47 protein-coding genes and 1 other RNA gene (2 of these 48 cut by a window edge) are annotated in these 57,671 nt (G+C 50.5%); 4 read left to right on the plus strand and 44 right to left on the minus strand.

Annotated features, from left to right (window positions below; all coding sequences use genetic code 11):
- Nucleotides 1-618, plus strand: the 3' portion of a protein-coding gene (locus GPK90_RS09435) for a sugar kinase (RefSeq protein ID WP_215702827.1). Its footprint begins 405 nt before the window's first position; 618 of the gene's 1,023 nt are visible here — the last part of the coding sequence; its start codon lies off the left edge, out of view; it ends in the stop codon at nucleotides 616-618.
- 215 nt (nucleotides 619-833) lie between these two features.
- Here the strand turns inward: GPK90_RS09435 and GPK90_RS09440 are convergent, their stop codons facing one another.
- The 11 genes from GPK90_RS09440 to GPK90_RS09490 all read right to left on the minus strand — a co-directional run bounded on the left by GPK90_RS09440 (nucleotide 834) and on the right by GPK90_RS09490 (nucleotide 16,815).
- Nucleotides 834-2,696 carry a cadherin-like beta sandwich domain-containing protein gene (locus tag GPK90_RS09440; RefSeq protein ID WP_215702828.1) on the minus strand — a complete coding sequence of 621 codons (1,863 nt, stop codon included), beginning with the start codon at nucleotides 2,694-2,696 and terminating at the stop codon, nucleotides 834-836.
- A gap of 151 nt (nucleotides 2,697-2,847) precedes the next feature.
- The gene (locus GPK90_RS09445) at nucleotides 2,848-5,076 is read right to left on the minus strand and encodes an N-acetylglucosaminidase (protein ID WP_215702829.1); all 2,229 of its coding nucleotides are present in this window, start codon (nucleotides 5,074-5,076) and stop codon (nucleotides 2,848-2,850) included.
- Nucleotides 5,077-5,445: 369 nt separating this feature from the next.
- Entirely contained in the window at nucleotides 5,446-6,858 is a 1,413-nt protein-coding gene (locus GPK90_RS09450; protein WP_118320878.1) for an oxaloacetate decarboxylase subunit alpha, read from the minus strand.
- A gap of 67 nt (nucleotides 6,859-6,925) precedes the next feature.
- A complete protein-coding gene (locus tag GPK90_RS09455) occupies nucleotides 6,926-8,074 on the minus strand; it encodes a sodium ion-translocating decarboxylase subunit beta (RefSeq protein ID WP_015554843.1) in 1,149 nt (382 codons plus the stop codon).
- Nucleotides 8,075-8,112: 38 nt separating this feature from the next.
- Nucleotides 8,113-8,505, minus strand: coding sequence for a biotin/lipoyl-containing protein (locus GPK90_RS09460; protein ID WP_215702830.1), 393 nt, complete (start codon nucleotides 8,503-8,505; stop codon nucleotides 8,113-8,115).
- 21 nt (nucleotides 8,506-8,526) lie between these two features.
- Nucleotides 8,527-9,318, minus strand: coding sequence for an OadG family transporter subunit (locus GPK90_RS09465; protein ID WP_215702831.1), 792 nt, complete (start codon nucleotides 9,316-9,318; stop codon nucleotides 8,527-8,529).
- A 17-nt stretch (nucleotides 9,319-9,335) separates the two neighbouring features.
- On the minus strand, nucleotides 9,336-10,766 hold the full coding sequence (locus GPK90_RS09470) for an acyl-CoA carboxylase subunit beta (protein WP_243022298.1): 1,431 nt from the start codon (nucleotides 10,764-10,766) through the stop codon (nucleotides 9,336-9,338).
- A gap of 175 nt (nucleotides 10,767-10,941) precedes the next feature.
- The gene (locus GPK90_RS09475; RefSeq protein ID WP_215702832.1) at nucleotides 10,942-11,844 is read right to left on the minus strand and encodes a YitT family protein; all 903 of its coding nucleotides are present in this window, start codon (nucleotides 11,842-11,844) and stop codon (nucleotides 10,942-10,944) included.
- Nucleotides 11,845-12,104: 260 nt separating this feature from the next.
- Nucleotides 12,105-12,758: a fructose-6-phosphate aldolase gene (fsa, locus tag GPK90_RS09480; RefSeq protein WP_118320870.1), complete on the minus strand. Its 654-nt coding sequence runs from the start codon at nucleotides 12,756-12,758 to the stop codon at nucleotides 12,105-12,107.
- Nucleotides 12,759-12,874: 116 nt separating this feature from the next.
- Nucleotides 12,875-14,506 (minus strand): RsiV family protein, encoded by a 1,632-nt coding sequence (locus GPK90_RS09485; RefSeq protein ID WP_215702833.1) that lies wholly within the window; start codon nucleotides 14,504-14,506, stop codon nucleotides 12,875-12,877.
- A 335-nt stretch (nucleotides 14,507-14,841) separates the two neighbouring features.
- Nucleotides 14,842-16,815, minus strand: coding sequence for an oleate hydratase (locus GPK90_RS09490; RefSeq protein WP_215702834.1), 1,974 nt, complete (start codon nucleotides 16,813-16,815; stop codon nucleotides 14,842-14,844).
- A gap of 513 nt (nucleotides 16,816-17,328) precedes the next feature.
- On the opposite strand from GPK90_RS09490, the gene GPK90_RS09495 reads away from it, so the two are divergent.
- Nucleotides 17,329-18,543, plus strand: coding sequence for a 6-phosphofructokinase (locus GPK90_RS09495; RefSeq protein WP_215702835.1), 1,215 nt, complete (start codon nucleotides 17,329-17,331; stop codon nucleotides 18,541-18,543).
- 141 nt (nucleotides 18,544-18,684) lie between these two features.
- Here GPK90_RS09495 and GPK90_RS09500 read toward each other — a convergent pair whose 3' ends face one another.
- The 10 genes from GPK90_RS09500 to recQ all read right to left on the minus strand — a co-directional run bounded on the left by GPK90_RS09500 (nucleotide 18,685) and on the right by recQ (nucleotide 31,035).
- Complete coding sequence (locus tag GPK90_RS09500; RefSeq protein WP_252197403.1) at nucleotides 18,685-20,967, minus strand: SpoIID/LytB domain-containing protein; 2,283 nt, start codon at nucleotides 20,965-20,967, stop codon at nucleotides 18,685-18,687.
- Between the two features lie 87 nt (nucleotides 20,968-21,054).
- Nucleotides 21,055-22,344 carry an AI-2E family transporter gene (locus tag GPK90_RS09505; RefSeq protein ID WP_118531782.1) on the minus strand — a complete coding sequence of 430 codons (1,290 nt, stop codon included), beginning with the start codon at nucleotides 22,342-22,344 and terminating at the stop codon, nucleotides 21,055-21,057.
- Nucleotides 22,345-22,540: 196 nt separating this feature from the next.
- Nucleotides 22,541-22,719: non-coding RNA, 6S RNA (ssrS, locus tag GPK90_RS09510), on the minus strand.
- Nucleotides 22,720-22,898: 179 nt separating this feature from the next.
- Nucleotides 22,899-23,585, minus strand: coding sequence for an HAD family hydrolase (locus GPK90_RS09515; protein WP_215702837.1), 687 nt, complete (start codon nucleotides 23,583-23,585; stop codon nucleotides 22,899-22,901).
- A gap of 251 nt (nucleotides 23,586-23,836) precedes the next feature.
- On the minus strand, nucleotides 23,837-24,778 hold the full coding sequence (locus tag GPK90_RS09520) for a cell wall hydrolase (protein WP_142411216.1): 942 nt from the start codon (nucleotides 24,776-24,778) through the stop codon (nucleotides 23,837-23,839).
- A 303-nt stretch (nucleotides 24,779-25,081) separates the two neighbouring features.
- Nucleotides 25,082-25,579 carry a Cys-tRNA(Pro) deacylase gene (ybaK, locus tag GPK90_RS09525; protein WP_118531786.1) on the minus strand — a complete coding sequence of 166 codons (498 nt, stop codon included), beginning with the start codon at nucleotides 25,577-25,579 and terminating at the stop codon, nucleotides 25,082-25,084.
- Between the two features lie 343 nt (nucleotides 25,580-25,922).
- Nucleotides 25,923-26,717 carry an ABC transporter ATP-binding protein gene (locus GPK90_RS09530; protein WP_118531788.1) on the minus strand — a complete coding sequence of 265 codons (795 nt, stop codon included), beginning with the start codon at nucleotides 26,715-26,717 and terminating at the stop codon, nucleotides 25,923-25,925.
- Nucleotides 26,710-27,639: an ABC transporter permease gene (locus GPK90_RS09535; protein ID WP_117469854.1), complete on the minus strand. Its 930-nt coding sequence runs from the start codon at nucleotides 27,637-27,639 to the stop codon at nucleotides 26,710-26,712. The genes GPK90_RS09530 and GPK90_RS09535 overlap by 8 nt, the downstream gene beginning before the upstream one ends.
- Nucleotides 27,640-27,731: 92 nt before the next feature.
- Nucleotides 27,732-28,766, minus strand: a complete 1,035-nt coding sequence (locus GPK90_RS09540; protein WP_215702838.1) for an ABC transporter substrate-binding protein — start codon at nucleotides 28,764-28,766, stop codon at nucleotides 27,732-27,734.
- A 403-nt stretch (nucleotides 28,767-29,169) separates the two neighbouring features.
- Nucleotides 29,170-31,035: a DNA helicase RecQ gene (gene recQ / locus GPK90_RS09545; protein ID WP_118531794.1), complete on the minus strand. Its 1,866-nt coding sequence runs from the start codon at nucleotides 31,033-31,035 to the stop codon at nucleotides 29,170-29,172.
- 490 nt (nucleotides 31,036-31,525) lie between these two features.
- Here recQ and GPK90_RS09550 point away from each other — a divergent pair, with 490 nt between their 5' ends.
- Nucleotides 31,526-32,110 carry a xanthine phosphoribosyltransferase gene (locus tag GPK90_RS09550; RefSeq protein WP_118296890.1) on the plus strand — a complete coding sequence of 195 codons (585 nt, stop codon included), beginning with the start codon at nucleotides 31,526-31,528 and terminating at the stop codon, nucleotides 32,108-32,110.
- Between the two features lie 189 nt (nucleotides 32,111-32,299).
- Here the strand turns inward: GPK90_RS09550 and GPK90_RS09555 are convergent, their stop codons facing one another.
- From GPK90_RS09555 to GPK90_RS09635, 18 genes are all read right to left on the minus strand, one after another.
- Nucleotides 32,300-33,697 carry a hemolysin family protein gene (locus tag GPK90_RS09555; protein WP_215702839.1) on the minus strand — a complete coding sequence of 466 codons (1,398 nt, stop codon included), beginning with the start codon at nucleotides 33,695-33,697 and terminating at the stop codon, nucleotides 32,300-32,302.
- Between the two features lie 213 nt (nucleotides 33,698-33,910).
- On the minus strand, nucleotides 33,911-34,261 hold the full coding sequence (locus tag GPK90_RS09560; RefSeq protein ID WP_118531922.1) for a type II toxin-antitoxin system PemK/MazF family toxin: 351 nt from the start codon (nucleotides 34,259-34,261) through the stop codon (nucleotides 33,911-33,913).
- A gap of 151 nt (nucleotides 34,262-34,412) precedes the next feature.
- On the minus strand, nucleotides 34,413-35,588 hold the full coding sequence (gene alr, locus GPK90_RS09565; protein ID WP_118531800.1) for an alanine racemase: 1,176 nt from the start codon (nucleotides 35,586-35,588) through the stop codon (nucleotides 34,413-34,415).
- On the minus strand, nucleotides 35,578-37,161 hold the full coding sequence (locus tag GPK90_RS09570; protein WP_215702840.1) for an NAD(P)H-hydrate dehydratase: 1,584 nt from the start codon (nucleotides 37,159-37,161) through the stop codon (nucleotides 35,578-35,580). The genes alr and GPK90_RS09570 overlap by 11 nt, the downstream gene beginning before the upstream one ends.
- Nucleotides 37,158-37,526 carry a holo-ACP synthase gene (gene acpS / locus GPK90_RS09575; RefSeq protein WP_118531804.1) on the minus strand — a complete coding sequence of 123 codons (369 nt, stop codon included), beginning with the start codon at nucleotides 37,524-37,526 and terminating at the stop codon, nucleotides 37,158-37,160. The genes GPK90_RS09570 and acpS overlap by 4 nt, the downstream gene beginning before the upstream one ends.
- A complete protein-coding gene (locus GPK90_RS09580; protein WP_118531806.1) occupies nucleotides 37,520-38,212 on the minus strand; it encodes a redox-sensing transcriptional repressor Rex in 693 nt (230 codons plus the stop codon). The genes acpS and GPK90_RS09580 overlap by 7 nt, the downstream gene beginning before the upstream one ends.
- Before the next feature lie 198 nt (nucleotides 38,213-38,410).
- On the minus strand, nucleotides 38,411-39,100 hold the full coding sequence (locus GPK90_RS19040; RefSeq protein ID WP_346011238.1) for a hypothetical protein: 690 nt from the start codon (nucleotides 39,098-39,100) through the stop codon (nucleotides 38,411-38,413).
- Nucleotides 39,084-39,512: a hypothetical protein gene (locus tag GPK90_RS19045; protein WP_252197405.1), complete on the minus strand. Its 429-nt coding sequence runs from the start codon at nucleotides 39,510-39,512 to the stop codon at nucleotides 39,084-39,086. The genes GPK90_RS19040 and GPK90_RS19045 overlap by 17 nt, the downstream gene beginning before the upstream one ends.
- A gap of 113 nt (nucleotides 39,513-39,625) precedes the next feature.
- The gene (locus tag GPK90_RS09590; RefSeq protein ID WP_215702841.1) at nucleotides 39,626-40,813 is read right to left on the minus strand and encodes a M20 family metallopeptidase; all 1,188 of its coding nucleotides are present in this window, start codon (nucleotides 40,811-40,813) and stop codon (nucleotides 39,626-39,628) included.
- A gap of 80 nt (nucleotides 40,814-40,893) precedes the next feature.
- Nucleotides 40,894-41,820: a LysR family transcriptional regulator gene (locus tag GPK90_RS09595; protein ID WP_215702842.1), complete on the minus strand. Its 927-nt coding sequence runs from the start codon at nucleotides 41,818-41,820 to the stop codon at nucleotides 40,894-40,896.
- Nucleotides 41,821-42,160: 340 nt separating this feature from the next.
- Nucleotides 42,161-44,143, minus strand: coding sequence for a ribosomal protection-like ABC-F family protein (gene abc-f, locus GPK90_RS09600; RefSeq protein WP_215702843.1), 1,983 nt, complete (start codon nucleotides 44,141-44,143; stop codon nucleotides 42,161-42,163).
- A gap of 206 nt (nucleotides 44,144-44,349) precedes the next feature.
- Nucleotides 44,350-45,072 carry a DUF554 domain-containing protein gene (locus tag GPK90_RS09605; protein WP_215702844.1) on the minus strand — a complete coding sequence of 241 codons (723 nt, stop codon included), beginning with the start codon at nucleotides 45,070-45,072 and terminating at the stop codon, nucleotides 44,350-44,352.
- Between the two features lie 393 nt (nucleotides 45,073-45,465).
- Nucleotides 45,466-46,833, minus strand: coding sequence for an MATE family efflux transporter (locus tag GPK90_RS09610; protein ID WP_252197406.1), 1,368 nt, complete (start codon nucleotides 46,831-46,833; stop codon nucleotides 45,466-45,468).
- Between the two features lie 315 nt (nucleotides 46,834-47,148).
- On the minus strand, nucleotides 47,149-48,039 hold the full coding sequence (locus GPK90_RS09615) for a MetQ/NlpA family ABC transporter substrate-binding protein (protein ID WP_118320850.1): 891 nt from the start codon (nucleotides 48,037-48,039) through the stop codon (nucleotides 47,149-47,151).
- A gap of 140 nt (nucleotides 48,040-48,179) precedes the next feature.
- Nucleotides 48,180-48,860, minus strand: coding sequence for a methionine ABC transporter permease (locus GPK90_RS09620; RefSeq protein WP_215702845.1), 681 nt, complete (start codon nucleotides 48,858-48,860; stop codon nucleotides 48,180-48,182).
- Nucleotides 48,853-49,887: a methionine ABC transporter ATP-binding protein gene (locus tag GPK90_RS09625; RefSeq protein ID WP_118531814.1), complete on the minus strand. Its 1,035-nt coding sequence runs from the start codon at nucleotides 49,885-49,887 to the stop codon at nucleotides 48,853-48,855. The genes GPK90_RS09620 and GPK90_RS09625 overlap by 8 nt, the downstream gene beginning before the upstream one ends.
- 223 nt (nucleotides 49,888-50,110) lie before the next feature.
- Nucleotides 50,111-50,956, minus strand: a complete 846-nt coding sequence (locus GPK90_RS09630; RefSeq protein ID WP_118531816.1) for an Mrp/NBP35 family ATP-binding protein — start codon at nucleotides 50,954-50,956, stop codon at nucleotides 50,111-50,113.
- Nucleotides 50,957-51,193: 237 nt separating this feature from the next.
- Nucleotides 51,194-51,457 carry an HPr family phosphocarrier protein gene (locus GPK90_RS09635; RefSeq protein ID WP_118297848.1) on the minus strand — a complete coding sequence of 88 codons (264 nt, stop codon included), beginning with the start codon at nucleotides 51,455-51,457 and terminating at the stop codon, nucleotides 51,194-51,196.
- Nucleotides 51,458-51,742: 285 nt separating this feature from the next.
- Here GPK90_RS09635 and GPK90_RS09640 point away from each other — a divergent pair, with 285 nt between their 5' ends.
- Nucleotides 51,743-52,747 (plus strand): MBL fold metallo-hydrolase, encoded by a 1,005-nt coding sequence (locus GPK90_RS09640; RefSeq protein WP_215702846.1) that lies wholly within the window; start codon nucleotides 51,743-51,745, stop codon nucleotides 52,745-52,747.
- 3 nt (nucleotides 52,748-52,750) lie between these two features.
- Here GPK90_RS09640 and GPK90_RS09645 read toward each other — a convergent pair whose 3' ends face one another.
- The 5 genes from GPK90_RS09645 to GPK90_RS09665 all read right to left on the minus strand — a co-directional run.
- A complete protein-coding gene (locus tag GPK90_RS09645; RefSeq protein WP_215702847.1) occupies nucleotides 52,751-53,410 on the minus strand; it encodes an epoxyqueuosine reductase QueH in 660 nt (219 codons plus the stop codon).
- 125 nt (nucleotides 53,411-53,535) lie between these two features.
- Nucleotides 53,536-54,660: an RNA polymerase sigma factor RpoD gene (gene rpoD, locus GPK90_RS09650; RefSeq protein WP_118297844.1), complete on the minus strand. Its 1,125-nt coding sequence runs from the start codon at nucleotides 54,658-54,660 to the stop codon at nucleotides 53,536-53,538.
- A gap of 144 nt (nucleotides 54,661-54,804) precedes the next feature.
- Nucleotides 54,805-55,734: a diacylglycerol/lipid kinase family protein gene (locus GPK90_RS09655; RefSeq protein WP_346011239.1), complete on the minus strand. Its 930-nt coding sequence runs from the start codon at nucleotides 55,732-55,734 to the stop codon at nucleotides 54,805-54,807.
- Nucleotides 55,735-55,755: 21 nt separating this feature from the next.
- Nucleotides 55,756-56,910 carry an A/G-specific adenine glycosylase gene (gene mutY / locus GPK90_RS09660; RefSeq protein ID WP_252197407.1) on the minus strand — a complete coding sequence of 385 codons (1,155 nt, stop codon included), beginning with the start codon at nucleotides 56,908-56,910 and terminating at the stop codon, nucleotides 55,756-55,758.
- Nucleotides 56,903-57,671, minus strand: partial view of a biotin--[acetyl-CoA-carboxylase] ligase gene (locus tag GPK90_RS09665; protein ID WP_118531824.1) — the 3' portion only. It continues 212 nt past the right edge of the window; the window shows 769 of its 981 coding nt (coding positions 213-981); its start codon lies beyond the right edge, outside the window — the gene reads right to left on this strand; the stop codon is at nucleotides 56,903-56,905. The genes mutY and GPK90_RS09665 overlap by 8 nt, the downstream gene beginning before the upstream one ends.

Here is a 57,671-nt window from a genome sequence, read left to right on the forward strand (position 1 = left end):
ATGTTCCACACGAGCGGAATTTCGTTAGCGCTCTGTCAGAACATGCAGAATGTTGCCGTGGAGCTGATCCGCCGATTCAAGGCCGCTGGAGCTACGATCTCCTTCGATGTCAACTACCGCGCGAACCTCTGGAGTGAGGAAGATGCCAGAAAGACGATCGAGGAGATCCTTCCGCTCGTCGATGTGCTCTTTGTCTCCGAGGAGACAAGCCGCCGGATGTTCAAAAAGACCGGTGACCTGAAGGAGATCATGAAGAGCTATGCCACTGATTATGGCGTAAAGATCGTTGCCACCACCCAGCGCACGGTCATCAGCCCGAGAAAACACAACTTCACTTCGATCGTCTACGACGCACGCTCTGATAAATTTTACACAGAGGCGCCTTACAACGACATCGATGTCATCGACCGGATCGGTTCCGGTGACGCCTATGTGGCCGGTGTCCTCTTTGGACTCTTAAAATACGGCGACCCTGAAAAGGCCATGCAGTTCGGAAATGCCACATCGAGCGTCAAAAACACGGTACCCGGCGATCTTCCGTCCTCCGATTTCAAAGAGATCGACCGGATCATCCGCGAACATCATTCCACAGGTCCGGTAAGTGAGATGAACCGGTAAGAAACAGCTGATTTTATCACATAAAACTTTTTGCACAAAAAGGCCTGAGTCTTTAATGCTGCTCAGACCTTTTTTATTCTATCATTCTCCATGTACACAACGTTTAAGCCGATCAGGCAAGTGAAAACACGCTTCGCGAGTTTCCCCTTGTTATCGCGACAGTCGCCAAGGTCTCGCGCAAGCGCGGACTTTGGCTCGTTGTTTTTTACATTTCCTTACAGATCCAGATCGATGAACTCGAAGCCATCATCATTCTCTGTCTTCTTATCAGGAGCTGCTTTCGCGGCTTCCGCTTCCTTCGCAAGATTTCTCGACAGATCTTTTTCCACATCTGCGACATTCTTTCTGACAGGTCTTGCCGGTCTCTCCGGTGCTGCTGTTCCGGTTTCTGCGGAAGGTCTTTCTGTTCTTACCGTTTCACGGGTTTGTACCGCCGGACGGCGTGTCTGTGCAGCCGGCTGTCTTCTGCGCGGCGCTTCTTCATTTTCCTCATACGGAAGTGTTTCTGTGCAGGCAGCCGGTCTTGCGGCCGGTCTTCTCTCCGGTGCTTTCGCTGTCATTCCGGACTTTTTCGTTGTCTGCTTCCCGGACTTTCTGTTTTTCCGTCCGTCTTCGTAGTCATCATATTCGTCATCGTATCTATCGCGGCCCGGGTTCTTCGGTGCCTTCGGCTTTCTGAGCAGAAGAACGACCACAATGATCACTAAGATAATGCAGAGTGCAAAGAGTCCGATCACAAAGAATCCGCGAATCTCATAGTCCTTTAACAGACTGTTGTAATCCTCCGCAACCTTTAAGTACTTGCTGCGCGCATCTGCCGCATCCGGATCCTGGAAATAACGCTGGAGCGTCATCTCTTTCTGATCATAGCGGTAGAAGCCTTCATCGCCATTTTCATTCCGGCCGTAGACTACACAGTATTCCGGAGCAGAATCTCCGCTGTCCTTCCAGATCCAGCCGTGAACCGTATGATCTCCGATATCGATGGTGCACTCGGCAAATCCATCCGGAAGAGCTGTTCCCTCAGGGATGCACTCAGGAGGAAGAACGACAACCGTCTTCTCCGCCATCTTGACGACCACATATGCGGATAATGTTCCGGTCTCACTGTTGTATACAAAGAAATCTCCCTTGCCGGTATCATCGGTCATGTAAAGCAGGGTCATTCCGGAATCATCTGTCGCTGCCTTTACGGTTCTTCCCTCATACTCGATCTCCGTCGCAGTAAAGCCTGACGGGAGTTCCGAATCATCAAAGGTATCCGCAACCGTCCAGTTGCCTTCCTCGCCGACAACACCGCCGCTTGTCTCAGTGGAATCCGCAGTTGTCTCCTCATCGGAAGATGCCGCATCGTCAGACTTTGTCACAACGATCGTGTACGTCTTTGTTGTCTCCCCGTCTTCCGCCGTAACGGTACAGGTGATCGTGTTCTCCCCGTCCTGAAGATCATCGTTTCCGCTGATGGCAACCTTTGCAGCTCCATCTTTTGCAGGTGCACTGACCGTTACGGAAGTCACATCGCTGGAAACCGCAGCCGTGTACTCCGTAACATCGGCGGAGAACGCCGGTTTCAGCGTACCAGGTGAGATTTCAAGGGATGACAGGGACGCATCTTTGGAGGAAGACGCCGCCGCATTGATCTTCACGGAAGCACTTCCGACATGGTCAAGTGTTACAGCCTTGGAATCTGCATCATAAACCTCCTGGGATGTCACCGTGATGGAGGAAGTTCCCGCCTTTAAGGCATTAAATTTCAGTGTAAAACTGAATACCTTCTGGTCTGCGGCTTCCGCAGAACCGGTCACGCGGACCGAACCGGCGCCGCCGTTTGCATTTGTTCCGCTGACAAATTCAAGGGCATCCGCATCATACTGGAGCATCACGTCCGAGGAACCGAGAGCTCCGTCCGAAGTGATCTTCATCGTGACAGATACCTGATCTCCCACCGAAGCGGTCGGGTCGGAAAATGAGAGTTTCCCAGAGGCCGCAAAAGAGACCATGGATCCTGCCGGCAGCAGCATGACCATCAGAGCGAACGCCAGCAGTCCTGCCGCCAGTTTTTTCATACATTGTTTCATATTCTTCTCCTATTCCAGCTCATTCAGACAAATACCTGATCTCCTGCCCGTAAAGGCAATGGGTAAATCACGGTCCCTGTCAGAATAAGCTCCTATATCATCTTGATCCAGGCATAGTCTTTCCAGAAACAGACCTGTAATACGTTTTGTTCTATCTTGACGCTGTCACAAGTTTTCCGCTGCCGGAGGCGCCTTCCGGGTACGAACCTGTACTTCCCGGATTCGTACTTCCGGAGGTACCGGTCGTGCCCGAAGATGTCGTCACGAGCTTTCCGGAGCCGGAAGCACCTTCCGGATAGGAACTCTGTGTCCCGGAAGTGCTGCTTCCCGGACCGGAAGTTCCGGAACTACTGCCGGAAGTGCTTCCAGAGCTCGATGTACCTGTCGAACCGCCAGGTCCCACCGTTGATCCGGACTGACTTCCCGCCGAGCTGCCCGTTGACGGGGAGACAACAGTTGTACTGCCGTTTCCGTTTCCTTTTGCAATGGAAACCTGGTATGTTCTCGTATCACCGTTTTCTGCCTTCACTACGATCTTAACGATTGTCGTTCCGCTGCCGAGACTGATCGTACCGGCTCCGCTGACAGTTGCCTTGGAGTCGATCGCCGTCGCGCGGATATTGACGGAGGAAACGGAAGAATCAACAACAAGGTCATATTTCTCCGTATCCTTGCTGAAAGTCGGTGTCAGGGAATATCCGTCGATCGTGATTCCGGACAGCTTATTGTTCGGGCTTCCGTTCACGGTCGGTTTCGCGCACGCTGTTTCCGGCATGTTATTGAACACCGGGATCTTAAAGACAAGTGCCTGTTTCTTCATCGCATCCGTATATGCTCTTGCGAGCTTCGCGCCCTCTCCGGCCGCGCCCTCCACGTTGGTCATATACTGGTGCTTGTACAGATTGCTGCCCTGCACATTAAACTTTTTTAAATAGAAGGTATCCTGTCCGTTTTTCAGGAAATTCTCGCTGTAGTAGGTCGCTCCGCCAATGATGGACTTCTCAATGGAATTCCATGGTCTGCCGTAACTTCCCGACTGGGATGCATACCAGAGTCCTCTTGTAATTGCAGACATGGATCCCGACGCAAAAGCGCCGACATTAAAGAAGTTATAATATCCTTCATAGCCTGCGGTCTTTCCTGAAATACTTCCCGACTTTCCGGTTCCCTGCTCCTGAAGGATCATCGCTCCGAGAACGTAAGGATTGACACCGGTCTGCGCAGCCGCCTTCATGATGATATCCACATAAGTCTGCCCGGTCGGTACCGGAGATGTGTTTGACGCACCGGTATTGTCATCGGTGATCGAGGATGCATCCATTCCCGGGCCGTACTCGACCTCCGGGAGTGCCGTCGTGATCACTTTTCTCTGGCTGATCGTGGAGCTCACTGTGGAACCAGGGCCCTCAAGACTCACGCCCTGACTGCCGGTACTGCCGGAGCTGCTTCCCGAAGAAGTTCCTCCGGATGTGCCCGTGCTCATTCCCGGTCCATAGCTCTCTCCCTGCTGGAGCGAGCCGGAAGTCCCTGTGCTTCCGCTGTTATTGACGACCGGAGAGTTTCCGGAACCGGTGGTCTCCTGCACGCTCTGGGTCGCCGCGGTTGTCGACTCCGGTGTTTTTTCCAGGAATGTTCCGGTGATCAGGCTTGTAAGTCCCTCTCTCGTCTGCGCATTGCTGTCGTAAGCATGATGCAGGAACTGGAACACGTAAGTATCATTCAAAAAGTTTCTCGGATCCATATAGTAGGCGACAATATCTTTTGATGCCGCCACCCAGGACGATCCGTCAAAGCCTGTCCAGATTCCGGTATTCCAGTCATAGGCACCGTACTCTGTGGATTTCCAGGAAGAAATGCTGGATTTTGATACCAGATTCGTTCCGACAGCTCCCTCCGCCGCCATCACGTCGCTCCAGTTCAGCCCCGTCTTCTGAGCCTGAAAGACCCAGGTCGGATGCTCCGTGTGAAGTGTCCGCAGAGACACCTTATAGCTTTCCGGGAATCCCTGACTGTTCAGATAATTCTCAAACGTGGAGTCATAGCTGTAGGACACCGGGAATTTAATATAATCTGACCGGACGTAGCCTTCCTGCGTCCCGGATCCGGAAGAAAACTGGATCTTATACCAGGTTTTTCCATCCGATCCGGCTGTCTCGGAGACCACCGTGACGGCCGCCCCGTAGGCCAACTTTTTTACGACGGATCCCGTCGTCCCCGGTGTGCTTCTCACATTCAGGGTAGTCGCATTTACCGTCGCCGAACCTGTCGCCGCATACGCCAGAGACAGTCCGGATATCATCGTTCCGGTCCGAGCCGCGCAGTCCCCCAAAAGGACCGCTCCCAGCATCAGCGCCAGAATTCTTTTTTGTTTTTTTGTCATGTTTTTCTTCTCTCCCACTGCCGGTTTCGTGATTTTTTGCATAAAACCGACATCATACCCATTATAATGACAAAGGCACTTTTCTGTCAACCGCGCAGGGAAAACTTCACACAAATTCCAAATATTGCCGCATTTTCTTAAGGGTTTTGTAAAAGTTTGGTTAAATAGAATGTGCCCCGGCACATTCGTGCGCCTCGCGCGGTCGCTTGCGACAATCTTCATCTTCGCGCGAGTGTGCATCTTAGGCACGCAGTGCCTTTTTTTAACAGGAAGTTCCATCGGAATTTCCTGTTAAAAAAATCCGGCACCTCCTCTCGGAAATGCCGGACTCACTTTTTTCGTCAATTGATATTCAGATTTACTGCAAAATTATACCGGATAAGCTTTATTCGCTTTGTCAGCAGTCTTCTGGTCAACCTTCGTCTGCTGTGCTTCGCGGTACTCGAAGAAGTCTTTCGCTACAGCCGGGAACAGAGCGTAGGATAAAACATCCTCATCCTGCTGCTTCCACTGTGCGCACTCCTTCTCGAATTTCGGTAACTGCGGCGGGATCAGATCTGCTGGACGACAGGTGATCGGAGTCGCGTCACCGATGATCTTCTTCTGGACTTCTTTGTTGAACGGTTTCACCGTCTTACCAAATTCGCCCATCATGATCTTCTTGGATTCCTTCGGAACCATTTTGTATCTCTCGCCGGAAAGAACGTTCATAACAGCCTGTGTACCAACGATCTGGGAGGACGGAGTTACAAGCGGCGGTTCGCCGAAATCTTTTCTTACTCTCGGGATTTCCTCAAGCACTGCGCGGTACTTGTCTTCCTGTCCTGCTTCCTTTAACTGGGAAACAAGGTTGGAAAGCATTCCGCCCGGTACCTGGTACTGGAGAGTCTTGATGTTGACACCGAGAACCTTCGGATTCAGGAGTCCGCTCTTTAAAGCTTCCTCACGGATCGGAGTGAAGTAATCGGTGATCTCTGCAAGCAGATTCTGGTCGTAACCAGTATCATACTTGGTTCCGCGGAATGTCTCGACCATAACTTCTGTTGCTGGCTGGGATGTACCGAGAGCCAGCGGAGACATTGCACAGTCAATGATATCACAGCCTGCTTCCACAGCCTTTAAGTATGTCATGGAAGCAACACCGGAGGTATAGTGCGTGTGCAGGTCGATCGGCAGTTTAGTGCCCTGCTTTAATGCCGTAACGAGCTCGGAAGCCGCATACGGAGTTAAAAGACCAGCCATATCCTTGATGCAGAGAGAGTCAGCGCCCATGCTCTCGATCTCGGAAGCGATATTCTTCCAGTAATCAAGTGTATACGCATCGCCTAATGTGTAGCAAAGGGCGATCTGGGCATGTCCGCCTTCCTTCTTTGTCGCCTTAACGGCAGTCTCAAGGTTTCTGATATCATTCAGGCAGTCGAAAATACGGATAATATCAATTCCGTTTGCGATGGATTTCTGTACGAAGTACTCAACCACATCGTCCGCGTAATGATTGTATCCAAGGATGTTCTGACCACGAAACAGCATCTGGAGCTTTGTATTCTTAAAACCGGCTCTCAGCTTTCTGAGTCTCTCCCACGGATCTTCTTTCAGGAAACGCAGGCAGGCATCAAAAGTAGCGCCGCCCCAGCATTCTACTGCGTGGTAGCCAACTTTATCCATTTTGTCAACGATCGGAAGCATCTGCTCAGTCGTCATTCTTGTTGCAAGGAGAGACTGATGCGCATCACGAAGAACGGTCTCAACGATCTTAACCGGCTTTTTCTGAACTTCTGCCATTTTATTATCCTCCTACCGGGAGATCTGCCTGAGCAGACCTCCCCTATATCAAAAGTTTCGGTTTCAATTAAACTCCGAAGATAGCCATGAAGGTACCGGCAGCAACTGCTGTACCGATAACACCTGCTACGTTCGGACCCATTGCATGCATCAGAAGGAAGTTTGTCGGATCTGCCTCAGAACCAACCTTCTGGGATACACGGGCTGCCATCGGAACTGCGGATACTCCGGCAGAACCGATTAACGGATTAACCTTACCACCAGTTACCTTGCACATGAGCTTACCAAAGATAACGCCGGCTGCTGTACCGAACGCGAACGCGATAAGTCCAAGGATAACGATCTTGATGGTTGTAACTTTTAAGAATCTCTCAGCACTTGTTGTAGCGCCAACGGAGAGACCGAGTACGATAACAACGATGTACATAAGAGCGTTGGAAGCTGTCTCCTGTAACTGTTTAACAACGCCGGACTCACGGAAGAGGTTACCAACCATAAGCATACCAACGAGCGGAGCTGTTGTCGGAAGGATCATACAAACTACGATCGTAACGATAACCGGGAAGAGGATCTTCTCAAGTTTGGATACCGGACGAAGCTGTTCCATCTTGATCTTTCTCTCTTCTTCCGTTGTTAAGAGTTTCATGATCGGCGGCTGAATGATCGGAACGAGGGCCATGTAGGAGTAAGCTGCTACGGCGATCGGTCCCATGAACTCAGTCTGTCCAAGCTTACCTGCAAGGAAGATGGATGTCGGGCCATCAGCACCACCGATGATGGAGATCGCAGCTGCTGCCTTGTCGTTGAAGCCCATGAAAATAGCCATAAAGTAAGCGGCGTAGATACCGAACTGTGCGGCAGCGCCTAAAAGGAAGCTCTTCGGGTTAGCGATGAGCGGACCGAAGTCTGTCATAGCGCCGACACCCATGAAGATCAGGGACGGGAGAATACTCCACTCGTCCAGTAAATAGAAGTAGTGAAGAAGTCCTCCAACACCGTTGGAAGAATCTTCAATGCTCAGCATAATATCCGGATAGATATTTACGAGCAGCATACCAAAGGAAATCGGCACAAGAAGAAGCGGCTCGAACCCTTTACCGATTGCAAGGTAAAGGAAGATACACGCAACTAAGATCATGATCAGGTTTCCTACGCTTAAGTTCAGGAATGCTGTCTGCTGAAGAAGATTCAAAAGTGTATTTTGAATGTATTCCATGTTAATCCCTCCATGTGGAATCTGCAGTCAGCAGAAAATTAGTTTAATGTAGCGAGTGTAGCACCCGGCTCTACGGAATCACCAACAGCAACGTTGATTGTTGCAACAGTGCCGTCCTGCGGAGCAACGATCTCGTTCTCCATCTTCATAGCTTCAAGGATCAGGAGAACCTGACCTCTCTTAACAGCCTGACCTGCAGATGCCTTAACGCCAAGGATCTTACCCGGCATCGGAGCTGTAACTGCTACTGCGCCTGCTGCGCCAGCCGGAGCTGCCGGAGCTGCTGCCGGTGCCGGAGCTGCCTTCGGTGCTGCTGCCGGTGCTGCCTTCGGAGCCGGAGCTGCCTTCGGTGCGGAAGCTGCGCCTGTGAAGCCCTCTTCTACTGTTACTTCATATACATTACCGTTTACTGTGATTGTATAATTTTTCATTGTGATTTCCTCCTGATAATATTAATTCCAGTTTCTGTTAGAAACACGTTTGATGGAGCGGACTACAAGTCCGTTGTCAACAGTCTCTTTTCCCTCGTAAGCTGCGATTGCTGCTGTGATTACGGAAACGAGTTCTGTATCATCGGTAAGGTTCTCCTCCTCAGCCGGAGCTGCTGTCGGAGCCGGTGCTGCTGCAGGGGCCGGAGCTGCTGGTGCTGCCGGTGCTGGCGCTGCCGCATTCTTCTTTGCTTTCATCTTTGCCTCAAATACGCTGATGTATTTGAACATGCTGATCAGCCAGCTGATGAAGATCAGGACTACGAATACAACGCCCATACCCATTAAGGTATTCATTCCGGCTTTCGCCATCTTCTCGCCTGTTGTGTAAACCGGGGAGAAGGAAATTGTCTCAACTTTGCTGAGATCTTCGTCCGCGATCAGAGTGAATTCCATCGCTCTCTTCTCGTAAACGGTGTTCATTCTTGCGATATAGCCGTCATCACCTTTTGTAACGACTGCTGTCTCGCTGGAAACGAACGCGCCAAGGTCATCCTTAATGGAATCCCAGGATTTTAACGCATTCTCCATAACAGTATCTTTGTTCTTTACGCTTGTTGCAAGGGCCTGTTCGATGGAAGCATCATCCATCTGGTTGAACAGATCCAGGTACTGCTGGGAGCCGGACTGCATCGCCATTTCGATCTGCGGATCGATCGTTTCAGCGGTGTCAACGGCTGCAGAGCATCCTGCAAGCGCGAAGAGGCAAACTGCCATGCAGAGTGCAAGCCAGATTCTTCTAATTCTCTGTTTCATATTTCAGCCACCTCATATTAGATCGTTCCGTGCTTTTTGGACGGACGATCCTCTCTTTTTGTGAACAGCATCTCAAATGCAGCAGCTACACGCTGTCTTGTCTCGGAAGCCTCGATGATATCGTCTACATATCCTCTCTTTGCTGCCGCAAGTGCGCTTGCCTGCATCTCATTATACTGTGCTGCTTTTTCATTGATCAGGGCTGCCGCATTGTCAGCCTTTGCGATCTCGTCAGCATACATGATCTTCACAGCCGGTGCTGCTTCCATGACGCCGATCTTCGCGTTCTTCCATGCGTATACAATGTCAGAACCGATGGACTTGCTGTTCATGGTAAGACCTGCTGTTCCGTTTGCCTTGCCGACAACGACAGTTACCTTCGGAACATCTGCGTTTGCGAATGCGTAGGTCAGGCGTGCTGCCGCCTTCGCGATCTTCTTCTCGTTGCATTTGCAGTTCTTGTAGCCGTCTACATTGACGAGTGTAAGTACCGGGATCTCGAAAGCGTTGCAGAAGTTTACAAATGCTGCTGCTTTCTCACATCCTGCTGCGGTAAGGGCTGCGTCATAAGTAGCAGTCTTCTCGCCGTCTGTATAAACTTCGCTGCGGTTTGCAACACAGCCAACGGTAGCTCCGTTTAAACGGATAAATGCCGTTACCATCTCCGGTGCATAGTCCTTCTTCATTTCCATGTAGAAGCTATCGTCGGAGATCATGGACAGAGCGATAGATGTATCGCCTGCGCAATTTTCGATGTCTGTGCAGATTCTGTTTAAGTCATCTTCACATTCGCTGTAAGACATGTCATCCTCATTGTTTGCCGGGAGGATGGAAACAAGGTTTCTGATCTCTGTGAAAATTTCTTTCTCGGAGCCAGTCGCGCATACGTTTCCTGTCTCTTTTGCCTGATACTCAGCGCTGGAATTATCAGCATCGTTCTCAGCGATTACAAACGGAGCATTCACAAACATTTTTGCTTCCTGTTCCATAAATGTAAAATCAGCCATTTCAGATGCCACAGCCATTCCGCCGCCGCAGTTTCCAAACACAGCCTGGATCTGCGGGATCACACCGGATGCCATTGCCTGGCAGACATAAAGTTTGCCGAAGCCGTCCAGAGCATCCATGCTCTCCTGGAGTCTTAAACCTGCACAGTCAACAAGCCCGATAATGGGTGCGCCCATTTTCATAGCCATATGATAGAGCTTCTCGATCTTCTTTGCGTGCATTTCGCCGATGGATCCGCCCATAACAGACGCGTCCTGGCTGTACACATAGACGAGAGCGCCATTGATCGTGCCATAACCGGTAACAACACCATCTGCAGGGGTTTCCTGAGACTGCATGTTGTAATCAGTGCTTCTGGCAGTAATATAAGCACCAACTTCAACAAAGCTGTTGTCATCAAGCAAATCATGAATTCTGTTGATTGCCGACGTTTTTGTCATTTTGCTTTCCTCCATTATTCCTTAAATTGACGAAAATCAAATTTCTGCCTAGTGTAATAATAAACGGATTTGATGCAAAATTCAAGGAGTTTTTCCCCGCTTTAGCAACATTTTTATCCCTTTTCGTCAGAAAAATTTAAGAAACTTTTTTTCTAATGCCTGTCTCGTGATGCAGTTAATTTTTTAAACCTCCTGCTTCCAGATGACGTTTCATCTCCGTAAAGCCCCGCCCACGGACTTCTCCGACCTGATGGACCACCATGAATGCTTCCGGATCGATATCCATGACGATCCGGTTCAATTTCTGGAGCTCCCGTCCGGAAACAACGGTAACAACAGCCATGGACGGCTTTCTCAGATGACCGCCCTCGACCTTGAACAGGGTCGTCCCGCGGTCAAGCTGCTGCTGTACTGCAAGATTGATCGCCTCATATTTTTCACTGATGATCTTCGCCTGCACCTGCTTTTTGCCCATCATGAGCATCTTGTCGAGGATCACCGTGTAGATCATGACCATGATGATCCCGTAAAGGATCTTTTCCCGGTCACGGAAAAGAAGCTGGGACAGTAAGATCGCCACGTCGAACGCGTACATGGACACGGAAACCGGGATCTTAAGCCGCTTCTGGAGCACGAGCGGCGGAATGTCCATACCGCCGGTGGATGCTCCGGAGCGGATCACGATCCCCAACGAAAATCCGATCATCACTCCTGCAAAGATCGCGCAGAGCATGGGATCTTTTGTGAAAACGAAGTTTCCCGCCAGCGCGCTTAACCTGTTCAGGATAAATGGATAATAAAAAGTCGCGATCAGTGTTGTCGCCGCAAATTTCTTTCCGAGTTCCAGCCATCCGAGTCCGAACATGGCGATATTAAAGATCGCCACAAAGCCGGAGAGCGGGATCCCGAAGTAGTGTTCCGCAAAAAGTCCCAGGCCCGTGGCCCCCGCCGCGATCATGCCCGACGGAAGGATGAAGAGAACGACTCCTGCGGCATAGACCGTGAGGCAGAACAGGATGATCGCGGTCTGGATGACGGCGGATGCCGCCTTATTTTTCTTTGTTTCTGGTGTTTCCATGTTTTCTTTATCACCTTTCTTTTTAGATTGTCTATATTATATGTATTCTTTGTTCTTTTTTGTTTTTATAAACTATTCTGATCTGTTTTATGATCCGGTAAAGCTTTTACCGGTTAACACAGTACACATCTCCCAATGTCCTGCTCTCTCTTATCATTCAAAATCTGCTTTTCTGTGTCTTTACTGTTCTTCCCTCTACCTCTTTATCACAAAAAAGCGCGCAAAAAAAGGACGCCCGAAGGCGTCCTCATGAATTTTTCTTATTTGCCGAAAACTGCTTCATAGTCTTTGCGGAATTTCTCGATTCCCTGATCTGTCAGCGGATGATGTGTCATCTGCTCGATCACTTTGTACGGAACCGTTGCGATATCAGCACCTGCGAGTGCACACTCTGTCACATGCATCGTGTGGCGGACACTTGCTGCGATGATCTCTGTCTCGATATCATGAAGTGCGAAGATCTCGGCAACAGTTTCGATGAGGTCGATACCCGGCTGGGAGATATCATCAAGACGGCCTACGAACGGAGATACATAAGCTGCACCTGCTCTCGCTGCGAGAAGTGCCTGGTTTGCAGAAAAGATCAGGGTAACATTTACTTTGATTCCTTCCGATGCAAGGACCTTTGTTGCTTTTAATCCCTCAACGGTCATCGGGATCTTTACGACCATATTCGGATGGATCTTCGCGATCTCACGTCCCTCTGCGATCATTCCTTCCGCGTCCGTTGTCGTTGCCTTTACCTCGCCGCTGATCGGTCCGTCTACGATCGACGCGATCTCTTTCAGGGTCTCAACATAATCTTTTCCCTCTTTTGCGATCAGGGACGGATTTGTCGTAACTCCGCAGATCACTCCCATATCGTTTGCTTTGCGGATCTCCTCCACATTGGCTGTGTCAATGAAAAATTTCATTGGTTCCCCCTCCTGTTATTTCTCATAATCATGTTCTGCTGCCGTCTCCGCGCATGCGGGCGCCAGCTCTGTATAAGTCCATTTTAGCATGAGGATATGGTTTGTCAAGCAAATCATCATCCCGCATATGGAACAAACTCGAAGCACTCCTCCTCGGAGACACCATCGATCAGGAATCCCCAGCCATCGCCGGACTGTCTGACCGCGATCCGGCATTTTCTTCCGTCTTCCAGTTCCATGTCCACAAACGTCTCTTCATCCGTCGCTCTCACATAGAATTTAGTCCCGACCGGCATAGTTGCCTCCGTCTCGCTTCCGTCAGCTCCGAAAAGTGTTACCGGCAGCGCTCTCGTCGATACGAGCGGCATTTCGTCTTCATGGGAATCGGCAGTGCGGATCTTTGTATACACATTTCCGTCCGCCTCCGGCATACCGTCCGCTCCCACATGGAATTTCCGGTACGCACTGTATGTTCCGAGCGCATCGATCCGTCTTGTGAGATAAAAAGCATCCGGAGTCTGGATCGGCGCGCCGTTTACGCTGTCTGTGGAACTGCCGGCTTTCGCCACCTTCTCACCGTTCAGATCATACACCTCCATGGTCTTCCAGTCATTTTCACTGGAAAGCTCCATGTAGAGATAGGAACGTCCGTCATCCGTCATGACAAGCCAGGTATCCCCGATCTTTCCGTAAACATCTTCGGTAAACGTATCCTTTTTCCCGTTCTGTTCCCGCTCGATCGTGAGTTTTCTTGTAAGGTCATCTTCCGTCTCCGGCTCTTCATATGTATAGCAGACGCTTGCGTCCACATCCCCTGAACGATAAGTCACGGTATCCCACGGATCCACTTTTTTTGCCCATCCATCCGTGGAAGCACCCATGTAGGCTTCCTCAAACATCAACTCATGGTCCTTAAACGGGACAGCGATCTCGATCTCGCCCGCCGCATACGGTCCGATCTCGTATGGAGCGAAGTAAACGCTCACCCCATTTTCCGTGATGGCCCACTCCAGGCTGGAATCTGCGTTCGTTCCATCAAACAGCGTGTCCACCGTATCTTCATAGCCATCGAACAGCTCTCCGTCCGCCGCGCGTCCCGCAAGTTCTTCCTTTACATAGCTCCGGAATCCGTCCATATTTTTCACCATATCAGAAAGCTCCAGCTGTTTTCCGGTCTGTGTATCAAAATTGTAATAATCGTTGTAGGCGGTCGGATGCGCACCGCCCATATCATAATACTTCAGCCAGGACATGCTGGCAACCGCCCCGTCAAAACGGATCGGCTGGAATTCATAATTGCAGGCATACGTGAACTTTGCGTCTGTAAACTCTTTCCGCATGTCTATCGCTTCCACTTTATACTCCTCGTATTCCTTTTTGTGCGCAGCCGCCATCTCATCATTTTTTGCCGAGAGTGCACTCTTTAACGCCTCATATCCGTCTCCCTGGACAAAGACCCTGTCACACCGGGACGTGATGATCGGAGTCTGGCTGTCGTCCCACTCCCCATCGTACTCGCCTGTCACCGCGATCGGGATCGGATCCAGCTTTCCTGTGCTTTCCGGCTCCTTTGCATCTGTCTCACCGGATGTTTTTGATTCTTCCGGTACCGTCACTTTTGCACTTTCTGTTGTCTTTGTCTCTTCCGCAGAAGTCTGTGCAGTCGTCGTATCCATCGCCGTATATTTTTTCTGGCAGCCCACAAGAAGACCAACCGCGATCAAAAGATATAATCCATACTTTCTCATACTTTTCTTCTCCAAATCCTGTTTTATTCGTCGTTATCCGCCGGAACGCCGACGCAGATCGGGATCCGCGTTTTCCGGATCGTTCCGTTTTCTATATCCTACCGCAGATCTTCCCCGGAATCCATTCATTTTCCCTTACGAATTCTTAAAAACAGCGCACAGTACACGGGCACTCCATGCCTGCGTACTGTAACAGGATTTTGCCGATGCTTCGCATTCCGAATCGGCAAAATCTGCTGCCACAACTGTATTGTACGGAATTTTCAGTTCAGAAAATTCCTACTGCGTACAGCAGCGCACGGACTTCTCCAGTCCGTGCGCTGCCCGTGTTTTTCTTATTTTAACATCCAGTCCTTCAGAACATCATGATCTCTCAGAAGCTTTCCTACGATCGTCCTGTCGATTTTCTTAAGAAGTGGTTTCTTCATCATCTCAAACGGCATCGGAAGTTTCATCTCGAGCGGAGACTTTCCGTCCATCAGCTTCACGGTGCTGTCCAGAAGTTCTCTCACATCGTAAACGCTGCCCCAGACCTCCGGCACACCGCGGTCCACGCCGCAAAGTCCGTAAACAGCTTCCATGGCCGTGCGGACAGAATATTCGGTCGTGAAGATCGTATCTCTCGGTGTCTCTGCGAACTGTCCAAGGAAGGCCGCGTTCACAGATCCGTCCGGGATCACATCCGGGCGGTCGCCGGCTCTTCTCGGCATGAAGAATGCTGTGATATACGGCATCATCGTCGGTGTGCAGTTGCATGCTTCCCCGGCAAGCCGGTCGATGTCCTCCACCGGGATCCCGAGATGGTACAGCCACTCAGCTGTGATCTCCTTACCGGTGCACTCTTTCATCGGTTTCTTCACATGATCTCCCGGAACATCGGTGAACAGGCTGTATACCCAGACGCAAACCTCATCCTTTTTCTGGTTTTTAAACTGTCCCTGACGGTTGATCGTCCAGCTTAAGAGCCAGCTGGAATCCCGGCAGCTCACGATGCCTCCGGTGACGACCTTTCCTGTTCTCGGATCACGTCTGCAGATCTTTTTGATCTGGTCGATGATCTCCTCATTCGAGGTTGTGACAGTCGCGGACTCCCAGTTTGTCTTCTCGATATCGGAGCAGAATTTTTCCGGATGTCCAAAAGCCGGATCCTGGGCCGCGATCTTTTTCCAGAGGCTCCAGCAGCCGCTGCTGCGGACTTCCGCATCTCCTAACGGTGCATGGTCCTGATCCCCGTAGATCGTTCCTTCCGTGCAGCTTCCGTTTGTGATGAATACCAGGTCTTTCTCCGTCAGCGGGATCTCCATCTCCCCGTTCTTTGTGCGGCACTCGATGGCACGGGCCGTCTTCTTTCCGTCTTTGATCTCAAAGCGGACGTTTGTGACTTCCGTGCCGAACCGGAATTCCACGCCTGCTGCCTCCAGATATTTCTGCATCGGCAGGATCAGGGATTCATACTGGTTGTATCGGGTGAATTTCAGTGCGGAGAAGTCCGGGAGTCCTCCGATATGATGGATGAATCTCTGGAAGTACCGCTTCATCTCCAGGGCGCTGTGCCAGTTTTCAAAGGCAAACATGGTCCGCCAGTAAAGCCAGAAATCGGAACGGAACACCTCATCGTCAAACACGTCTTCGATCGTCTTGTCGTAGAGATCCTCATCCTTTGTGAAGAAGAGCTTCATGATCTCCATGCTGCCTTTCTGGCTCAGCCGGAATTTCCCGTCCGTGTGGGCATCTTCCCCGCGGTGTTCCGTCGCCCGGCAGAGGGAATAGTTCGGATCATGTTTATTTAACCAGTAATATTCGTCGAGAACGGACGCACCCGGGATCTCCAGGGACGGGATACTGTGGAACAGATCCCAGAGGCACTCGAAATGGTCTTCCATCTCACGGCCGCCGCGCATGACATATCCTCTCGTCGGATCGTCGATCCCGTCGCAGGCACCGCCGGCAATGTCCATCGCCTCTAAAATGTGGATGTTCTTTCCCGGCATCTGCGCATCACGGACAAGGAAGCAGGCCGCCGCCAGGGACGCAAGGCCGCTTCCCACAAGGTACGCCGACTTCTCCTCGATCCCCGCCGGTTTTTCCGGGCGGGCGAATGCCTCATAGTTTCCGTTTGTGTAGTAGATCCCCTTGCTGTTCTTATCATACTTTCCGAGTTCCGTGTTGCGGTAGTCAGACCTGCTTCCCGCAAAAGACCTGTCTGTCTTTTCTGCATTTCTGTTTCCCCGTTTCTTCGCCGCAAGTACCGCTGTGATCCCTGCTCCCGCTGCCAGGACTGCGCCGGCTTTCCATCCTTTTTTGCTCATCGTTTTTGCATTCCTTTCCCATTGATTTTGTTTTATATCCTATATGATGTAGTTTTTATAACCATATTATTAATTCTGATAGTAATCCTTTGTATATGCTTTGTCAAGCTTTTCCATTCAAATATTTTGAATATAACTTTTTACGTTGTATTCCTCCTCATTTTTCAAAAAATACCTCACCCGCTGCACCAGGCAAACGGGCAAGGTATTAAAAAGGGGAGGATAAGTATTAATCTTTTTCTTTGGTACTGATCATAGGATTGCCTGTTTTTCCTGTTTTATACACCTCTAAAAAAATTTCTCCGCAGCAAAATCTGCGACCGCAGTTGTATCATACGCACTTTATCGAACCTGCTCAAAAGATGATTGATTTTCCCTTCACCTTTTTCTATAATAAATACAGAAACGAATCCTGAACTTCCATCCCAAAAGATCCGGATGGAAGTTCATCTGCTGCGAGACCGGTCATTTCTCAGACGGATCGCTGCAAATTTACTCAGATTGGAGAATCTTATGAAAAACCTTGTAATCGGACAGTCCGGCGGACCGACCGCCGTCATCAATGCAAGTCTTTACGGAGCAGTCAAAGCATTTAAGGAATCCGGTACGGACGGACATGTACTTGGAATGATCAACGGGATCGAAGGTTTCCTCGCAGACCATGTGATGGATCTTTCCACAGATCTTTCCGATGAAGAACTGGAGCTCTTAAAGCTGACTCCGGCCGCATACCTCGGCTCCTGCCGCTATAAGCTTCCGGCAGACCTCGAGAGTGAAGTCTATCCGGCGATCTTTGACAATTTCCGTGAGATGAACATCGGTTACTTCCTCTATGTCGGCGGAAACGACTCCATGGATACCGTCGACAAGCTCTCCCGCTACGCGGAGAAGATCGGCAGTGACGTGAAATTCATCGGAATTCCGAAGACGATCGACAACGATCTGGTCCTCACCGACCATACACCGGGATTCGGAAGTGCTGCAAAATATGTCGCTTCCACTGTCCGCGAGATCGTCCTCGACGCCTCTGTCTACCAGCAGAAATCCGTCACGATCGTCGAGATCATGGGACGCCACGCAGGCTGGCTCACCGCGGCTTCCAGACTGGCAAGAAAATACAAAGGTGACAATCCATATCTGATCTACCTTCCGGAGGCTCCGTTCTCCTTAGAGCAGTTCTATAAAGACCTGGAGGAAGCGTTCAAAAAGTCTCCGAACCTCGTCGTATGCGTCTCTGAGGGAATCGCCGATGAGGGCGGCACATTCATCTGTGAGTACTCCGACGCCGCAAAACTCGACTCCTTCGGTCACAAGATGCTCACCGGATGCGGCGAAGTCTTAGAGAGCTTTGTGCGCGATAAATTCGGTGTCAAAGTCCGCTCGATCGAGCTGAATGTCAACCAGCGCTGCAGCGGAATGATGGTATCCGAGACTGATATCGAGGAAGCTGCCATGGCCGGTGCTGCCGGTGTGAAGGCTGTCCTCGCCGGAGAGACAAAAAAGATGATCGCCTTCAAGCGTGACTCCGATGTTCCGTACACAATGCACTGTGCAGCGGAGGATGTGAGCCTGATCTGCAACCAGGAGAAAAAATTCCCGAAGGAATGGATCTCCGCAGCAGGAAACGATATCACCGATGATTTCCTCGCTTACGCTCTCCCGCTGATCCAGGGCGAGCCGAAGCGCGTGATGGAAAACGGCGTGCCGAAATATCTGTACCGGAAATAGTTTTACAGCACCATTCTTCTTTGTTAATAAAAAAAGTTTGTTTAGCAGGAAGTTCCATCTGAATTTCCTGTCAGACAAAAAAGGTCCATGAAAGTGATCATTCGTTACTTTTCATGGACCTTTTTTCGATATTCAATTCGATCAATTCACTTCACTGATATCCATCAGCCCACATCCATCATAGAAGAACTTCAGGATCTCCTGGCAGGTCTTTCCCTGCTTTGCCATGCCCTGGGCGCCATTCTGGCTCATGCCGACGCCATGCCCGAAGCCGCCTCCATAGATCGTAAACGTCGTCACCTGGTTTTCATCGGTGCCGTTATTCTCGATGTAAATAAAGCCGCTCGGAAGTGTATCCCATCCCGTGGATGTTGATCCGTCTTTTCTGTTGTATACAAGCGATGAATTTCCAAGAACGCTGCGGATCTTGCTCTGTCCGGAGAATGTCTTGGAACCTTCCGTTCCCACGACCTTCAGGGTCTTTGCGTATCCGCCGGCCCCTCTCGACGTGATCGTAAGTCCTGTGATCCGGCCGACACCGCCGATCTTCTCATCCAGGATCGTGCTGGTCGTCTTTGTGTTCCAGCGGAACATCGGGAAATCGGAATCGTAAGCATCTGTATTCTCATCTTTGATAAAGTTCTCAAACGCTTCATTCGAAGTCAGATCCAGCTTTTTCGCCTTGTCGTTGATCGTCACTGCTCTGAGATACGGCGTGTTGGACGCATCCGCTCCCCACACACTTCCGTCGGTCCCATGTCCGTCGGATGTGGAGTAATAGAACGCCTCGATCGGGTCCCCGTTGTATTCCAGAAGCTGCCCGAACGTCTCATTCACAGCAGCATCCGTGGAATCATACGTCAATGTATTGTTGTATACCTGGAAATTCGTGCTGTCATCCACATGGGCGCCGTAAGTGGAATAGGCGTTGCCCTGGATCTGGCGCCATGCGTAAGTTCTCGCACAGATCGCCTGAGCCTTCAGTGCCTCCAGCTCATAAGTCGGCGGCATCTCGCTCGGCGTTACCCGTTTTAAGTATTCCTCGAGATCCACCTCGTTTAAGAGCAACAGTCCGTCGCGCTCCTCCGTGATCTCCATATGTCCCGGATAGACCGGAGTTCCCTGGGCACGCTCTAAGCTGTGCACCGTGATCATCCCGCCATCGTTGGCGGATTTGAAGGTGAGACGTCCGCTTGCCAGTCTGGAGTCGCCCGGCTTGATCGTCACCGTCTCTCCTGCCGCGATGGATTCTGTCTTCGCATCCTTCTCATCCCCGTATTCCAGGACCGCCATCGAATCACAGGAAAGCGTGATCGAGTCGTGGAACAGAGACTTAAAACCATTTGTCATGATCAGGACACGGATCGCGTCGATATCCGGTTTCTCCGTCGTGAGTGCCGCACAGATCTCCCCGTCTGCGACCACAAACTCCTGCATGTGGTAACCGACAAGAATGTCCTTTTTCTGCTGCTCCCTCAGGACCCCATATGTGCGGTAGATCTTAAACTGATCCGCCAGCGGCACACTGCCGTAGCCATCGATCTCGATCTCCGTATCGCGGACCGCAAGAACGGTTCCGGTGATCTTTTCCTTTTTCAGCACCAGCCGCTTTGGCTGACCGCCCTTTAAATACAGATCCCCGATCTGGCCGGAGATCTCACTCTCATCCTTTAATACTCCCTTTACCGGAAATTCCCTCTGGATATTTCCGATAAAGACGGTCACAGTCCGCCCGGAAAATCCAGAGATCCAGGCGTTCTCGTAGACGATCTCGTCAGAGACCATCGTCTCCACCTTTAAGATCTCATCGTCTCTCGCCAGGAAGCGGATCTTCCGGTCAATATAGTTATCCAGATAAAGTCCCTCAAACTGGAAGGTCCCGTCCCTTGTGTATGCCGTCCATGCCGGAGCTCCGTCCACATTGTCCGGAGTCCCGTAAAGATCCGTCTCGACCTCGGCAACCGCCCCTTCCGGATCTGCGGCTTCACGGAACGCATCATAAAATTTCCAGAAATTTTCGCTGGAAACTGCTTTTTTTGCGCGGTCCCCGGCATCCACATAGGAAAGGAGTGCATCGGTTTCCCCTTTTCCCTCCTCTGATGCCTTCTTCGCCCAGTCCGAAAGGACTGCGTATGTAACTGCGGATGTCGCGCTCCTCTCATCCGCCTGAATCACCCCGCTGTCAAGATATCCCTGCCCATACAGGTAATCCATATATTTTACATACCACTGATCAGAAAGTTTTTCGTCAAAGTTCGATGTCTCCGGCGCATTTTCCAGGATCCCGCTCTCCGACTCCAGCGTCAGAGCGACCGTTCTGGACGCTGCCGCCAGAGAAACTCCATCCTGTTCCGTGTCCAGAAGTACGATCACGATGAGCAGTGCCACGACAAATGTCGTGACCCCTGCCATCCAGTTTATCATTTTCCTACTCTCGTTCATAATTCCTTTCCCGGGCAAACCCGGCCCGGTCACTGTACACGGGTTCTTCCCGCGTGAAAACATCCGGACTTACTGTTTGTCCGTGCGCCTGATATACTCACCGCTCTTTTCGTCAATGCGGTCCAGTTTTACATAGTCGTTTTCTTCCTGACTCAGATTCTTTTTCGCAAGAAAATGATCCTGGATCTGTCTGTAAACGTGGATGATGACCGCCATCAGCGGAACTGCAATGATCATTCCCACAAATCCGAACAGTCCGCCAAACAGCAGGATCGAGAACAGGACTCCGAAGCTGGAAACGCCTGTGGAGTTTCCAAGGATCTTCGGTCCTAAAATATTTCCGTCAAACTGCTGGAGTACCAGGATCAGACCGATAAAGTAAAGGCACTGTTTCGGACTGATGAGGAATACGAGGATCGCACACGGTACAGCCCCGATAAAAGGTCCAAAAAACGGGATAATGTTCGTCACTCCGATGATCACGCTGATCAGCAGCTCATACGGGAGTTTGAACAGGTTCATCAGGATAAAGCAGAGGATTCCGATGATCAGGGAATCGATCAGCTTTCCGATGATAAAGCCGGAAAACGCTTTTTTGATAAAACGGAACTCTCCGACTACAATGTTCGCCGCCTTCAAAGGCAGGATCGAATAGATAAATTTCTTTCCCTGTGCCGAGAGCGATTCCTTGATGTTTAACAGGTAGATCATGACGATTAGCCCGATCAGCAGATTTTTTGTCAGGGTGATCAGATTCATGACACCGCTGGAAACACCGCCGAGGATCTTCTCGATATTCTGGAAATTCTGGAAGTTCGAGAGATTCGACATCAGGTCTGTCTCCATCCAGTTCTGGAAATACTGGGCCGACTGCTCATAAATATTTAAGATTGCCTGCTCCACCGGAGGATTGTTCACGAAGAAATCCGTCAGCCAGTCATACACATTCTGGAAGTATTCCGGCATCATATTGATGATCCCTACGATACTGGAATACAGCTGCGGAATGATCATACTGGAAAGACTGACGATCACCGCCAAAAGAAATACAAGGCTGACAGCTGTTCCCACGCTTCTTCCGAAAAAAGCACCCAGTTTTTCATTTTTAAATCTTGCCTTTGGCTCCCCGGACTTTCCTGTATACACAGTCAGCCGGTAGCACCAGTTGTAGACCGGGGACATTAAAAATGCCAGAACCGCTCCATAGATCACTGGTGCAAGCACAAAACGAACCTTTCCCAGAAAGGCAAACACCGCCGACCTTTCCAGAAACAGAAACACGACGAACACCGCCGCGATCAATACCAGGATCGCCGTCACACCTGTATAAATGTACCGTTCGAACCGTTCATTTTTCATATAAAAGTTTCTCCTTTGCAGTTACTTCTCTTTTTCCGTCTATCGAAACTATTTTGTACCGTCGACCATGGCATCATCATACCATACTTCTCATATTTAGAAAAGAGCCTTAGCAAAATCTGAACGAATGCAGAGCATCGGCAAATTTCCTGTTAAACGAAAAGAAGCAGCGATCTCTCGCTGCTTTTTTATCTTTCGCAATCCCAAAATGCCGTTTCCTGAATAATTGACGCCTAGCAGTGCTAGGTGGGCATCCGCACTTAAACATCTGCCTTCCACTCGATGGAGGCCTGGCATCCGTTCAAGGATGTAGGAATCCCGTATGTCAAAATGTAGGTTCAAAATAGACAGGAGTGTCGAACATCCCAGGAATCACATTCCCTTTCACTGACAACTATTATAGCGCATCATCGATCATTTTTCAAGTTCCATTTCATGGTACCGTACACTTTTCTGCCCGTAAAAACGTCCGGTTTCTGAAACTGAAACACGATCCTGCCGCTGCTTCGCATTCCGGACCGTCAGGATCGCAGCCGCTGTATGATACAGAATTTTCAGTTCAGGGAATTTCCATCTGCAAAAGCCAGCGATCTTAACAGCTCTGCAACCTCTCCTGGAGTTTCACAGAGATAATCTGCCCCGGCATCCTGAAGCTCTTCCCTGCTGCCGTATCCGTAAAGCACGCCTACCACGGAAAGTCCCGTCTTCTTCGCGCCTTCCACGTCATGTTTCCGGTCGCCCACCATGATCACGGATTTCTTTTCTTCCTCGCCGATCCCGTTTTCTTCCAGCACATACCGGATCACGTCATCCTTGTTCACGCGCTTTTCATCCAGGGACGCGCCGCCGATGAATTTAAAGTAGTTTGTCAGATGAAAATATTCCAGCACGCGCTTTGCGGTCACCTCCGGCTTGGAAGTTGCCACATAGAGTTCGAGTCCTGCGTCCTTTAAGGACTTTAACATCTCCTCAACTCCGGCAAACGGTGCGTTGTCCTTCCATCCTTCCACATCGTAATATTCCCGGAACACGTAGATCGCATCCTCCGCGTCCTTCTCGGAGAAATTGTAATACTCCTTAAAACTGTCGGAGAGCGGCGGACCGACAAACGGTTTTAAAACATTCAGGTCATCCACCTGGATCCCATAATGCTTCAATGCATACTGAACGCCTTTCGTGATCCCCGGCATGGAATCCGTCAGTGTCCCGTCAAGGTCGAAAAAAACTTTTTTTAACTTCATTCTGTTTCCTCTTTCATGTATTCCAATATCATCGTTCCGCCGCATATATTTTCTCCTGATCACGGCGAAACCGTTTTTCCATATTTCAATTTCACAGGTATTTCTGCGATACCAGTGTCTTATTATCCCATGGCGGAGTATAAATGTCAATTGTAAAAAGCGGCATGCCCCAAAACGATCTTCACCGCCTGTCGCATGCCGCTTTTCCCTTATCCTTTTTTATTCTAATCCTTTTATCTGACCCGGAGTTTTTACCGGAAAAACTCGTGATTTCCATGTTTAAACAGGAATTCCAGATGTCTGTCAAACCAGCTCGCGTTCTTCCTGGAGGATGCCCGCCGGTTCATGAAATACAGGGCGCCGTCTGTCAGATCTTCACCCGAAAGTGCCCTCTCGACTGCCTCTACGGTCTCGGCCGTGACCTTGCAACGCTTGATGGATCCGTTTCCCACAGGGGAAAACTGGTGCTTCTGGTAAACGACTTTCGTGATCGTGTTCGGGAATGCATCGTCCTCCACACGGTTTAAGATCACGTTTGCCACCATGACACGTCCTTCGATGTCGCAGTTTCCGGCTTCCGCCTGAACGATCCGGAGAAGAACATTGTAGTCGCTTTCGGAATACCCCGTGAACGCTTCTCTTGCAGGTTCCTCTGCCACGACGGTCTCTTCTGCTGCCGCCTGTACCCTGGCTTCCCCGGACACCTCTGTTTCCGGCTCTGCCTGCGTGATCCCGCTCACTTCATCCGCCGCAGCCGCAGTTTCTGTTTCTACAGCCTCTTCCGGACCATGATCCGTGTCCGCATTTTCCGATCCTGCAGCAGGCTCTGTGATGCTCTCCTCTTTCGTCTCTGTATTTTCTGTTTCTGTCCTGATATCTGCTTCCGTCTCCGCGGATGATGCTTCATCCGCTGTCGTCTCATCCTCTAAAACATTTCCGTCTGTTTCCGGAAGAGCAGTATCTTCTGTCTCCTCCAGACTGTCTTCATCCGAACCTCCCTGCGTCTCGGCATACGCGACGATCGCGTTTTTGCCTCCGCCCTGGAAGTCCACCGCTGTAAATGGAATCACTGCGATCAGTGTTGCGCCCATCGTGAGGACTGCCGCATTCCGGTGCATCTTCTTTGTCACACCGCCGAAGAGTGATTTCACAAACTGAAAGACTGTCTGAAGAAATGAGTTCCATGGATTCATTTGAATACCCTCTTTCTCCGTCCTGTCGCCGGTTGTTCATTCCGACCGTTTTCCGGCCGGTGTCTGTGATTATAGGAGAATGAGGGGGCGAATGTCAATAAGTCCTGCACAACTTTGTTACATTTCACAGCCTGTTTTTTAAAGATTGTTACATTTTTTTAATAGTTTTTCCAAATATAATCCGCACAAAATCTGGATTTTTGGTAGTATTGGCAAGTATAAAATATTGCAAATATTACAATTTTGTTAAATATTGAGTTCCCATTTTTGAGTGGTTTCCCATAACGTTTTCAGTTATGTCAACTAATTTTGCTGAAGATCCAGAAGTTTTGCCCCGACATAGTCCGCAAGAGCCTGCGGGGAAAGCAGGACCTGAAAGCCTCTCTGGCCGGCGCTGACCGCGATTGTTTCATAATTTAAAGCCGCTTCATCGATAAATGTCGGGAACTTTTTCTTCATGCCGATCGGGGAACAGCCGCCGCGGATATAGCCTGTTGTGGCCAAAAGATCCTTCATCGGAAGCATCTCCACCTTCTTATCTCCTGCCGCTTTTGCCGCCTTTTTTAAGTCCACTTCCCCATCCACCGGGATACAGCAGACGAGAAATCCTGTGCGCTCTCCTTTCAGCACGAGAGTCTTAAACACACTCCCGTGGTCCACTCCCAGCATGTCAGCCGCATGGCTCCCGGAGAGGTCATGTTCATCCACCGGGTACTCCTTTGACTCATACGAGATCTTTGCGGCATCTAAAAGCCGCATCACATTTGTCTTTGTTTTATCATTTTTTGCAGATTTGCTCATAAATTTTTCCTCCTGAAAGCGACATTCTCTCTGCCGCCTTTGACTGCAGCCGGCTGCACATCCTCTCGACCGCATCTTCTTTATACAACGTCTTTGTAAAAAAATCCAGTCTTTTCTATAAAAGAATGTCTGCCCACATATTTGTACCTTTAAGCCTGTATTTTATTACAGTCAACGCAGCAAGTGTGCAGACCTGCTGAACAGTTACCATTTTTCGCTGCATTTACTGCCGCATAAAAAAAGACAGCCGGTCCCGCATTTTCGCAAAATCGACTGCCTCTTTCCATCTTCTGATCTGTTTCTTCTATATAATATATCGCTTCTGATTCCGCATCTCAAAAGCCTATGAGAGGATCATCCGGTCGTTCGCGAGCGCGCCGCCCGCGGCTTCCTCAAACTTCGCGAGAAGATCCTGAACCGTCAGGTGCTTCTTCTCCTCACCTGCCACATCGTAGATCACATGGCCCGCGTTCATCATGATCAGGCGGTTTCCATGTGCGATGGCGTCACGCATGTTGTGAGTGATCATCAGAGTGGTCAGATGTTCACTGTTTACGATCTTATCCGTCGTCTCGAGGACTTTCGCCGCCGTCTTCGGGTCGAGAGCCGCCGTGTGCTCATCTAAGAGAAGAAGTCTCGGCTTCTTTAAGGTTGCCATGAGAAGTGTCAGCGCCTGTCTCTGTCCGCCGGAGAGGAGTCCGACCTTCGATGTAAGACGATCCTCAAGACCAAGGCCTAAGATCTTTAACTGCTCCCTGTAGAACTCACGCTCTTTTGCGGTGATTCCGGCCTTCAGAGAACGTGTCATTCCTCTTCTCGCTGCTAATGCCATGTTCTCCTCGATCTGCATGGTGGCAGCCGTTCCTGTCATCGGATCCTGGAATACACGTCCGAGATACTTCGCACGCTTGTGCTCCGGGAGCTTTGTCACGTCGATATCATCGATGGTGATTTTTCCCTCATCCACAAACCACGTTCCTGCGACCGCATTTAACATGGTAGATTTTCCGGCTCCGTTTCCACCGATGACGGTGACAAAATCGCCTTCGTTTAAATGAAGATTTAATCCGTTTAACGCTGTCTTTTCATTGACGGTTCCCGCGTTGAAGGTTTTATAAATACTGTGAAGATCAAGCACGAGGTGCACCTCCTCTTTTTACCGGTTTAGAGAAATATTTGCCCTTCATGTACGGGATCGCAAGGAATACCGCAACGACAAGAGCTGACAGGAGTTTTAAATCGTTGGAATTTAATCCCATCCAGAGTACAACCTGAAGGACCAGGTAGTAAATGATCGCGCCGAAGGCAACGGAGAACAGCTTGAAACCGAAGTTCTGGCTGATCTTTCCGAAAACAACCTCACCGATGATAACGGCTGCGAGACCGATCACGATGGCACCACGGCCTGCGTTGACATCCGCAAAGCCCTGATACTGGGCATATAAGCCGCTCGCAAAGGCAACGATCCCGTTGGAGATCATAAGACCTAAGATCTTTGTGAAATCGGTATTGATGCCCTGGGCACGTGACATGTTCTGATTGGAGCCTGTGGCACGGATGGAACATCCGATCTCCGTTCCGAAGAACCAGTAGAGGACTCCGATCAGGATCACAATGATCAATGCCGTCACGAAGATCGTGTTCTTATAAAAAGCGACTCCCTTTACATAACGGAGAGACACTAAAAGATCATACTTATCCACACTGATGGCCTGATTTGCCTTACCACCCATAATGCGAAGGTTGATAGAGTAGAGACCAAGCTGAGTCAGGATTCCCGCGAGGATCGCCGGGATCCCCATCGCCGTGTGAAAGATTCCGGTCACCAGACCCGCGATCATTCCCGCGATAAACGCTGCAAACAGGGATACCCCTACGGAATGCCCGTTTAACATGAAAATAATGCAGACAGCACCACCCGTACACATGGTTCCATCCACAGTAAGGTCTGCAAGATCGAGGATCTTGTATGTAATATAAACGCCGATTGCCATGATGCCCCAGATGAGTCCCTGTGCACAGGCACCCGGCAATGCATTAAACAATGTTGCAAAATTCACGTTTCTATCCTCCTATGGCTGATGATAACAAACAGGGTGACAAAAGTTTTTGCTGTTTGCCACCCTGATGTCCTCATAATTTCAAGTCGTTATTATTCTTCGATCACAACGTAGTCATCCGGAACCGTGATTCCAAGTGCCTCACAGTTTGCCTTATTGTATTTCTTTGTTACCTCCGGTGCAAACTCGATCGGCATTTCCTTTACATCTTTGCCGTCCATCAGGATCTCTGCGCCCATCTCACCGGCTTTGTATCCGATATCGTAGTAGTCGATGGAAAGAGTTGCAACGCCGCATCCGGAGCAGATTCCTTCTTCACCTGCAATTACCGGAACCTTCGCCGGAAGGCAGATATTGTTTATGATCTCTGCATTGGAAGCAGCTGTATTGTCAGTCGGAACATAGAGAACATCGTTCTCGCCTGCTGCTGTTGTTGTTACGGAAGCGATATCGTTGGAGTCTGCGAAGGTGTATTCCTTACAGGTATATCCGAGATCCTCAAGATATCCTTTTACGGTTGTTGCCTGGTATTTGGAGTTCGGCTCTGCGGAGCAGTATAATAAGCCGACATTCTTTGCATCCGGGAACAGCTCATTTAACATTGCTGCCTGCTGGTCGAGCGGAGCAAGGTCGGAGGTACCGGAGATGTTGAGACCTGTCGTACCTGTCCAGTTGTCGATATCAAGCGCTGTCGCGTAATCTGTGATGGAAGTTCCGAGAATCGGAATCTCGCTGGTTCCTGCTGCCGCTGCCTGAAGTGCTGCAGTCGCATTTGCAAGGATCAGGTCCACATCGTTGGAAACGAACTGGTTGATGATCGTTGCGCAGGTAGCGGAATCGCCGGATGCGTTCTGAAGATCAAATTTAACATTGTCACCGAGTTTATCTTTTAATGCAGCCTCGAAGCCTTCTGTCGCCGCATCAAGTGCCGGGTGCTGTACTAACTGGCAGATTCCCACATTGTAGGTCTTTCCGTCTTCTTTTGCTGCTTCTGTGGAATCGGCCGTTGCTGCTGTCGTTGTCTCTGCTGCAGCTGCTGTTGTCTCTGCTGTGGAACTGGATCCACATCCGGTTAATGCGGAAGCCGCTACAACGGCCGCCATTGCAAGTGCTGTTACTTTTTTCATAATATCGATCTCCCCTCAGTTTTTCTTTTTTGTAACATCCCGCTGTCATTTTCAGGATCTATAGATCCTCCCCTTCAGACGGGATCTCACATTCTCAAATGCGTTGTTGCGTTACGCTTTAACGCATGTAAGTGAAACTGTCCTTATCATACACCTATACGCCGGATTCGTCAAGCTTGATTTTCCTGTTTTTACCTTTTCTTGTTACAGTACACGGGCACTCTATGCCCGCGCACTGTAGCAGGATTTTGCCGATGCTTCGCATTCCGAATCGGCAAAATCCACGACCACAACGTTATCATACGGAATTTTCAGTTCAGAAAATTCCTATCCGTGAAAAGTAACCTTTTCTCAATATCCCACAATAATTGTAGGTTTTCCACAATTTGTCAGACGATTTTTGTCAGGAAACGGAATCCGTTTTATCCGCAAAAACTTTCAGGAATCTCTCCCCATACTTCGCATACTTAAATTCCCCGACTCCGGAGACCGTCAGCATTTCTTCCTTATTCTTCGGTCTGATCAGACACATATGCACCAGAGTCTTATCGGAAAATACGATATACGGTGGAACCTTCTCCTCCCGCGCGATCTCACGGCGCAGTTCTTTTAACCGGTCAAACAGTGTCGTCTCCACCTCCGTAAACGACTCGGTACCGGCTGCCATCTTCGGCTTCTTCGTGCCGGAGATCTTCCCCGTCTTCACTCTCTCCTGCTCCTTCGGAAGCTTCATCATGACCGTTTCACCGTCGTTTAAAAGCGCTTCCGCATTCTTTCCCGGCTTCACGATCGCGTACTCGTCAGAGGTCACCACCAGATATTCTTTTATCTGCAGAAAATTTAAAACCTGTCTTAACCTGTAGACTGGGACTTTTGCCAGCTTTCCGTAAAAGGAATTTTCATCCATGTGATAATTCCTGATCTTCGCCGTCGAAGCTCCGTGCACCGTGTCGAGGATCACCGTTGTCCCGTACCGCCCGCGGCACTCCGCGACGCAGCCGACGATGGCTCTCGCGATCTCCGTCACATCCGTCTCCTCAAACTGTGTCTTACAATTAGAACAGTTTCCGCAGTATCCGCTTCCGTACTCCCCGAAATACCGGAGAATATATTCCCTGAGGCAGTCATTCGTAAAGCAGTAGAATGTCATCTTTTTTAACCGTTCCCGGTCGCGCTCCGCAACGATCTGCCTTGTCACATCGTCGAGCTCTTCGTTGTCACGGTTGTTGTCGATAAACATCTGGTTCGTCACGACATCCCGCCCGCCGTACAGGAGCAGACAGTCCGCCGGTTCCCCGTCACGCCCTGCGCGCCCGGCTTCCTGATAGTAACTCTCCATATTTTTCGGCATGTTGTAGTGGATCACAAAGCGGACATTCGATTTGTCGATCCCCATTCCAAACGCGTTTGTCGCCACCATGATCTGGGCGCGGTCGAAGATAAAATCTTCCTGATTCTGCTTTCTCTCGCTGTCGGAAAGTCCCGCATGGTATCTCGTCACGGAGAATCCGTCCTTCATCAGCTTCTCCGTCACTTCCTCCACGAGTTTTCTCGTCAGGCAGTAGACGATGCCGCACTGTCCTGCATGTTCTTCGATATATGTTTTTACTGCCGCATATTTATCTTTCGGGCTCTGAACCTCAAAGTAGAGATTCGGGCGGTCAAATCCCGTCGTCGTCACGACCGGATCCTGCAGCTTTAAGAGATCGATAATGTCATCCCGGACTTCCGCAGTCGCGGTCGCCGTAAAGGCGCTGACGACCGGGCGCTCCGGAAGTGCCCGCAGGAATTCCTCGATCTTTAAGTATCCTGGCCGGAAATCCTGGCCCCACTGGGAGACGCAGTGCGCCTCATCGACCGCCACCATGGCGATCTTCGCATGGACGGCAAAATCAAGAAATTCCGGAGTCAGAAGCCGCTCAGGAGCGACGTAGATGATCGGATACCGTCCCTCTCTCGCATATCCGAGCGCCTTATAATACTGTCCCGCCGTCAGGGAACTGTTCAGGTACGCAGCATGAACGCCCGCCTGGTTCAGGGCGCTGACCTGGTCTTTCATAAGTGAGATCAGGGGCGAAATCACCAGCGTGATCCCCCCGTTTGCCCCCGCCATCAGAGCCGGGATCTGATAACACAGGGACTTTCCTGCGCCCGTCGGCATGATCCCCAGCACATCCCTGCCGGAAGTGATCGCATCGATCATCTTCTCCTGCCCGTCCCGGAACGTGTCATAACCGAAATATTGTTTGAGAACCTCATATTTATCCATAAAAGTAATGATCCCTTTCCACACCCGCCAATTGCTGCCGGGAACCTTTTTATCGTTGATCTGTTGGCTGCAGCTGGTGAACCGCTTTCCAGTTGTCTGTCCATGATATCACTCTCCCGCCGCCCCCGCAAGTATGACCGCCATTAAAATTTCATAAACAAATCGGCGACCGTTACAGTACACGGGCACTCTATGCCCGCGCACTGTAACAGGATTTTGCCGATGCTCCGCATTCCGAATCGGCAAAATCTGCGACCACAACTGTATCATACGGAATTTTCAGTTCAGAAAATTCCTACCCGTGAAAAGTAACCGGCAACCACTACTATATGATACAGAATTTTCAATTCAGAAAATTCCTGCCTGCGAAAAATAACTTTTTATCTCATCCACGGCCCGCCGCTTTTTATCTTGTAATCTCTCCCCGATATTGCTATAATTGGATACAATACAAAGATACTCAAAAAGAGTGATTGACGGAGGAGAAAACATGAACTTTTTAGAAGAGCGCATCGCAAAAGACGGTGTGGTAAAAGAAGGAAACGTATTAAAGGTTGACAGCTTTTTAAACCATCAGATGGATATCGAGCTTTTTGACGAGATGGGTGCGGAATTCAAGCGCCGTTTTGCCAATGAAAATATCAACAAGATCCTGACGATCGAGGCATCCGGTATCGGTATCGCCTGTATCGCGGCAATGCACTTCCATGTGCCGGTCGTATTTGCAAAGAAATCCCAGAGCATCAACCTCGACGGCGAAATGTATGTGGCGGAAGTTGAATCCTTCACCCATAAATGCAAGAACCAGGTTATCGTCTCCAAAAAGTTCCTTTCCCCGGACGATCACGTTCTGATCATCGACGACTTCCTTGCGAACGGCTACGCGCTTCAGGGACTGATCTCGATCGTCCATGACGCAGGCGCTACCGTTGAGGGAATCGGCATCGCGATCGAGAAAGGATTCCAGATCGGCGGACAGGTCATCCGAAATCTCGGCTACCACTTAGAGTCCCTGGCGATCGTAGATTCCATGGATCCGGCCACCGGAACCGTTAACTTCCGAAGCCAGGAATAGAAAAGAATGTGCCTCGGCACATTCTCGCGCCGAGCGCGGTCGCTTGCGACAACCATCATCTTCGCGCGAGTGCGCATCTTAGGCACGCAGTGCCTTTTTATTTAACAGGAAGTTCCATCGGAATTTCCTGTTGAATAAAAAAGAACATCCTGCAGTCAGTACCCAATGTACCGGCCGCAGGATGTTTTTTTATTTTTTCCTGTCAGTTTTCTCATTCATCTCGTTCCCGTTTTTCGCTTCTGTTCCGCTCTTCTCCTTCGGAAGCGGGATCGCGAGAACGGTCTGGATCACCTTGTTCTCCACCTTCATGATCTTTAAGAGGTAATCCCCGATCCTGACACTTCCCTTCTCTCCAACCTTCGGGATATGTCCGATCCTCGATACCATAAAACCGTTCAGGGTATCAAAATTGTCCTTATCTTCCTTATCAAATTCCACTCCGAGCGTCTCTTCCACGTCGTCCAGAAGGGTGAGACCCGTGAGCTCATATGTACCGTTTTTCCGGGATACGATATCCGGCTCTTCCTTGTCGTACTCGTCGAGGATATTTCCGACGATCTCCTCGAGAATGTCCTCCATCGTGACGATGCCGGCAAGCTGACCATACTCATCCACCACAAGTTCGATGTGGATCTTCTGGGACTGCATCTCCTTAAAAAGAGCGTTGATATTTTTCGTCTCCGGGATGAAATGAGGACTTCTCAAAAGGCCCTTGATCTTTGCGATCGGCGTGTTCAGATGGTCCTTGGAATCCGTATAGTGGAGCATGTCGCGCATATGAAGGATGCCGATGATATTGTCGATATCTTCGGAATAAACAGGAAATCTCGAATAATTTGCTTCCTTCACAACGAAATCGAGCGCTTCCTTCAGAGTCATCTCCCCGTCGAGTGCGATGACCGCGGTCCTGTGTGTCATGATATCCGCCGCCACCTTATCGTCAAACTCAAAGATGTTCGTGATCATCTCCGCCTCGCTGGCCTCCAGAACGCCCTGTTCATGGCCTTCATTGACCATGTACATGATATCTTCCTCAGTCACGTTGTCATCCTTCTCGCGGATATCGATCCCAACCGTCTTTAAGGAAATATAGGCAAACTGGTCCATCAGCCACGCAAACGGAAAGAGACATTTTGTCACAAGTTCCACGAGCGGCAGAACTTTATAACAGAAGCGGATCGGGCTCTTTGCCGCGATGCGCTTCGGGATCACGATCCCGAGCCCCGTGAGCAGAAATGCGATCCCGACGAGTCCCGCAATGTAGGCGATCCCCACCGCTGCCGGATGCGGGATCTGTGTATGCGTCCCGATTAAAGCCGTGAGTTTTTTTACCACAAACGCCAGCGAGGACGCGCCCATCGCAAGCGTCAGGATACTCGTCGCGAGCTGGTTCGTGCGGATGAAGAGATACGGGTCTTCCTGTATCTTTAAAAGTTTTTCCGCCCGCTTGTTTCCTTCGTCGCGCTCATCCTCCAGCGCACTGGTGTTCAGGGCCTGAACGGCCGCACCGAATCCGTACATCACCGCAAACAGGATCACTGATGCGGCAAACAGAACAATTCCTATCCATGAATTGCCATCGTCCATGAGATTTTCCAACACTCCTTTATCTTTCCATAACTATCCTATTTTTTCAGTTACTTTTTTCCGTATTTCGTCCACTATAACATCTATTTCCATGCCCGTCAAGGAATCATTCCGCCGTATCACTTTTCACGTTACAGTACACGGGTCCTCCATGCCCGCGCACTGCAGCGCCAAACTGCGATTATGTAGCAGTTTTTTCTCCCCGCACGGTCCTCAAAAACCGCCAAGTTCCAGACTGACCTTCAATGCGTCATTTACCTGGTCCAGCAGGTCCCCGTCAAGATGGCAGATCTTTTCCCTTAATCGCTGCTTGTCGATGGTCCTCAACTGTTCCAGGAGGATCACCGAATCCTTCATCATGTCGCAGTCCCTCGCGGATAACTCCACATGAGTTGGAAGTTTCGCCTTATTCATCCTCGATGTGATCGCCGCACAGATCACAGTCGGACTGTGTTTGTTTCCCACATCGTTCTGGATGATGAGCACAGGGCGCACACCTCCCTGCTCAGAACCTACCACCGGTCTTAGATCCGCATAATAAATATCGCCCCGTCTGATGATCACAAGTCTCACGCTCCGTCTGAATTTCTGCGGAGAGTCCGGGGCTGCTGTCAAAGCCATAACGGTATCTTTTTTGACAGCTTCCCTGACATTTCCGTATTCAGATTGTTCCCCACTTATGATATTTTATTCAGAAATCGCGGCGGCGTGCCGGTCAGAATCCGACATACTCCTCATCCGGGCAGTTCATGATCCCGAGGACCTTTCCGTTCTTCACATACACACGCGGAACCCGCTTTCCGATCAGACACGGGATCTCGTAATGGAAGCCGCCGGAAACCTCTGCGATCTCCTCCATCGTGATCTCTTCCTCCCCGTCTCTTCCGATCAGGGTCACAAGATCTCCCTCTTTGGCCTCCGGAATCCCGGTAAGATCCACCATGAACTGGTCCATGCAGACGCGGCCGAGGATCTTCGCGCGCTTTCCGTGGATCAGCACTTCCCCGCGGCCGGACAGGTTTCTCGGATATCCGTCCCCGTAACCGGCGGAGACTGTCGCAATCCGCATCGTCCGGTCTGCCTTGAACGTTCCTCCGTAGCTGACTTCAGTTCCAGGCCCGATCTCCTTGATATACGTGATAAAGCTCTTCAGTGCCATCGCCGGCTTCATCGTGAGGATATCCTTTCTCACCTCATCCGACGGGTACAGACCGTAGATCGTGATCCCGGCGCGGACTGCATCCATGTTCATCTCCTGCATCTCCACGATCCCGGCGCTGTTGGAGCAATGGCAGACCGGAACCTCCACGCCTGCTGCCTTCACAGCATCGCAGAAGTTCTTAAACCGATCATACTGCTGTCTCGCACCAGTCTTATCCGCCTCATCCGCTCTCGCAAAATGCGTGAACATGCCGTCGATCTTCACTCCCGGAAGCGCCGCGATCTTTTTTACCATCTCCACGGACGCCGTGTCCGGTCTGAGTCCGATCCGGCTCATTCCGGTATCCACCGCGATATGGACGTGGGCTGTCTTTTCCAGCTTTTCTGCAGCTTCTGACATTCCCTCTGCCTTATCCAGTTCAAAGACCGGCATGCAGAGCTCCTGCCGGATGCACTCCTCGTATCTCGGAGCAGCGACCGGACCGAGGATCAGGATCTCCTTCGTGATCCCGTGTTTCCGCAGCTGCACACCTTCCTCAACGGTCGCAACCGCATATCCGCATACAAAGCGGTCAATCGTCTTCGCGACCGGAACGGCGCCGTGTCCGTAAGCATCCGTTTTCACGACTCCGTACATCTTTGTCCCCGGGCGGAGATTTTTCTCCATCGCCTCCATGTTTTCCTCTATATGACCCAGATCGATCTCTGTATAAATTCTGTCAAATTTCATTTTCTCTATCCTCCGAAAGGCAATCCGCGATCTCCCCGGCAAGGACTGCGTGGACGCCGAAGCGCTTCGCCGCTTTTTCCCCTGCCAGACCGTGCACATAGACTCCGAGGGAAGCCGCATCGCTCTCCTCAAGCCCCAGCGCGATCAGTCCCGCAATCACACCGGTCAGAACATCCCCGGAACCTCCCTTTGCCATAGCGGGCGTCCCACTTCCATTGACAAAGGTCTTTCCGTCTCTTCCCGCGATCACGGTCGCCGCGTCCTTTAAGACGCAGACCACTCCGTACTGATCTGCAAACTCTCTCGCTGCACGGATCGGATTTTCCTTGATCTCCTCTATCTGAATTCCTGTGAGCCGCGACATTTCCTTCATATGCGGCGTCACGATGATATTTTCTGTAAAATAACCGGTGAGTTCCCGGTACTCCGCGGCGAGATTCAGCGCGTCCGCGTCAAGAATGATCGGCACATACGCGTCCTTTAAGACGTTTTCCACCATGAGCCGCGCATGATCCTCCATGCCGATCCCCGGCCCCAGAACGATCACATCCGCCCATTCCGTCTCCCTTGCGATCTTTCTCGCAAAGCTCTCCGGATCTTTTCCGGCTTCTCTCGCATCGTAACTGGAAAGGATCGCCTCCGGGAGTTTTTCCTGGACGATGATCCTGTTTTCCTCCGGTGTAAAGATCTTCACGAGTCCGGCTCCCATCCGGTATGCCGCTCTCGCGGAGAGGCAGGCTGCTCCCGCCATGTTCTTTGCCCCCGCCATCACGAGGACTTTTCCGTATGTTCCCTTGTTGGAATCCGGCGTCCTTTCCGGGATCCTCAAAAGGTCTTCCCGATCCAGCATCTGCACGTGTTTTTCCTGCTCCGCGCTGCTCTCCGGCACAAAACCGACGTCCCTGACCAGGAGCTCTCCGCAGTATTCTCTTCCCGGGAACAGAACCTGTCCGAGCTTTTTCATTCCGAAAGTGACCGTCACATCCGCGCGGACCGCGTCCCCCATGACTTCTCCCGTGTCGGAGCTGATGCCGGAGGGAATGTCCACAGCGATCGTCTTCATATCCTCATTGCGGTTGATCCAGTCAATGAGCCTTTTGTATGCACCTTCCACATTTCTCGAAAGACCGATCCCGAAGACCGCATCCAGGATCACGCCGCGGCATGCGTTCGCCTTTATCACCGTCTTTGCAAACGGATGCGCCGGGGATCGTTTTTCTTCTGCATCCGGCAGTTCTTCCGCCGTCATCACCGGGATCCCCAGCCGTTTCACGATATTTAACTGGGCTTCCAGCTCTTCGCTCCCTTTTCCGTCCCGTCCCGGGAACAGGACCTTCACATCATATCCCTTTAAGAACAGCATCCTGGCGGCGGCCACTCCGTCTGCCCCGTTATTTCCAAAACCGCAGACGGACCAGACTGTCTCTGCCTGTTCTCTCTTAAGGATCTCTTCCGCTTTCTCCGCAACGGCAAGAGCCGCCCGCTCCATCAGCACCAGGGACGGGATCCCGTACCCCCTGATGGACCTGGTGTCAAACGCTTTCATTTCTTTTCCGCTCAGAACTGCTTTCATCCGGCATCCCCCTCTCCGACGGCAAACGCCATCGCATGGTCCTTCGTGTCAGAGATCGACACTTGGATCGTCCTGATCCCGAGCTCCTCCGCCTTCATCTCTGCTCCCGCATGAAGTTCGACATACGGCTTTCCAAGCGGGTCCCTTAAGACCTCCACATGGACCGGCATAAAGTCCCGGAATCCCGTTCCAAACACCTTCGCTACTGCTTCTTTAACCGCAAAAGTGCCGGCAAGGACCCGGGGATCACCCTTTGCCTGCCGGCGCTCGCGCTCGGTATAGATACGCGTCAAAAAAGCCTCTTTTTCACAGGCTTTTTTCACACGCTCAATTTCGATCAAATCACAGCCAACTCCAATCAACATGTCTCATTGGTTCCCGTCTGTTCTGCTTTTTCCTTTGCTTTCCGCTCCCGCTCATCCTGCATGCTGCAGACACGGTAGGAAAGACGCATCAGGCTCTCGGAAAGATGTACATTCTCAACGACTACATCATCCGGCACATTTAAGTCTGTATGGGCAAAATTCCAGATCGCCTTGATCCCGGCTTTTACCAGGCGCTCCGCGATCTCCGGTGCTTTGGACTTCGGGATCGTGAGAGCCGCGATCTGTACTTCATTGTCGACAATAAACTGCTCCAGGTCATCGATCCCACGGATCTCGACTCCGCGGACCACAAGACCGATCAGGCGCGGGTTGATATCGAACATTCCCTTGATCATAAAGCCGCGCTTCTCAAAATTTGTATAGTTGGCGATCGCCTGACCTAAGTTTCCGGCGCCGATGATAATGAGGTTGTGCTGTCTGTCGATCCCCAGGATCCTTGCGATCTCGGTGTAGAGATATTTCACATTGTATCCGTATCCCTGCTGTCCAAAGCCGCCGAAATTGTTAAGATCCTGACGGATCTGGGACGCTGTCACCTTCATTCTGGCACTCAGTTCGTTGGAAGAGATCCTCTCGATCCCCTCCTCCATCAGTTCGCCCAGATATCTGTAATAACGCGGAAGTCTTGAGATTACCGCCTTTGAGATCTGTCTCTCGTCTGTCATTTTCTAGTTCCACCTTCTCAGTATAACGCTGTCTTTTATTATACCTATATCTATATTATTTGTCAAATCTTTGTCAGTAAAATGCGCAAACTGCCCAGACGGAAAAATGCCCCGCCCGAAATCTCCCCAGACCGGACGAAGCATTTTTCAAATGAATATATCTGAATAAAAAGAAAGTTGTCTAGATAAAAACTGCTGTTATGCGTACTGAACGAAATATCCGAAGATCAGGATCGCGGATCCCAGAAGCATCCAGATTCCGAACAGTTTTCCCATAAACTTCATCCAGCGGTCATAGCCGATTCCGGTAGCGCCAAGGAATCCCATGAGTGCGGATGCATGCGGAAGAACGTAGTTGCAGAAGCCATCACCAAACTTATATGCGAGAACTGCAGTCTGTCTTGTCACACCTGCGACATCTGCGAGCGGAACCATAACCGGCATGACAACTGCTGCCTGTCCGGTACCGGATGTTACGAAACCGTTGACGATCACGTTCATGATGAGCATGACTGCTGGTTTTAAGAAGTTCGGGAACAGGGACAGCATATTGGCAAGTCCGTAAACAACGGTATCAAGAGCTTTTGCAGACTGAAGGATCAGGGCAACCGTTGCGCCGAGACCTACGATCAGAGCCGCAGAAGTCATATTTTTCGCACCTTTTACAAAGTTTGTAGCGATCGTGCTCGGGTTGTAGCCATAGACAAGTCCGCCGATAAATGCCATCCAGAACAGGCATACTGCGGTTTCCACAAGACCCCAGCCGCGTGTGATGCAGCCGTACATTAAAATACCGAAGGAAACAAGAAATACTGCCAGGACCAGCGGATGACGCTTGTTGATCTCCACCTGTGTACCGGATACATCGAAATTATTGACACCTTCCACACCTTAGATCACGCTCTTCTTCGGATCTTTCTTGCAGCGCTCTCCATACCAGATGATGTAAGCTGCTGTCACCGCGTAAAAGAGGAAATAGTTTTTCTTTTCCCTTGCACTTCATCGCCATCCTGCCGCAGTACGCGTGGAACATGCCAGTCGATAAGATGACTTCAAGAGAACCTGCAATCACGAGCAGTGGGAAGATGATGTCCGCCTGCTTGGAAAGCCCCTGCATGACAAAGTTCGGGATCTTCCAGACAGGAACCGGTTCCCCATCAACTGCATGATACGATTCTACAACAACTGTGGTATTGCTGGATTCATTTTTCACCCGGTCATACTCATTTGCCGGGATCAGATACGTCATGATCGATACGGCGATGAGCAGCATAAAGATGATTACATACGAATGCGGCATTTTAAATTTCTTTTTTCCATAGTAATATCCCCCGTTCTCAGGTTCCGGCAGACAGGGATCCTTTTGGGAGATCCCTTCCGGCCGGTGTTTTCTTTCCAGTTTCTCTGAAACTTTTAAACTTCCGAATTCTCTTTTGCCAGATTTTCCTTGAACTCTGTTTTCACACGGTTTAAAAGTTCCGGATCTTCGATCAGCTCCAGCGCGGTTCCTGCAAGGATCTTGGCTCCGTAGACTACGGCATCGTGAGCTGCATCGGTCTTTCCGGCCGCAATATATTCCTGGGAATGCGCTGCCGCTCCCGGATCCACAAAGGCAATTCTCGCGCAGGTCCCTGGAACCCGTCTCATGACGTTTCCAAAATCTGTGGAACCGGTTTTTTCTCTTGCCGGGGCAAGCTGCGGTGCGTGAAGCTCTTCTGCCTGTTTCATGACGAGATCGTTCAGAGTGAGAACCGGGATCTTGTTATCCACCTTCTTCTCCTCGATGATCTCCACCTCGGTCTCCGTCATCATGGCCGCGCCCTTCAGTACCTTCTCAAAACGCCTGCACACGGTGTCAAGGTAGGCCCGGTTGTAGGAGCGGACATAGACGCTCGCCTCCGCGTACGCCGGAACCACATTGGCCGGTGTCCCGCCGCAGTTGACCACTGTATAGTGGATCTTCACATCGGAATTGACATGTTCTCTCAAAAACTCGATTCCCTGGAATGCCAGGATCAGTCCGTCAAGAGCACTTCTTCCTTTTTCCGGACGGATCGCCGCATGAGAGCTCACTCCATGGAAGATCACCTTGTATTTGGAGTTCGCGAGAGATTTTACGTCCACCTGGGTCGCCGGTCCCCCGTGCATCATCAGTGCGACATCGAGTTCCTCGAATGTACATCCGTTCTGGATCATCCGGATCTTTCCGCTGACGCTCTCCTCCGCCGGTGTTCCGTAAACCGTGATCGTATACGGTTCTTTGATGTCGGCATCCTTTAATGCCTTTGCTGCTGCCAGGATCGATGGACCCTGCATGTGATGTCCGCAGGCATGTCCGATCCCGGGCAATGCGTCATACTCACAGAGAAGGCCGATATTCGGTCCACCTGTTCCATGACTGTAAACGGCCTTAAATGCGGTCTCGACTCCGACAACTCCCCGTTCTACCTGAAAGCCTTCCTTCTCGAGCCAGTCTGTCAGGACCTTCTGGGCATGGAACTCTTCCATTCCGATCTCCGGATGGTCGAAGATGTCATCCGACATCGCCGTCATCTCGTTCCGGATCTCATCGATCTCCCGGAACATGACTTCCTTCAACATAAAAAAGCACCTCCGTCGTTTGATACCTGAATGATACCAGACAGACGTGGTGCCTGTGAAATATATAAAACTTAAGATGACTATTTGCTGAGAAATTCGCTCCCATGCTTTTTCAGGATTTCCACCATTCCTCTCATGTAGGCAGGAAGCTCACTTCCGTTCTTAAAAGCCACGACAACATCGCGTCTGTGGCGCTCAATGTCCAGGATATAATAGTTGACCGGTTTCCGATAGTGAAAATTTGCCGCATACGCTTCCCGGATAAACGTGATCCCCAGTCCCTCCGCTGCCATCTGGACTGCCGTCTCCATGCTGCGGATCACTCGGACTTTTTTCGGTACTACTCCGTAATGTTTCAAGATTGCATCCTCGATCCCGCGGCTGCTCTGCCACGCCGTGTGAAGGATCAGAGTCTCCCCGTTGAGATATTCCGGTTTGAGTTTCCGGTACCTGCTGCCCGGAACATATTCCGCCTTCTCATTAATCTCGTGACAGGCCGGAACCGCCACAAGGAATTCTTCCTGAAACAGAAGCTCCGTATCCATATCACCTTTTACATCCGATCGGTTCAGGACGACCATATCAAGCTCTCCGTTTTTTAACAGTTCTCCCAGGTCTGTGAGATTCCCCTCCCGGATCACCAGGTCGATCTCCGGCCATGTTTTCTCGTACTCCGCGATCACCGGAGGTAAAAAGAAACAGCCGCGTCTCTGGGAAATTCCCAACCGGATCCGCCCAGCTGTTTCCCGGGTGATCTTTTCAATATCTTCACAAAATTCCCGCTCCAGCTCCAGCATTTTCTTTGCCTTTTCTACATACTGTTCTCCGGCATATGTCAATGTGAACTTTTTACCGCTCCGGTCAAACAGTGGGATTCCCAGATTTTTTTCAAGATTCGTGATATAGATGCTGAGTGCAGGCTGGGAGATATAGAGGCGTTCCGCCGCTCTCGTAAGATTTCCCAATTCTGCCAGTGTACAGACATATTTTTGTTCCCGAAGATCCATGAGTTGTCTCTCCTCCTCCGTATTGTCTCTATTCCTCTGATCACCACAGATTCGCGATGTGTTTTTATATTCATTATTGTATCATCTTAACGAAAAATTGACAAACCTTCTCCCTTTTGTCCGAACATATAAATAACTTAATCTGATCATTTATTCTTCTTATGGTTCACTCTGCAAAAAGAAAAATGCCCCGCCCGAAATCTCCCCAGACCGGACGAAGCATTTTCCTTTGAGTATGTCTGTATTCGTAAGCATTCAATCCTGCATTCCCACAGGGCCGAGTGCTCACTCTGTATAAAAGCCTGCCCCTTTTGCAGCGCGGGCTGTTAGACAGTCATGATCATTCTGCAAGTTCTTCCCACTTTTCGTAGAGAACTTCCAGTTTTCCTGCGATCTCCTCTTTTTCCTTGTTTAACTCCATGAGTTTCGCAACGTCGGAGAAGACGCTCTCATCGCAGAGGAGGCCGTCGATCTCCCCGTCTCTTGTCTCCAGCTTGTGGATCTCATCCTCGACCTTCTTTAAATCGTTCTGGCGTTTTCTCTGGCGGGCCTGTTCTTCCTTCTGAGCCTTCCAGTCGAGCTTTCCGCCGGCATCCGCTGCCGGATTCTCCACAGCCTTTCCGGCAGTCTCCGCCGCCGCTCCTGTCTTCGACGCGCCGAATCCGACGATCCCGCCGGCACTCTCCGGCGCCTCGTTTCCGAAATGGGCCGTCATCATCGCGTCATGTTTTTCCAGATAATAATCGTAATTTCCGATATAATTCATCATCCGCTTTCCGGTGAGATCCAGGATCCTCGTCGCGGTCTTGTTGATAAAATAACGGTCATGGGAGACATAGAGCACAGTTCCGCCGTAGTGGCTCAGCGCGTTCTCCAGAATCTCCTTCGATGTGATATCCAGATGGTTTGTCGGCTCATCGAGGATCAGGAAGTTCGCCTCGGAGAGCATGAGCTTTGCAAGCGACACACGTCCTCTCTCACCGCCGCTCAGATCCCCGATCCGTTTAAACACGTCATCCCCGGTGAACAGGAACGCCGCCAGCGTACTTCTGATCTGTGTGTTGGACATTCCCGGATATGCGTCGGAGATCTCCTCAAACAGCGTCTTTTCCATGTGCAGGACCTGATGATCCTGATCATAATAGCCGATGTGGACTCTGGAACCCAGAATGATCTCACCGGCATCCGGCTCGACAAGACCGTTGATGATCTTTAAGATCGTCGTCTTTCCCGTTCCGTTATCCCCGATGATCGCCACGCGCTCGCCGCGCTTGACATCAAAGCTGAGGTCCGTAAACAAGGTCTGGGAGCCAAAGGACTTCGCAAGTCCGTTGACCGTCAGTACATCATTTCCGCTCAGGATATTCGGCTCCAGGCGGATGTCCATTGCATCGTTGACCTCCGACGGCTTTTCCAGGACCTCGATCTTATCGAGCATCTTTTCGCGGCTCTCCGCCCGCTTGATGGACTTTTCCCGATTGAAGGACTTCAATTTCTCGATGACCGCTTCCTGATGTTTGATCTCCTGCTGCTGGTTTAAGTACGCCTTCATCTGGATCGCGCGCATCTGCGCCCGCTTCTCACTGTAGGCCGTATAGTTTCCGGAGTACACGATCGCATGTCCGTTGTCCAGCTCGATGACCTTTGTTACGATCTTATCGAGGAAATACCGGTCATGGGCAACGATCAGGACCGCTCCGCGGTAATTTAAGAGATATGTCTCCAGCCATGCGATGGAGGACATATCCAGGTGGTTCGTCGGCTCATCGAGGAGAATGATGTCCGGATTTGTGAGAAGAAGTTTACCCAGAGAAACTCTTGTCTTCTGTCCGCCGGACAGTGTGGAGATCTGTTTGGAAAACTCTTCCTCCGTAAATCCGAGTCCCTTTAAGACTCCGACGATCTCACTCTTCCAGGCATAGCCGTTGATGAGCTCAAATTCGTGGCTCAAGCGGCTGTACTGGTTCATCATGGTCTCCAGCGCTTCCCCGGAGGCCGTTTTCATCGAATTTTCCAGATCTCTCAGCCGGTTTTCCATCTCGATGACCGACTTTTTCGCATCGAGCATCTCCTCATAGATCGTCCGGTGACTTAAAAGATCCTGATTCTGTGCCAGATACCCCAGTGTCTTTCCGCTTCCCAGCACGACCTCGCCGGAATCCGGTGCCAGCTCACCCACGATGATCTTTAACAATGTTGATTTTCCGGCGCCGTTGATGCCGACGATCGCCGCTTTTTCATGATCTTCAATATGAAAGGAAGCGTTCTTGATAATATCGTCGCTTCCGAACGATTTGCAGATATTGCTGCAGGATAATATCATAAAATCCTCCTGTTTCTTGTTGTACAGCCGCTATTTCCTTCGTTCATACGGCTTCTGTATTTTTCCAGACGACGTTTTTCTTCCTCGCACAACGGTTCCGTTCCTGCACCGTCATGCATAAAAATCTGTCGTTAATCTTTTCATTGTTGTCCTGAAAAAAGGATTACTCTTTTTCACAGAATTTCTGCCTTTTCTCAACTTCTGCGTTACGCCCACGGGAAATACGGCCACACCGCCGCAAGAAAGATCGCCGGCAGCAGATTCGCCACCTTGACCTTCTTTCCCCAGATCAGGTTCACTCCGACGCAGAAGATCAGGACCGATCCTGTCAGGGACATGTCCGCCAGTCCCTCATCCGTCAGGAACGGCTCGATCACCTTCGCAAGGAGCGTCATCGCCCCCTGGAACATCCCGACCGGGATCGCCGAGAAAATACAGCCTTTTCCCATGGACGCCGTCATGATCGCGACGATGATCATGTCGAGAACAGCTTTTGCCGTGAGAATCGAATAGTCGCCGTAAATTCCGTCCCGGATCGATCCGACGACCGCCATCGCTCCGATACAGACGGTCAGGGAAGCCGTCACAAATGCATCCACGAACGCATTGTCGCCGTCACTTTTCGTCTTCTCCTTCAGCCATTCCCCGAACCGTTCCATCTTCGTGTCGAGATCGATCCACTCGCCGAGAAGAGCCCCGACAGCAAAACAGGCGATCATCATCATGGATCCCGATGAAGAAAGCCCGTTTTCCGTCAGTTTTAACATCTGCTCCATACAGCCGGAGACTCCGATAAACAATACGCAGAGCGCCGACGCCATCATCAGGTTGCTCTGATAACGCTCCGTCAGTTTCTTTCCAAATAATAACCCCATCACGCCGCCCGCGACGATCGCAGTGACGTTGATGATCGTTCCAAGTCCGAACATAGTTGTCTCTTTTCTTCTGTCATGATATCACGATCCGCAGTTTTCACACTCTTTGCGCTATCCGGCGATCGTGATCCGCACTCGCTGTTTTCCAGCAATCTGCAGACCGATTTTCCTCTCCTGTGCCATGATCGCCTGTATACATGCAAATTGAAGTATAGCACAAAATCATATTTTCGTCTATCTCCAAGTTTTCCGGTCTCGGCATTCCCCGACATTCTGCCAGACGAATGACACCGGCAATGGAAAGGCGATTCGTCCCACTTTCCCTGCCTGTTCATAGCAAAACAACTGGAAATTCCACCCATTATTTAAAACGACCTCAGGTCAAGCCCTTATGATTTTCATCAGGATCCTGACACAGAGGTCGTTTTCTGCGTTTATACTGATTTTTTAATCTTCTTTTACCTTTTCTTCCCATCTGCTCCTTCTGTAATACAGGAAGGAAAGGATCGCGCATACGATCCAGCCGACCGGATATCCCATTCCGACTGTATACTCGTTGAATGCGATCTTTGTCACGAAGAAGAGATAGATCTGTCTGCAGACAACGAAGCTGAAGAGCATGATGCACATCGGTCCCTTTGCATCCCCGGATCCTCTCAAGGAACCCGCAAGGATCTGGTTGAAGGAACTGCAGAAGCGGAACGGGACCGTCATCAGGATAAATAAGGTTCCATAGTGCAGCACATCCGGATCCTGGTTGAAAAGGGATACCAGGGATCTTGCGGAAATTGCCATCGCGCCGGAGATGCAGATCAGCACGCCCACACCCATGAACACTGCCTGTTTGACGCCGTCTCTCGCACGCTTCACATTCTTTGCTCCGAGATTCTGTCCCACGAACGTTGTCGCGGCCTGTCCCATACTCTGGGCAGGCAGGATTGCGAACTGGTCGATCTTTGAGTGGCAGCTCCAGCCCGCCATGATGACAGAAGAGCCAAGTCCATTTACATACGACTGCACAAGCGCGTTGGAAAACGCAGTGAGTCCCTGCTGGACTCCCGCCGGAAGACCGATCCGGAAGATCTCGCCGAGGCAGGATTTATTGATGTGAAGGTCCCGAAGAACAAGGCGATGTGCTTCCTTCGTCCTCATAAGAGTCGAGCACGCAAGAGCAGCGGAAACTGCCTCGGCGATCACCGTAGCGATCGCGACACCGCTGATCCCCCAGCCAAATTTCGCAACAAAGAGAATATCCAGAGCGATATTTAAACAGCTGCTGATGATCAGGAAATTTAACGGGCGCTTCGTGTCTCCCACAGCCCTTAAGATCGCACTGCTCATATTGTAAAGAAAGAGGACCGGAACTCCGGCAAAATAGATCTTTAAATACTCTCCCGCCGGTCCGATCACATCATCCGGCGTTGACATCCATTTTACCATCAGCGGGACAACCCAGACCGAGATCAGAGAGACAAAGCATCCGACGATCACTGCAAACAGGATCGTCGTCTCGACCGCCTCGTGGAGCTTTTCATGATTCCGGGAACCGAAACACGTGCTGATCACAACTCCGGCACCGATCGAGATCCCATTAAAGAAGTTTACCAGCGTATTGCAGATCGCCGTCGTCGCGCCGACCGCAGCCAGCGCCGATGTTCCGAGATAGTTTCCCACGACAATGCTGTCGACTGTGTTGTAGAGCTGCTGGAAGATATTTCCCATGATCAGCGGGATTGCAAAAAGAACCAGCTGTTTCCAGATTACGCCCTGTGTCATATCGATATTGCTTTTTCTGCCGGATGTAATTTTTGACATTCTTTTGTCCCTTTCTGCGATCGCATGTGTACGAAATATGTAAAATCTGCCGTCATTCTGTAATATCTATGTAAATCATACGGGATTTTCCGTTAAAAAGCAAGCTGTTCTCTTTTGTTGATCCCACAGGAAATTTTTGTATCCGGCACATGATTTTTTTGTACCCCGTTCTTCTGGTCTGCCCGGGCATTCTTTTCGCCTTCAGAAGCTTTCTCCGGCTTTTTCTCTCTCGTTCACAAGAAAAGGACAGGCTCCCTTTTCGGTACCCTGTCCTGTCTTTCCCATCTTTTTATTTTATGGCCGTGATTTCAGGAGTTACTCCCATGTCGGGATGTAAGCTCCCTTGTAAGTGTCCTCGATCACTTTTGCAACTTCCGGTGTACGGAAATAATCGACTACTTTCTTGTAAAGCTCGTTGTCCTTATCAGCTGTTCTTGCAACGATGATGTTGACGTACGGGTTGTCAGATCCCTCTTCCACGCTCTCAAGGAAGATCGCATCTTCCTTCGGGTTTAAACCGTTGTCAACTGCGTGACCGCCGTTGATGACTGCTGCTGCAACGTCCGGAAGAAGGCTTGCTGTATTTGCTGCCTCAACCTCTTTGATGTCAAGGTTTAACGGGTTCTCTGTGATGTCTTTCTTTGTCGGTGTGTAGCCTGCTGCCGGATCAACCTTGATCAGACCTGCGGACTCAAGAAGTTTTAATGCACGGCCGCCGTTTGTAGCGTCATTCGGGATCGCGATGATATCACCGTCCTTGATCTCGGATACATCCTTGATCTTGTTGGAGTAGAGGCCTAACGGAGCCATGATGGTCTCACCGATGATAGAAAGATCATAACCGTTGTTCTTGCAGTCATCCTCAAAGTAAGCGATGTGCTGGAAAGAGTTCAGATCGATCTCACCGTCATTTAATGCACGGTTCGGAAGCGGATAATCTGCAAATTTTACAAGCTCAAGGTCGATGTTCTCCTCAGCAAGCTTGTCGATGACCGGCTGCCACTGCTCGTTGTTCTCACCTACAACACCGAGTTTGATGACTGTCTTCTCGCCGGAGGCTGCGGTTGTATCAGCTGCTGCCTCAGAACCGGCTGCGGTTGTATCGGCTGCTGCCGCTGTTGTCTCTGTCTTCTGGCTGCTGCCGCATGCGGTTAAGGATAATGCTAAAACTGCTGCTGCGCCAAGTGCTAAAACTCTTTTCTTCATAATTTTTCTCCTCCTGAACTTTCTTTGTCACTGCCCGTTTTCATTCGCATTCGCTGTGCGGACCGGACAGTTCCTTTTATTGATACGGCCCGGAAATAGTTCCTCTCCGTTTCAAGCAATTTTAATCTGAAACCACCGTTCTAGTGAGTCGTCTTTTTGATCACATAGGAACCGGTACTCTGGATCAGGCTTACCATGATCAGAATGATGATGACGGTTACATAGGTGACATCGGTCTGCCCTCTGGAGTGACCATAACGGATCGCGAAATCGCCGAGTCCGCCGCCGCCGACCGCACCGGCCATCGCGGTAAGACCGACCAGGCTGATAAATGTGATCTGCATTGCACGGACGATCCCCGGGACACTCTCCTTTAAGTATACGCGGAGGATGATCTCCCACGGGCTGTTTCCCATGCTCTCCGCAGCTTCGATCAGACCGTAGTCAACTTCAGCGAGCGCACTCTCGATCTGTCTCGTAAAGAACGGGACCGTTCCGAAAATAAGCGGTAAGATCGCACCCTTTGTACCGATCGCTGTTCCGACGACCATACGGGTCAGCGGGATCAGCGCTGTCAGAAGGATTACGAACGGGATCGAACGGAAAATGTTGACCAGCTTATCTAAAATATTGAAGATCACCTTGTTTTTCAGGACACCCTTCGGAGCTGTCGCAGTGAGGATGATCCCAAAGAAAAGACCGAACACCATGGAGATCGCACCTGACACGATGACCATGTAGATCGTCTGACCGAAGCTTTCGAAAAGCTCATCCGGCTTTGACATGACATTCGGGATAATCGCATTTAAGAAATCAAGCATTCTCGATCACCTCCACTCCAACATTCTTCTCCTTCAGATATTCGATCGCGGCTTCGATATTCTCCTTCGTTCCGCTTGCGATCGCCACAGTTCCGCCGATCGGGGCGTCCTGAACGATCTCAATATCTGCAAAGATGATATTCAGATCCACGCTGAATCTTCTGGAAGCTTCGGAGATCAGTGCCTCCGACGTATTCTTCTTAATGTAATTCAGCCGCAGGATCTTTTCACCCGGCTTTAATGCGACAAGCGGTGACTTCTCCTCGACCAGCTTTTCGATCTTCTGAAGGTTGGATGTCGTGCGGATGAAGTCTCTCGTGATCCCCGCCTTCGGTGCTGCGAAGATCGAGTAGACATCGCCTTCCTCCACGACATTACCGTGTTCCATGACGGCTACACGGTCACAGATCTCTTTGACGACCGCCATCTCATGGGTGATGATCACGATGGTAATGCCGAGCTTTTCATTTAAGTGTTTTAAGAGCTGTAAGATCGCCCCCGTCGTCTGCGGATCCAGGGCGCTCGTCGCCTCATCGCAGAGGAGAACTTTCGGATCATTCGCAAGCGCTCTCGCGATCGCAACTCTCTGTTTCTGTCCGCCGGAAAGCTGACTCGGATACGCATTCTCTTTTTCTGCGATATCGACAAGCTCTAAAAGCTCCCGCACTTTCGCCTTGATCTGTGCTTTGGAAAGTCCGCTTCCCTTTAACGGGTAAGCGACATTCTCTCCAACTGTTCTGGATCTCATCAGGTTGAAATGCTGGAAGATCATTCCGATCTTCTTTCTCGCTTCCCTGAGTTCTTTCGCCGGAAGATCCGTGAGAACTTTTCCGTCAACCGTGACGGTTCCGCTCGTCGGTCGTTCCAGTAAGTTGATACATCGCACCAGTGTGGATTTTCCGGCACCGGAGAATCCGATGATACCGAAGATCTCACCACTCCTGATATGAAGTGTGACATCAGAGACCGCATGGACTTTTTCCGCACCGGTATCAAACGTCTTTGTAATATGGTCTAACTGAATCAATTTTATCCTCCCATGTACGTGTCAGCCGTACATTTTCTAATCTCTGTGTGTGCTAATAAGATACCACGTTTTAACCTATTCGTCCAATATAGATAAGAAATAAGTTATTATAGGTTTTTTCTATAGCAAAGCGTTTTTTATCAATTCCCGCCACGCAAAAAAGTACGGGGCAGCAACCATGTTCGCCGCCCTGTACTTCGTGTTCTGATCTATTTCTCTTTTCTTACGCTTCTTCCACAGCCTTCACAGCCTGATCAAGGAAATCCGCCTTCACATACTCGACCGTTCCCTCATCAACAGCCTTTGCGATCTCAGGACGGATCGGGATCTGCGCGAGAACCGGAATTCCGTATTCTTTCGCGACTTCCTCGATACGGCTCTCTCCGAATACTGCGATCTTCTTTCCGCAGTCCGGACATTCGAGATAGCTCATATTTTCAACAAGTCCGAGGATCGGAACGTTCATCTTTTTCGCCATGTTGACGGCCTTCTCAACGATCATGGAGACAAGCTCCTGCGGGGATGTCACGATGATGATCCCGTTGACCGGAAGTGACTGGAATACAGTAAGCGGCACATCGCCGGTTCCCGGAGGCATATCAACGAACATGTAGTCGATATCCTGCCAGAGTGTCTCACTCCAGAACTGTTTTACCGCACCGGCGATCACCGGACCACGCCAGATCACCGGATCTGTCTCATTCTCCAGAAGCATGTTGGAGGAGATCACATCGATCCCGGTGGAGGATGTCGCCGGAACAAGGAGTTTTCCGTCCGGTGTCACGGTCACGCCGTCATGGATCCCAAATGCATTCGGGATCGACGGTCCTGTGATATCGGCATCAAGGATTCCGACTTTCGCACCTGTCGCGCGCATCCGGCATGCCATTAAGGATGTAACTAAAGACTTTCCGACGCCGCCTTTACCGCTGACTACGCCGATCACTTTCTTTACGGAACTCGCCGGATTTAACTTCTCAAGGAAGCTCTGCGGCTCGCTCGTTCTGCTTCCGCAGTTTGCGGAGCAGGTTCCGCAGTTATGGGTACAATTTTCTGCTGTTTCGCTCATTACTATCTCACTTTCTAACTGTTATTCAGGCGTAACTGTTCAGTACCCTCACAGTTACGAGCAAAAATCCATTCCAGATCGGCTTCGCCGATGGGATTTTTGCCTCCAGACCTGTGTTTTATTACGGTCAGCGCAGCAAGTGCGCAGACCTACTGAATAGTTACATTCAAGCATACATTCTGCCTTGCATTTTATGTACAGAGCATAACCTGATCGTCCTGTACTGCTCTCCGGATCTTATTCCTTGAGTCCTGTCTCGATCAGATTGCAGACTGCTTCAATGGCCTCTTTCTCGTCCGGTCCGTCACAGTGGACGGTGATCTCATCGCCGCAGCGGATCCCGGATGCCATTACGTTTAATACGCTCTTCGCGTTGATTTCCTTTTCTTTATAAAAAATCATCACTTTAGAATCGAACTTCATGGATGTCTGGCAGAGCAGTCCCGCCGGGCGAAGATGAAGACCGGTCGGGTTTACGACTGTAACTTTTCTTTCTACCATTACCTAATTCCTCCTATTCTGATTGTAAGTTCATAAACAAGTAAAAACCGCCCCAAATGACCATTCCTCATTTACGACGTTTTTATTCATGACCAGGCAGTTTCATTGTATACTACAATTCCCCTAATGTCAACGGAGCATCCCCCGGAATCGTTTGACATTTTCCCCTCACCGGGCTACAATCAAAACAATATCGTGCACAAGCAACGTGTCCGGCTAGCCTTCACGATCCTGTCCCGACTGGAATGCCGGCACGTCCAAATATCCAACGAGGAGTTTTCCCCAATGAAAATACTTGCCCCAAACTTATATAAGATCATCCTGACGAACAAAAACATGAGGACTTCATCCAGAAACCTCTATATTATAAAAGGCAGCGAACGAAGCCTCATGATCGACACCTCCTGGAACGTGCCGGAGTGTCTGTCGGAGATGGAACAAGCCCTGAACGAGCTCTCCATCGACTGCAGGAATCTCGACATCTTCGTGACTCACAATCATGTAGACCACAGCGGCTATGTCTCCTTTTTCACCGACCGCGGCGCCCGGGCGTTCATGAATCCGGTAGAGATCGCAGCCTCTTCCGACCGCTACCATCGTTTTTATGAGGACAATGATATGCGCCGCTCCTACACAAGTGAAGTCGGAGTCACAAAAGAACGGACTCCGGACGCATGGCAGGAGATCAAGGCAGGCGCCGACCAGCTCGCCAGGGATAACAACGTGAATTTCGACTTTCCATTCACGCCCATCGCCCCCGGAGACCGTCTTTCTTACGGCGGTTACGACTTCGAAGTCGTCTCCCTTGCCGGACACACCTCCGGTCAGTGCGGACTTGTTGAACGAAATGCAAAGTTATTCTTCTGCGCCGACCAGGTGATCCTCGGCCTTGTTCCCATCGTCATCACCTCAGGAAAGGATCAGCATCTCCTCACCGAATACTTCGCTTCCCTCAGGGAACTCGCATCTGATTACAGCGGATACCGTTTTCTCCCGGGGCACTACGGTGAATTCACAGAGATCAAAGAAGAGACCGACCGGATCATCGCCGGATACGGGGAGCGCTGCACACAGCTCCGTCAGGTACTGGCAGAAAGTAATCGCCCGATGACTCTCCTGGAACTCGACCAGGCGCTCTACATCCAGCGCATGCAGACTTACCGCTACTCCTTCCTGTTCTCCTATCTCCACACCTGGCCAAAGCTCTTTTCCTGCCTCGACTGGCTTTTCGAGACCGGTGTGATCGACCGCACGGAAAAGGACGGAGTTTTGTACTGGTCTCTCCGGTGACGCCTATTCGCTGCGCCCGGTCCTCTCCTCCGCCTCTCTCTTCGAGAACACGCACCCGCAGTAATTCTGCCGGTACAGCGCGTGTTCTCTGGAGAGCTCCGTGGATCGCTTATATCCGTTTTTCTTCTTGAAATCCGACGGCAGAAATTCAACGCCATACTCTTTTCCCATCTCTTCCCCGATCCGGTTCAGCCGCTCCGCATCTTTTAACGGGCTGATCGTGAGTGTCGTTGTAAAGAAATCGAACCCGCCGGCTTTTGCCTCCCTCGCAGCCTCGGAAAGGCGGAGTTTAAAGCATTCCGTACACCGTGCGCCGCCTTCCGGCTCCTGTTCCAGGCCTTTTGCCGCCGTGTAGAAATCGTCCGGCACATACGTTCCCGCCACGAAATGGATCGGATGGCGGTTCGCCTCGTTTTCCCACTCTCCGTTAAATTCCCGGATCAGGCGCTCCTGCTCCGAAGTCCGTTCCTCGTACTCGGACGGCGGGTAGATATTCGGATTGTAATAAAAGACCGTGATCTCAAAATACCGGGAGAGGTATTCCAGGACATAACTGCTGCACGGTGCACAGCAGCTATGGAGAAACAGCGTCGGCACCCCTCCCCCGCTCTGAAGTTCCTCCAGTTTTTTTTCTAATTCTTTCTGATAATTTCTTTTATTCATAAATTCTCCAATAAAGGAAGAGAAAAAAGGCAGCCGGATCTTCTCCTGCTGCCTGTATCTCTTTTTCGGATCCACCAGACACATCCGCACCTGCGATCCGCTTTCATCTTTTTTGAAACGAGTTTCTACAGGAAATCCCTGATCCGTTTGCTGCGGACCGGATTTCTGAGTTTCCGGAGCGCCTTCGCCTCGATCTGGCGAATACGTTCTCTCGTTACGTTGAACTCTTTTCCTACCTCTTCAAGTGTTCTCGGATGTCCATCCTCAAGACCAAATCGAAGCACGATGACCTGACGCTCTCTCTCTTTGAGATCGCCTAATAATGCATCGATGTGCTCTCTCAGCATTACAGACTCTACATTTCCCTCCGGGGTAACCGCGTTGCTGTCCGCAACAAAATCGCCCAGGTTGGAGTCATCCTCCTCACCGATCGGAGTCTCCAAGGATGCAGGTTCTCTTGCGATCTGCATGATCTCCATGACCTTGTCCTCTGACATATCAAGCGCTTCCGCAAGCTCTGTCACGGACGGCTCATAGCCAAGTTCCAGGGTCAGCTTTCTCTGCATCTTTGACATCTTGTTGATCGTCTCTACCATATGAACCGGAACACGGATCGTTCTCGCCTGATCTGCAAGCGCTCTCGTCACGGACTGACGGATCCACCAGGTTGCATATGTACTTAACTTATATCCTTTTGTATAGTCGAACTTCTCAACGCCCTTAATAAGACCAAGGTTTCCTTCCTGAACAAGATCCAGGAAACTCATTCCACGTCCTGTATAACGCTTTGCGATACTTACAACAAGACGCAGGTTTGCCTCGATCAGGCGCTCTTTCGCAGACTCATCTCCCTCTGCCTTTCTCTTCGCGAGACGAAGCTCCTCATCCGCGGAAAGAAGCGGCACAGTACCGATCTCCTTTAAATACATGCGGACCGGATCTTCTGTTCCGATACCTTCCAGAAGGTCGATGGCGTCTAAGTCAATGTCCTCTCCGTCCTTGTCTTCACGGTAGTCATCATCCAGATCGTCCAGAAGCATGGAATCATCCGCAAGCATTGCGTCATCGATTACCGGCACAACATCAATATTGTTATGCTCCAGGTAATTATAAATTTCGTCCATCTGCTCCGGTCCGAGGTTATCTCCGGCAAAAAAGTCGTTGATCTCCGTCGCGTCAAGGGCATTCTGTTTTGACTTGCCGAGTGCGACAAGTTTCTTAAGTTTGTCTAAAAATACTTCTTTTTCCACTGAATAACGTCCTTTCAGGTTGGGGCTTGCTCAAACTGCTCCACGATAGTTCATTATATACCATCCAGCGACATTTTTCAACTTTTTTCCTTGAATTTTTCACTGATTTTTAGCATATTCGAAATATCTCATGCCGCTTTGCGATCAGTTTTCCGTCTTCTCTTCCTTTTTTTCCGGTTCCGGGCTGCAGCTCAGAGTGACTGCTTCCTTTACATTCTCGATCTTCGCCTCTTTTACCGCCCCGCCGAACTCACCGTCGAGGACCCACGGGACATCCTCATCTGCAGTCACCGTGAATTTTGATGACTTGAACCGGATCATATCCTTATTTTCCTGTTCCGGGAACAGGAGGAGTCCGCTTAAGATGTTTGGAAGGTCCACCGGTGACTTCGGTGTCCGGATAAACAAGCCCTCAAACAGACCGTCATGGAACGAAACATCCTTCGGAGCGAGTCCGCTGAATCCGCCGACACTCGTGGTATTTGTCACCATTCCGAAGATAAATTCCCCGTCTGCCTCGCCGTCATCCCATGCAATATGCATTTTATAAGACTTCAGCTTTCCCAGCGCCTTGATTGATTCCAGGATATACGCCTGATGTCCGAGAACATTTTTGACATCCTGCGGCGTACTGTAGGAAACCTCAGTAAACGCTCCAAACGCTGCGATATACACAAAATACCTCTGATCCCCGAATTTTCCGATATCGACACCGTAGGATTTACCGCTCACCACATCCCGCGCTGCCTCCGTGAGGTTTGCAGGGATCTTTAAACTTCTTGCAAAATCGTTCGTGGAACCGGACGGAAGATACCCGATCTCCGGTCGTTTTTTTAACTTCATGATGCCGGAGATCACGCTGTTTAATGTGCCGTCCCCGCCGCTGCAGACAAAAAGCTCTACCTCACTGCCATACTCCTCGGCGATCTTTGCCGCATCTCCCGGCTCCTGGGTCACATAGACGGACGGCAGATAACCTGCCCTGCAGAAGATCCCGAGGATATCGGATAACTGATTTTTAATGGCTTCCTTCCCTGAACGGGGATTAAAAAGAAATATCATTTTTTTCATCATGATCACGCTCCATACTTTCAACTAGCTCTCGCAGCTGTCCATTGTCTGCGCAGCTGCAATCTTTCTATAAGCCGCAAACGCATTCGGGATCGGATACTTTTCCTTCAGCTCTTCCCGATCTGCAAACAGCAGTCCCGGAATTTCTTCTGTTACACGGATCAGATATCCGCTCATATGCCATTCCACATGGCTGAAAATATGCTTTGCCGTCGGGAGTTCTTTCTCGATCACAGCTCTGCATTTCATCTGTTCCAGCACTTCTTTCCCGGAAAGTTTTCCCTCCAGGTTCGGGAACTCATAGAGGGATGCCAGAAGCCCTGTGTCATCCCGCTTTCTAATGGCTATTTTATCCCCGTATTCCACTAATAATACGGTCTTTTCCTCTATTTTCCTTTTCTTTTTCGGTGTTTTCACCGGGATCTCTGCGGTCAGAGCCTTTTTTCTCGCCTCACAGACGGTATAGAACGGGCACGGTGCTCCGCAGAGCGGCGCTCCGTTCGGCACACAGACGATCGCTCCCGTCTCGATGAGAGCCTGGTTGAAGTCCCCGGCTTCTCCTTCTTTTAAAGTTTTCAGGGTCTCCTCCACCGCCAGTTCCATCTTCTTTTTCACTGCCTGCTTTAAGATATCCTCATAGCTTCCCGCCACTCTTGACAGGACCCGCATAACATTTCCGTCAACTGCAGGGACAGGAAGACCAAACGCGATGGAGCCGATCGCTCCCGCCGTGTAACTTCCGATCCCGGGAAGTAAGAGAAGCGCCGCGTGGTCTGCCGGAAGCGCTCCTCCGTATTCGGAGACGATGATCTCTGCCGCTTTTTTCAGATTTCTCGCTCTGCTGTAATAGCCAAGACCTTCCCAGCACTTGAAAAGTTCCTCTTCCTCACAATCCGCCAGCGCCTGCACGGTCGGAAAGTGTTCCATGAAGCGGGCAAAGTACGGTTTTACTGCCTCGACTCTCGTCTGCTGCAGCATAATCTCCGAGATCCAGATCCGGTAGGCATCCCGGTTCTCACGCCACGGGAGATCTCTCCTGTTTTCCCGATACCACGAAAGGAGCGGTCCTCTCGCGGCATCCAGACGCTCCGTCAGGGTGAGGTTCTTCTCATCCGGAAAGATTTTCTGGAGGCCGGAATAGAGATCCGCCCCCGAAACATTCATTTCTTCCTTATACATATCCATAGACTCCGCGGACTGAAACTTCCCCGGAGATAATCTCCTTTAACGTGCCGTCAGCGAGACGTACAAGCAATGCGCCTTCCTTGTTGATCCCCTCGGAAACGCCGCGGAACTCGCCCGCCGGGTCCAGGACACACACCTCATTGCCGAGATTTACGAGATTCGCATTGTACTCTTCGATGAGTCCCGACATATCCTGAGTCTTGATAAACGTGTCATAGTATCCCTCAAAGGCCTCCATGATCGCTGCGATGATCTCGCTTCTCTTCTGGATCTTTCCGCTCTCTATGTAGAGGGAAGTTGCGGTAGCCTTAATGTCGTCCGGGAAATCCTTCTGGTTTACGTTAATGCCGATTCCCGGGATCACATACTGGATCTCCATGAGTTCCGTGCTCATCTCCGTCAGGATCCCGCAGATCTTCTTCTTATTCAATACAAGATCGTTCGGCCATTTGATCTCCGATTTCAGTCCCGTCGATATTTCAATTCCCTTTTTCGCCGCAAGAGCCATGACCAGCGTCAGCATCGACGCAGCCAGCGGATCGATCTGAGGTCTCAACAGCATGCTCATCCAGATCCCGACTCCCGCAGGGGATGTCCAGACACGGCCCCGTCTTCCCTTTCCTCCAAGCTGCTGTTCCGCAACTGCCAGAGTCCCGTGGGGCGCGCCCTGTTCCGCAAGGCTCCGGATCTCGTTGTTTGTGGAGACTGTCTCCTCAAAGAATACGACATTCTCTCCTGCCCACTTCGTATGGATC

The organism is Clostridium sp. MCC344, from assembly GCF_018785365.1.
Classification (GTDB): domain Bacteria; phylum Bacillota; class Clostridia; order Lachnospirales; family Lachnospiraceae; genus Pilosibacter.

Excerpts from the sequence above, each read along its gene's own strand:
- GPK90_RS09440 (WP_215702828.1), bottom strand. The coding sequence starts at position 2,696 with ATGAAACAATGTATGAAAAAACTGGCGGCAGGACTGCTGGCGTTCGCT.
- GPK90_RS09445 (WP_215702829.1), bottom strand. The coding sequence starts at position 5,076 with ATGACAAAAAAACAAAAAAGAATTCTGGCGCTGATGCTGGGAGCGGTC.
- GPK90_RS09450 (WP_118320878.1), bottom strand. The coding sequence starts at position 6,858 with ATGGCAGAAGTTCAGAAAAAGCCGGTTAAGATCGTTGAGACCGTTCTT.
- GPK90_RS09455 (WP_015554843.1), bottom strand. The coding sequence starts at position 8,074 with ATGGAATACATTCAAAATACACTTTTGAATCTTCTTCAGCAGACAGCA.
- GPK90_RS09460 (WP_215702830.1), bottom strand. The coding sequence starts at position 8,505 with ATGAAAAATTATACAATCACAGTAAACGGTAATGTATATGAAGTAACA.
- GPK90_RS09465 (WP_215702831.1), bottom strand. The coding sequence starts at position 9,318 with ATGAAACAGAGAATTAGAAGAATCTGGCTTGCACTCTGCATGGCAGTT.
- GPK90_RS09470 (WP_243022298.1), bottom strand. The coding sequence starts at position 10,766 with ATGACAAAAACGTCGGCAATCAACAGAATTCATGATTTGCTTGATGAC.
- GPK90_RS09475 (WP_215702832.1), bottom strand. The coding sequence starts at position 11,844 with ATGGAAACACCAGAAACAAAGAAAAATAAGGCGGCATCCGCCGTCATC.
- fsa (WP_118320870.1), bottom strand. The coding sequence starts at position 12,758 with ATGAAATTTTTCATTGACACAGCCAATGTGGAGGAGATCCGCAAAGCA.
- GPK90_RS09485 (WP_215702833.1), bottom strand. The coding sequence starts at position 14,506 with ATGAGAAAGTATGGATTATATCTTTTGATCGCGGTTGGTCTTCTTGTG.
- GPK90_RS09490 (WP_215702834.1), bottom strand. The coding sequence starts at position 16,815 with ATGAGCAAAAAAGGATGGAAAGCCGGCGCAGTCCTGGCAGCGGGAGCA.
- GPK90_RS09495 (WP_215702835.1), top strand. The coding sequence starts at position 17,329 with ATGAAAAACCTTGTAATCGGACAGTCCGGCGGACCGACCGCCGTCATC.
- GPK90_RS09500 (WP_252197403.1), bottom strand. The coding sequence starts at position 20,967 with ATGATAAACTGGATGGCAGGGGTCACGACATTTGTCGTGGCACTGCTC.
- GPK90_RS09505 (WP_118531782.1), bottom strand. The coding sequence starts at position 22,344 with ATGAAAAATGAACGGTTCGAACGGTACATTTATACAGGTGTGACGGCG.
- GPK90_RS09515 (WP_215702837.1), bottom strand. The coding sequence starts at position 23,585 with ATGAAGTTAAAAAAAGTTTTTTTCGACCTTGACGGGACACTGACGGAT.
- GPK90_RS09520 (WP_142411216.1), bottom strand. The coding sequence starts at position 24,778 with ATGAATCCATGGAACTCATTTCTTCAGACAGTCTTTCAGTTTGTGAAA.
- ybaK (WP_118531786.1), bottom strand. The coding sequence starts at position 25,579 with ATGAGCAAATCTGCAAAAAATGATAAAACAAAGACAAATGTGATGCGG.
- GPK90_RS09540 (WP_215702838.1), bottom strand. The coding sequence starts at position 28,766 with ATGAAAAAAGTAACAGCACTTGCAATGGCGGCCGTTGTAGCGGCTTCC.
- recQ (WP_118531794.1), bottom strand. The coding sequence starts at position 31,035 with ATGGATAAATATGAGGTTCTCAAACAATATTTCGGTTATGACACGTTC.
- GPK90_RS09550 (WP_118296890.1), top strand. The coding sequence starts at position 31,526 with ATGAACTTTTTAGAAGAGCGCATCGCAAAAGACGGTGTGGTAAAAGAA.
- GPK90_RS09555 (WP_215702839.1), bottom strand. The coding sequence starts at position 33,697 with ATGGACGATGGCAATTCATGGATAGGAATTGTTCTGTTTGCCGCATCA.
- alr (WP_118531800.1), bottom strand. The coding sequence starts at position 35,588 with ATGAAATTTGACAGAATTTATACAGAGATCGATCTGGGTCATATAGAG.
- GPK90_RS09570 (WP_215702840.1), bottom strand. The coding sequence starts at position 37,161 with ATGAAAGCAGTTCTGAGCGGAAAAGAAATGAAAGCGTTTGACACCAGG.
- acpS (WP_118531804.1), bottom strand. The coding sequence starts at position 37,526 with ATGTTGATTGGAGTTGGCTGTGATTTGATCGAAATTGAGCGTGTGAAA.
- GPK90_RS09580 (WP_118531806.1), bottom strand. The coding sequence starts at position 38,212 with ATGACAGACGAGAGACAGATCTCAAAGGCGGTAATCTCAAGACTTCCG.
- GPK90_RS19045 (WP_252197405.1), bottom strand. The coding sequence starts at position 39,512 with ATGCCGCATTCGTATGTAATCATCTTTATGCTGCTCATCGCCGTATCG.
- GPK90_RS09590 (WP_215702841.1), bottom strand. The coding sequence starts at position 40,813 with ATGTTGAAGGAAGTCATGTTCCGGGAGATCGATGAGATCCGGAACGAG.
- GPK90_RS09595 (WP_215702842.1), bottom strand. The coding sequence starts at position 41,820 with ATGGATCTTCGGGAACAAAAATATGTCTGTACACTGGCAGAATTGGGA.
- abc-f (WP_215702843.1), bottom strand. The coding sequence starts at position 44,143 with ATGATATTATCCTGCAGCAATATCTGCAAATCGTTCGGAAGCGACGAT.
- GPK90_RS09605 (WP_215702844.1), bottom strand. The coding sequence starts at position 45,072 with ATGTTCGGACTTGGAACGATCATCAACGTCACTGCGATCGTCGCGGGC.
- GPK90_RS09610 (WP_252197406.1), bottom strand. The coding sequence starts at position 46,833 with ATGTCAAAAATTACATCCGGCAGAAAAAGCAATATCGATATGACACAG.
- GPK90_RS09615 (WP_118320850.1), bottom strand. The coding sequence starts at position 48,039 with ATGAAGAAAAGAGTTTTAGCACTTGGCGCAGCAGCAGTTTTAGCATTA.
- GPK90_RS09620 (WP_215702845.1), bottom strand. The coding sequence starts at position 48,860 with ATGCTTGATTTCTTAAATGCGATTATCCCGAATGTCATGTCAAAGCCG.
- GPK90_RS09630 (WP_118531816.1), bottom strand. The coding sequence starts at position 50,956 with ATGAGCGAAACAGCAGAAAATTGTACCCATAACTGCGGAACCTGCTCC.
- GPK90_RS09635 (WP_118297848.1), bottom strand. The coding sequence starts at position 51,457 with ATGGTAGAAAGAAAAGTTACAGTCGTAAACCCGACCGGTCTTCATCTT.
- GPK90_RS09640 (WP_215702846.1), top strand. The coding sequence starts at position 51,743 with ATGAAAATACTTGCCCCAAACTTATATAAGATCATCCTGACGAACAAA.
- GPK90_RS09645 (WP_215702847.1), bottom strand. The coding sequence starts at position 53,410 with ATGAATAAAAGAAATTATCAGAAAGAATTAGAAAAAAAACTGGAGGAA.
- GPK90_RS09655 (WP_346011239.1), bottom strand. The coding sequence starts at position 55,734 with ATGATGAAAAAAATGATATTTCTTTTTAATCCCCGTTCAGGGAAGGAA.
- mutY (WP_252197407.1), bottom strand. The coding sequence starts at position 56,910 with ATGTATAAGGAAGAAATGAATGTTTCGGGGGCGGATCTCTATTCCGGC.